The sequence below is a fragment of the Streptomyces sp. NPDC047869 genome, assembly GCF_040704065.1.
In the GTDB taxonomy this organism is placed as follows: Bacteria; Actinomycetota; Actinomycetes; order Streptomycetales; family Streptomycetaceae; genus Streptomyces.
Window position 1 is genome coordinate 87,822 of sequence record NZ_JBEYRK010000002.1, and the last position, 57,671, is coordinate 145,492.

Consider the following 57,671-nt stretch of genomic DNA (forward strand, 5'->3'; position numbering starts at 1 on the left):
GGTCCGTCGGGTCCGCCAGTGCCCGGACAGGGCGCGTCAGTGCCCGTCTGGGTCCGTCGGGTCCGCCAGTGCCCGGACAGGGCGCGTCAGTGCCCGTCTGGGTCCGTCGGGTCCGCCAGTGCCCGGACAGGGCGCGTCAGTGCCCGTCGGGGTCCGTCGGGTCCGCCAGTGCCCGGACAGGGCGCGTCAGTGCCCGTCGGGATCCTGCCGGGCCCGTCGGCGTCGGGGTCCGACAGGGTCCGTAGAACCCGGAAGGGGCCCGTCAGTGCCCGTCCGGGTCCGCGCGGCCGAGCGTGGGCTTCGGCGCCGGGCCGGCCGTCATCAGGTAGTCGGCGGCCGAGGTGTCCGTGACCAGGCTGGTGACCAGCCCGGAGCGCAGCACCGCGTCGATCGCGGACGCCTTGCGCTGCCCGCCGGCGATCGCCACGACCTCCGGGATGCGGCGGAGCTGGTCGGCCTTGACCGTGATGCACCGCTCCCCCAGGTCCCGCCCGATCCGGCGCCCCTGGGCGTCGAACAGGTGGGCGGCCATCTCGGCGGCGACACCGAGCGAGGCGTAGTGCGCGCGCTCCTCGTCGCTGAGCATGTCGTGCACCGTCGAGATACCGGGCTCCCAGGAGCCGATGGAGACACAGGCGACCGTGACCTTGTCGAAGTACTCGAAGGCCCGGGCGATCCCCGTCTGGTTGCGCAGCGCGGCCGCGGTGGCCGCGTCCGGCAGCAGCATCGGCGCGTAGATGGGGTGGGCGTCGCCGCCCGACACCTGGGCGGCACGGCGCACGGCCTCCACCGAGCCGCGCTCGGAGGTCCCGGCGTCGTACACACCCGTCAGCTGCACCACCGTGCACGGCGGCAGCCGGTCGAGCGCGGCCGCCATGTGAATGGTGGAGCGGCCCCAGGCCAGCCCGAGCACATCCCCCTCGTTGACGAGCTCGCCGAGCAGATCGGCGGCCACCTCGCCGAGGTTCTCGGGGTCGGGGGTCTCCTCGGCCTCGGCCGGGGACTCGACCACCACGGCGTGCCTCAGGCCGTAGCGGGCGCGGAGCGCGTCGGAGCGCTCTGCGTCCAGCTCGGCCGGCACACGGATCTCGATACGCACGAGATCCCGTTCAAGGGCCGTCTCCAGGACCCGAGCCACTTTGAAGCGGCTGACGCCGAACTCCTCCGCGATCTGGATCTTGGATTTGCCCTCGAGGTAGAAGCGGCGGGCCATGGCCGCCGCCTGCACCAGCTCAGCGGGTCCCATCCGCATGGCTGACCGGCCCGCCGACATACCCGACACGGCGATCTCCTCACTGCTGTTCACACTCTGGATTCGCCGTTCATCCTTGCAGATCCGGCGCGACTGCTCCGCCCACATGGGCGGCGTTCACTCAAGCGTTCACGTAGCCGTGGCTCAGTGGCCGCATGCCCAGGACGCCTCGGCGGTAACGGAATCCGCCTGGGCACGCAGCGCCCGCACCGCCTCCGCCGGGTCTTCGGCCCCGTACACGGCCGAGCCGGCCACGAAGACGTCCGCGCCCGCGTCCGCGCACCGCTCGATGGTCGAGGCCGAGACACCGCCGTCGACCTGCAGCCAGAGCTGGAGGCCGTGCTTGCCGATCAGCTCCCGGGTGCGGCGGATCTTCGGGAGCATGATGTCGAGGAAGGCCTGCCCGCCGAAGCCCGGCTCGACCGTCATGATCAGCAGCATGTCCAGTTCCGGCAGCAGGTCCTCGTACGGCTCGATCGGCGTCGCGGGCTTCAGCGCCATGGAGGCGCGGGCGCCCTTGGCGCGGATCTCCCGGGCGAGCCGCACCGGCGCGGCGGCCGCCTCGACGTGGAAGGTGACCGACGAGGCCCCCGCCTCGACGTACTGCGGCGCCCAGCGATCGGGGTCCTCGATCATCAGATGGCAGTCCAGCGGGGTACCCGTGGCGCGCGCGAGGGACTCCACGACCGGCACGCCGAGCGTGAGATTCGGGACGAAATGGTTGTCCATGACGTCGACGTGGAGCCAGTCGGCTCCCTCGACCGCCTTGGCCTCGTCCGCGAGGCGGGCGAAGTCGGCGGACAGAATGCTGGGGTTGATCTGCGCGGCCATGACCCAAGCCTGCCATGCCGCTGCGCTTGCCTGTAACGGCGGTCCATCGAGGTTGTATTTCGGCTGCGGGCCGGTACGGTCGGTCGCGCAGTTCCCCGGGTCCCCAGGGAATGCCGGCGCAGGTTCCCGATTCTCATGACCACAGCCGTCCGTTTCGTGATCACTTGTCGGGTGCCGGCTGCGCTAGGAGATGATCCCGTGCGTGGCTGAAGAGAGGTACAGATGCGGACGACGCTCGCGCTCGGCGCGGAAATGTGTGGGTGTCAGCCGCCAGACCGCAGGGGTGGAAACGATGATGAACTCCTGAATGCGGGCAGCACCCGTCACCGTGACAGTCACCAATGTCCTCACCTCCTGCTTCCTCAACGAACCAACGCTGTTTCCTCGGGAAACGGAACACGACCGCGCCCAGGAACGAGGAACCGTAGCCTCGCCCCCGGGCACGGCGCCGGCGTTTAACTGTCCGGGGCTCATCCGTACGACACCCGACACCCGCAGTCGGCGGACCGACCTCAACCGCGCAGACAGAGTCCCGGCCGCGACCCGCCGTGTCGAATCCGCGGGGGCCGCAGCCGGGGTCCGGTCAGGCGGTGGCCAACGCGCACTGGCCTCGGTCGGCCTTCATCGGTCCGGCGGCGCTCGGACGGACCTCGAAGTCGAACATGGCGGTGGGTACGTACAACGAGCAGCAGGCGTTGGGGATGTCGACGATGCCGCTGATACGTCCCTCTATGGGGGAGGAGCCGAGCAGCAGGTAGGCCTGCTCTCCGCTGTAGCCGAACTTCTTGAAGTACTCGACGGCGTTGAGGCAGGCCCGGCGGTAGGCCAGTGTCGCGTCGAGGTAGTAGTTCGTGTCCGTGTCGTGGTCGACGGAGATCCCGATGAAGGTGATGAACTCCGTGTACCTCGGCTCGACGTTGCCCGGAATGAACACCGGGTTGGTGGAGATGCCATACGTCTCCATGCCGCCCTTGATCAGGTCGACGTGGAAGTCGATGTACCCGCCCATCTCGATGGCGCCGCAGAAGGTGATCTCTCCGTCGCCCTGACTGAAGTGCAGGTCGCCTCCGGACAGCTTCGCCTCCTTGACGTGTACGGGGTAGAAGACTCTCGATCCCCGGGTGAAGTTCTTGATGTCGTGGTTGCCTCCGTTCTCGCGCGCCGGCACCGTGCGTGCGCCTTCCGCGGCGATGCGCGTGGCGAGGTCTCCAGTGGCCGTGCCCGCGAGTGCGTTGGTGCTGTCCGGCGGTACGGCGAGGGGCGGGACCCGGTTCGGGTCGGTCTCGATCAGCGCCTGCTCGCGGGCGTTCCAACGGGCGAGCATCTCTGTGGACGGGGCAGTTCCGAACAGCCCGGGGTGGGTGATCCCGGTGAAGCGGATCCCGGGAAGGTGGCGGGAGACGGCCTGCTGTCCGTGGAAGTCCCATACCGCTTTGTAGGCGTCCGGGAAGTAGTCGGTCAGGAAGCCTCCGCCGTTGGCCTTGGCGAAGATGCCGGTGTAGCCCCAGCCCTGTCCTGCCGCGTCCCCGGTCTGCTGCGGCACGGGACCGAGGTCGAGGATGTCGACGACGAGCAGGTCGCCGGGTTCGGCGCCCTCCACACCTATCGGGCCGCTGAGCATGTGCGGGATGGTCAGGTCGATGTCGCGTACGTCGTTGGAGGAGTCGTTGTTGCCGACCTGGCAGTCGGTCCAGTCACGGCACTCCATGCGGAACTCCGCTCCTGGCTTCACCATGGCGGCGATGGGGACGTCCGGGTGCCACCTGTTGTGTCCGGGAACGTCCTGCTCTCGCATCGACTTGCTCTGGTCCACTCTGAATACGACTTCAGGCATGACAGCCTCTCACTCTTGATCCGGTCAGGACGTTGTGCCCGTACTTCCGGCCGATCCGGCCGGGGCCGGCCGCCGCGATTTCCTGGTGAGCGGCCACAGTGCCGCGAACACGACGACACCGAAGGCACCGAGGGCGATGGCGATCTCCGTGGTGTGCTTCCAGTAACCGGAGAGCAGAAGCGCCGCGGGAATGACACCCGTGACCCAGCCCTCGATCGCCGTCACCCAGCCCACATAGTCAGACAACTCCGTCTTCTTGAGACCGAGCAGCAGGAAGAACAGGAACCACAGGAAGGACCAGTAGAGCCAAATAACTCCGAACGGGTAGTCCTTGAGGAGGTGGAAGTTCGCGAATGAATACCCAAGGGCCACGATCGCCACGAAGAGGGAGTAGTAGCCGACGCCGATATTGTCGATCCCGGCGAGCAGCACAATTCCCACGTACAGGTAGGTGAACCCGAACAGGTAAATTCCTGATGCCGCCAGAATCTTCGTGGAGTCGTTGCCTGCCGTGAAGATGAGATAGGTCGGCGTCAACACCTGTAGTCCACCCACGAAGAGGTTGAACACTGCTGCGGACCTGCCATCGACCTTCCCCAGCAGCAACAGCCCGTTCAAGTAGAGCACCGCACCGACGAAGAGCAGTCCCACGTTTCCCATGGGGACACACCTCCCAAATCCGCATGGGGGCGGAATCGCGTCGCGCCCGGGTGGTCACCGACGAGCTGCCGAGGAGGGGGCTCGGCTCCCGGCCCGCGTCGCGTGATTCCGCGTTCCGCGCACCGCTACGGGAACGACGTCGTGCCCGATGCCGAAACCCGCATGAGACGTTCTGCCTTTTCGACCACCGCCCTCAGGGACGGGGCAGCCGCGAAAGCGCGGGGTGCGGGTGGTGTGGCACCCTCCTGCGTGGCGGCACTTCAGAGACTACCGCCGGGGCCTCACGCGCCTGTTCCTCCCGTACATGGAGGGCGGCGACCTCGTTCGGGGTCAGCGAAAGGCCGGGCGCCGAATACACACGTTTCGCAGCGCCTGCGCACACAGGGCAGTCATAAACTTGGGGCGCCGTCCCGATTTCCAACTTCACATCGAAGGGCCCACAGCGGCTGCATAGATATTCATAGGTTGCCATCAGCAGCCTCCGGACGCCGGTGGACGCTGGCCAACCCCGAGCGCGTGCGACGCACCCGGACAAGCGCACGCCACACAATGTTTCCTTGCTTTAAGGAGACGTCTTGTAAAACGACGTGTCAAGTCCGGACGGACGAGCCTGCCCTTTCTCAGAACGACCCGATGGCGAGCCCTGCCGCTGCCGCCGAGAGACCCGCGGCGAGGCTCGAAGCGCCGTACAGCAGGGACTTTCCTACCTGCCTCTTCTCGCGCAGGTGGACCAACTCGTAACTGAATGTGGAGAACGTCGTATAGGCGCCGCAGAAACCGACACCGGCAATGACTACGACCTGGTCCGGCAGTGCGTGCCGTGCGCCGAGACCCACCAGCAACCCCAGCACGAACGAGCCGGTCACGTTGATCAGCCAGGTGCCGCGCGGGAACGCGCCCGGGCTCCGGTACTGCACGTACTGGTCGAGTAACGCGCGCTACTGCCCCGACGGCGGCCGCCGCACCGACGGCGAGCAGGGTGATCACCGTATCCACCAGCCGTACCGGCGGGCGCGCCCGCGCCGCGCGTCGAGCCGAACGCGCCGGGCCGATGTCAGCCTGCCGATGACCAGGCCCACAACGGTGGCGGCCAAGCCGGCGAAGAGGCTCCCGAAAATATTCAACGCCGCGGCCGCGTAGTGGCCGTGGCCCAGCAGGCGATCGGGTGTCGACCATCCAGGTCGAGAAGGTGGTGAAGGCGCCGAGGAAGCCGACGGCGGCGAACGGCCGCACGTACCGGGTCGGCGGTCAGATCTCCAACACATACACGAGCAGCAGTGCCGGCACGAACGCCCCGGACACGTTGACGGCGAACGTCGCCCACGGGAACCCCACCCCCGGGGCGGGGAAGGGCCGGCACCAGGGCATAACGGGCCGTCCCGCCCAGCAGACCGCCGAGCGCGACCGCCGCCAGGACGCCCCCGCGCAGACGTACGCGGAACGGCTCCCGAGCTACTGCCAAAGCCTCATCGAATAGTCGCATCCCTATCCGCCGGAACACCTCCCCATTATCCCAGGGGATTGCAGTGCCGACGCACACTCGACTAAAATTCAAGATCATCGGTGTTCGACCGGCTTGCCGGTGCCCTACCCGTTCACAGGAGCAGTGGCCCCACCGATGGAGGACGGCCATGGCAAAAATCCTTGCGGTGCTCTATCCGGACCCCGTGGGCGGTTATCCTCCCGACTACGCCCGCGACGAGATCCCCACCATCAGCGGCTACCCGGGCGGTCAGACCGCGCCGACCCCGCAGGCCATCGATTTCACCCCGGGGCACCTCCTCGGCTGCGTCTCAGGAGAACTGGGGCTGCGCCGGTTCCTGGAGGACCGGGGTCACACTCTCGTCGTCACAAGCGACAAGGAAGGGGCGGACTCCACCCTGGACCGCGAGCTTCCCGACACCGACGTGGTCATCTCGCAGCCATTCTGGCCCGCCTATCTGACCCCCGAACGCATCGCCGCGGCTTCCCGGCTCAAACTCGCGATCACCGCGGGGATCGGGTCGGACCACGTCGACCTGCCGACCGCCATCGCCCACGGCATGACTGTGGCCGAGGTGACTTTCAGCAACAGCATCAGCGTGTCGGAGCACGCCGTGATGCAGATTCTCACCCTGGTGCACAACTACATGCCGGCTCACGAGTGGGTGACCACCAAGAAGGGGTGGAACATCGCCGACAGCGTCTCGCGCGCCTACGACCTCGAAGGCATGGACGTCGGCGTCCTCGGCTCCGGCCGAATCGGCCAGGCGGTACTGCGCCGCCTCAAGCCGTTCGACGTCAAGCTGCACTACTGCGACGTGCACCGGCTGGACAAGGAGATCGAGGAGGAGCTGGAGCTGACCTGGCATCCCGACGCCCGTTCGCTGGCCTCTTCCGTCGATGTGCTCTCGATCCACACTCCGCTGCATCCACAGACACAGAACCTCTTCAACGACGAGCTGATCGGGGCCATGAAGCGCGGTTCGTACATCGTCAACACCGCGCGGGCGCTCATCGTCAACCGGGATTCCGTAGTGCTGGCCCTCAACAGCGGACAACTGGCCGGTTACGCCGGTGACGTCTGGTATCCGCAGCCGCCACCGCCCGACCACCCCTGGCGCACCATGCCCTACGAGGCGATGACGCCCCACGTTTCCGGGTCGACCCTCTCGGCGCAGGCACGCTACGCGGCCGGTACGCGGGAGATCCTGGAGTGCTGGCTGGACGGTCGTCCCATCCGCCCGGAGTACCTGATCGTCGAAGGCGGTGGGCTGGCCGGGACGGGAGCGAGCTCCTATACGGTCGTCGGTTGACCGACTCGGGCGGGGTACATCCGACGGACAAGAAACCAGCTGCAGATTGAATAGAAGATCCACCACCCCGGCTGTGAGCCGATTCACCCACGATTTACTGGACGGGCCCGGGCGAAACCTTTAGCGTCCATGAATAGATTGTTTTTCATTACGCAGAGATACCGGCGCCGCGGGTAATCTCTCGTAAGAAAACCAGGCGAACGCCGGGAAGGTGGATCAGTGAGCACGGATGCAGTGTGGGTCCGGGGCGTGACCGGAATTCAGATGCACCACGTGACCGACCTTCAGGATGCCGGCAGGTTTTTGGGCAACGCAGCGATGGCACTGCGGGCCGCGCACGTAAGGACCGGCGCCGACCTGTACTCCGGCATCGCCGCCGAGCTCAAGGCTCTGGTGGAACGAGTGCGTGAGCTGGAGGACGAGGCGCGGTCGAGCATGCACGAACTGCAATCCGCCGACCCCGAGCGGTTCATCCGCTGCCGGGACGGCCACGAGCCGTGGCCCGGCGAGATCCCGGCAGGATTCATCCCGCGTCACACCTGCAAGGACGAGTGCCTCTACCACGACCGCGAGGTCCTCGAGGCCATCATGCAGTGCACCTGTGGCCGGCCGCCGTGCCAGGCCTGTGAGATCGGCGGGAAGCTCTGACGATCTCCTGGGCTCCCGCGGCCGAGCCGCAACGAACCGCCATCTGATCACGTACGGTCATGGCACCCCACCCGCGGTCATCCGGACTGTCTGTCACGAGAACGACGTCACCCGGCTCCTGCCGCCGGTCGATGCTGTCCCCGCCGTAGACGACGGTCGACAGGGACAGCCACGCCCGCGAGCCGCGCTCGCGCGTCACCGAGCGCCGTTTCGGCTGGTACCGAACAGTGCGGCCGACATGGCCGTGACGACGAGATCGAGTCGGCTCACGCTGGTCCGGCGCTCCATCTGTGCGGGCTGGTGTCCCTGTAGCGTCTCAGAATAAGTGACCAATTCTCATTCTGATTGGCCATTGTCTGACCAATTAGCGCCGGCCGGTGTCAGCCGGTGCGGCGGATCAGGGCCAGGTACATCGCGTCGGTGCCGTGCAGGTGCGGCCAGAGCTGTACGTCGGGTCCCTCGCCGAGCGCCGGGACGCCGGGCAGCAGGGGGCGGGCGTCGATCAGCTCGGTGTCCGGGCGCTGCTTGAGCACGTCGGTGACGACCGCCCGGGTCTCGGCGAGATGCGGTGAGCAGGTGGCGTAGCCGACCACTCCACCGACCCGCACCGAGTCCAGTGCGGTGCGGAGCAGGGCGCGCTGGAGCGGCCCGAAGGTGTCCAGATCCTCCGGGCGGCGGCGCCACCGTGCCTCGGGGCGCCGGCGCAGGGCGCCGAGCCCGGTGCAGGGCACGTCCATCAGGACCCGGTCGAAGGAGCCGGCCCGCCACGGCGGCCGGGTCCCGTCGGCGGTGACGACCTGGTACGGGCCCGGGTTGCCCTGGAGGGCCCTGGCCACCAGTCCCGCCCGGTGCGGCTGCTTCTCGGCGGCCAGCAACGCGGCCCCGCGTTCGGCGGCGAGGGCGGCCAGCAGGGCGGCCTTGCCGCCGGGACCGGCGCAGCCGTCGAGCCACGTGGTGTCGGGGCCGTCGAGCGGGGCGTTCGCGAGCGCGAGGGCGACCAGCTGGCTGCCCTCGTCCTGCACTCCGGCCCGCCCCTCGTGCACGGCCCGCACCGCGCCCGGCTCGCCGCCCTCGGCCAGCCGCACGGCGTACGGCGACCAGCGGCCCGGCACGGCGGCGTCCTCGCGCAGCAGTTCCTCGGTGGTGGCCCGGCCCGGCCGCGCGACGAGCGTGACCTCGGGCCGCTCGTTGTCGGCCGCCAGCAGTTCCTCGATGCCGGCCCGGCCGCCGCCGAGGGAGTCCCACAGCGCGGAGACGACCCAGCGGGGGTGCGAGTGCACGACGGCGAGATGATCCTCGGGATCCTCGTCGTAAGGGGGCGCGACCTTCTCGACCCAGCCGTCGAGATCGTTCTGGGCCACCTTCCTCAGCACCGCGTTGACGAACTTGGCGCGCCCGTCCCCGAGCACCACCCGCGCCAGCTCCACGGAGGCGGACACGGCGGCGTGGGTCGGGATCCGGGTCCCGAGGAGCTGGTGCACGCCCAGGCTGAGCACGTCGAGCACCGGCGGGTCGACCTCGCGCAGCGGCCGGTCGACGCAGGCGGCGATGACGGCGTCGTAGGTGCCCTGCCGGCGCAGCGTCCCGTACACCAGCTCCGTGGCGAGCGCGGCGTCCCGCGCCTCGAAGCCGCCCTTCTCGCGGGCCTTGCGCAGCAGCGGCGGCAGGACCAGGTTGGCGTACGCGTCCCGTTCGTCCACCGCGCGCAGCGCGTCGAAGGCCAGGATGCGGACGGGGTCCTTCTGGGGACGGCGGTAGGGCTTGGCGGGCCGGCGCGGCCGCTGGGACTGCTCGCTCACGAAAAAGGTGCTCCGGATGTGAAGAAGGGAGTGCGGTTCCCAGCGTACGTCGCCGCGGCCGGGCCCCCGCCGCTCGGGGCTCAGCCCCCGAGCGTCTCCCCCTCCGTGATGCGCGCCCCGCGCGCCCAGTCGGCGGCCCGCATCGGCTTCTTGCCCTGCGCCTGCACCCACAGCAGCTCGACGGCGTACGAGCCGGTGCCCACGTGCACGCTGTTCTTGCCGGCCGCGAGGTGCCCCGGCGCGAGGCCGGTGCGCTCGGGCACGGGCGTGACCTGGACGAGCTTGAGCCGTTCGCCGCGGAACGTGGTCCAGGCGCCGGGCGCGGGCGTGCAGCCGCGCACCACCCGGTCGACGCGGAGCGCCGGCGCCGCCCAGTCCACCTGGGCGTCCTCGACGGTGATCTTTGGTGCGAGGGTGATGCCCTCGGCCGGCTGCGGTACCGCCTTCAGGGTGCCGTCCGCGATGCCGTCCATGGTCGCGGCCAGCAGACCGGCGCCGGCGAACGCGAGCCGGGTGAGCAGGTCGCCGCTGGTGTCGGTGGGCCGGACCTGCTCGGTGACGGTGCCGTACACCGGCCCCGAGTCGAGCCCCTCCTCGATGAGGAAAGTGGAGGCTCCGGTGATCTCGTCGCCCGCCATGAGGGCGTGCTGCACGGGTGCGGCCCCGCGCCAGGCGGGCAGCAGGGAGAAGTGCAGATTGACCCAGCCGTGCGCCGGGACGTCCAGGGCGACCCTGGGCAGCAGCGCGCCGTAGGCGACCACGGGGCAGCAGTCCGGGGCGATCTCCCGCAGCCGCTCCAGGAACTCGGGGTCACGCGGCTTGACCGGCTTCAGCACCTCGATCCCGGCCTCCGCCGCCCGTTCGGCCACGGGGGACGCGACCAGCCTGCGCCCCCGTCCGGCCGGCGCGTCGGGCCGTGTGACGACGGCGGCCACCTCGTGCCGCCCGGAGGCGAGGAGAGCGTCCAGGGCGGGAACGGCGACCTCGGGGGTACCGGCGAAGACGAGCTTCATGGGCGGGATCGGGCCTCTCGGGCGGGGGTTGGACGGGCGGCGCACCAGTCTATGGCCCGGCCCGGCCCCCCGCCCCACCTGCCATGGACGCGCTGGCGACGGCGGCGACCGGGCCGCGCCGGTGGTGCGCGGGTGACGGGCGGCGTACGCATATGCCCGTACGCCCCCACCCCGTGACCAGCGGAGCGTCCACGCGTTGGTCAAGAGAGAGTTGACCACATCGGGCCGCGCCAGCGGCCCAGTTCCTTTCAACGCCGGTTCGAGAGGCTTGTTCATGGCCGACCACGCAACCCACGACGCCCAGGCCCGGGCCAGCCTGCACTTGCTGGTGCGGGACATCGAGCGGGTCCGCCGGCAGGTGGACGCGCTGCGCACGCTCACCGCCCAGCTGGGCAACGTCTACCGTCCGCGCCGTTCCGGCCCGTCCACGGGGTTCGTCGTCTACGGACGAGCCCCCGCCCCCACGGTCCGCCTCGCCCAGGAGCTCCGGGACAGCGTCGAGACGCTGGTGACCGCAGCCGTGGACTTCGACCGCTCGCTCGGCTTCTCCTGGGACGCGGTAGGCTCGGCCCTCGGCGTCACCAAGCAGGCGGTGCACCGCCGTTACGGCGCCCGCCGGGCCGCGACGCAGGCGGCCGCCGAGAACGAGCGGGCCACGGAGCCGTCCGACACCCGCACGCTCGACGTGGACTCCCCCCTGCCCACGGTGCCGACGGTGCCCGCGGCCCGTTCGATGCCGACGCAGCCGACCGCTGGCAGCCCGACGCTCCGCGAAGACGCCCGGCCGACGGCCTTTCCGGGCCCGCGCAACGGCTGAGCGCACTGCCCGGCCCGACCTCATCCCTGCCCTCCCGGAGACACCGGGAGGGCAGACGCATGCCCCGGGGACGGCGCGAAGCGCGTCCGATGAGCTCTCAGCCGATGTCCGGGGGATCGACCCGCACCCGCACCGGCTCCTCGCTCCCCCGCGCCATCCGCGCCGCCTGAGCCGTCTTCAGGGCGGTGGCCAGCGCGGCCCCGCTGCCCGGGGGCACCCGCACCAGCGCCCGTTCCCAGTGCTCACCGGGTGGCGGCGCACCGGGCCTGCGGGGCCGGCCCGGCAGGGTGGGGGGCACCGGCACCGGGCCCAGCACCTCGGCGTCCGCGGGCAGTCCGGCGGTGCCGAGGAACTCGGCTACGGCCTCGGCCGTCCCGGACACGGCCGCCATCCGGGACACCGGAGGGAAGCCCAGCTCGGCCCGCTCGGCCAGCTCCCGCACCGCGTGGCCCACCGGGTCCCAGCGCACCAGCGCCTGCACGGGACGCAGGGTCGGCTCGGCCACCACGACCACGGTCCCCCGCTCGCCCTGCGGCCGGACGAGCGCCCCGGCGGCGATCCACCGCCGCAGGGCCTCCTCACCGGCCCGCAGGTCGGGCCGCCCGAGCATGGCCCAGCCGTCCAGCAGCAGGGCCGCCGCGTAGCCGCCGTCGGCGACGGGCTCGGCCCCCGGCGTGCTCACCACCAGCGCGGGCGTGTCCGGCACCGTGTCCAGCACATGCTCGCGCCCCGATGTGCGCACCGGTACGGCGGGGAAGGCCCGCCCCAGTTCCTCGGCGGTCCGCCGCGCCCCCACGACCTGGGCCCGCAGGCGGAAGCTCCCGCACTCCGGGCAGCGCCAGGCGTTCTCCTCGCGCCCGCACCAGCCGCACCGCAGCACACCGGCGTCCTGGGCCTCCAGCGGGCCCGCGCAGTGCCGGCACCGGGCGGGCGCCCTGCACTGCGCACAGGCCATGCGCGGCACGTAGCCGCGCCGGGGCACCTGCACCAGCACGGGGCCGTGCCGCAGCCCCTCACGGACCGCCTGCCAGGCGAGCGTGGGCAGCCGGGCAGCGCGGGCGGCCTCGTCGCGCGCGAGATCCTGGTCCCCGACCGTGCGCACGAGGGGGGCGGCCTGCCGTACCTGCTCCCGGCCGGCGACCAGGGGCCGCGCCCAGCCGCTCTCGACGAGCTGGGCCGCCTCGACCGTGCAGCTCCAGCCGCCGAGCAGAAAGGCGCACTTGTCGAGTGTGGCGCGCAGCAGCAGCACATCCCGGGCGTGCGGCTGCGGGGCGTGCTGCTCGCTGTGGCTGCCGTCGCCGTCGTCCCAGACGGCGACGAGCCCGAGATCCCGCACGGGCGCGAACATCGCCGCCCGGGTGCCGACGACGGCGCGCACCGACCCGCGCCGCACCGCGAGCCACTGCGCGTACCGCTTCTCGGGGCCGGCGTCGGCGGTGAGCAGCACATGCCGGCCCTCGCCGAGCAGCGCGGTCAGCGCGGCGTCCACCCGGGCGGCGGCCCGCCCGTCCGGTACGACGACGAGCGCGCCACGTCCCGAGGCGAGCGTGGCGGCGACGGCCCGGGCCAGCTCGTCGCTCCACAGCGGGCCCGGCAGCGCGTTCCACACGGCTCGCGGGGAGGCGCCGGCGGCCAGCGACCGGAGGAAGGCGTCCCCCTGCTCGTACCGCGCCCATGAGCCCGGGTCCGGCGCCGGCGGCGCGGGCAGCGGGGCGGGCGACGGGCGCCGCTCGGCCCGCGCGCTGCGCGGCGGCACGGCTAGCTGAAGCACATCGGCGAGGCTCCCCGCGTACCGGTCGGCGACGGCCCGCGCGAGCCCCAGCAACTCGTCGCTGAGCACGGGCTCGGGCGAGACCACCTGGGCGAGGGCGGCCAGCGGCCCGGAGTAGTCGGACTCGGCCCGGCGCTCGACGATGAAGCCGCCGATGAGCCCGCCGCCCTCGCGCCGCCCCTCGCGCACGCGCCCCCGCCCGGCCCCGAACCGCACCCGCACCCTGACCCCGGGCTGCGCCTCGGCGTCCAGTTCCTCGGGTACCGCGTAGTCGAAGTACCGGTCGAGGTGCAGTACGCCCTTGTCGACGAGCACCCGTGCCACGGGCAGCTCTCCGGCCAGCGCGGCGCCCCGCCAGGTCCGCGGTTTGGCCCGGGGCACCTTGGCCCCCCGCACGCTCTCCCGGATGAGCGCGAGCTGTTCCGGCGGCGCCCCCTCGGCCCCGCCGCCCCCCGAACCGTTCTCGCTGCTCACGCTTGCATTCTTACCAAACGCCACCGACAACCGGCGCCCCGAGCGGATCCCGCCGGGGGCGGAGGGCCTGGGCGGGACGGTGCGGGAGCGCCGGACACACGCCGAGGCCCGGCTCCCCCCGAAGGGAGACCGGGCCTCGGTGGGACGACCGGGACGGGACTACAGGCCCGCGGCCTGGCGCAGGGCGTCCACGCGGTCCGTGCGCTCCCAGGTGAAGTCGGGCAGCTCGCGGCCGAAGTGGCCGTACGCGGCGGTCTGGGCGTAGATCGGGCGGAGCAGGTCGAGGTCGCGGATGATGGCGGCCGGGCGGAGGTCGAAGACCTCGTCGATCGCCTTCTCGATCTTCTCGTGGTCGATCTTGGCGGTGCCGAAGGTCTCCACGAACAGACCCACCGGCTCGGCCTTGCCGATGGCGTAGGCGACCTGGACCTCGCAGCGGGAGGCCAGGCCCGCCGCCACGACGTTCTTGGCGACCCAGCGCATGGCGTAGGCGGCGGAGCGGTCGACCTTGGACGGGTCCTTGCCGGAGAAGGCGCCGCCGCCGTGGCGGGCCATGCCGCCGTAGGTGTCGATGATGATCTTGCGGCCGGTCAGGCCGGCGTCGCCCATGGGGCCGCCGATCTCGAAACGGCCGGTCGGGTTGACCAGCAGTCGGTAGCCCTCGGTGTCCAGCTTGATGCCGTCCTCGAGCAGCGCCTTCAGCTCAGGCTCGACGACGAACTCGCGGATGTCGGGAGCGAGCAGCGACTCGAGGTCGATGTCCGAGGCGTGCTGGGAGGAGACCACGACCGTGTCGAGGCGGACGGCCTTGTCGCCGTCGTACTCGATGGTGACCTGCGTCTTGCCGTCGGGGCGCAGGTAGGGGATGGTGCCGTTCTTGCGGACCTCGGAGAGCCGCTTCGACAGGCGGTGCGCCAGGAAGACCGGCAGCGGCATCAGCGTGGGGGTCTCGTCCGAGGCGTAGCCGAACATCAGGCCCTGGTCGCCGGCGCCCTGCTTGTCGAGCTCGTCCTCGTCGCCCTCGACCCGGGACTCGTAGGCCGTGTCGACGCCCTGCGCGATGTCCGGGGACTGCGCGCCGATCGACACCGAGACGCCGCAGGAGGCTCCGTCGAAGCCCTTCTTCGAGGAGTCGTAACCGATCTCGAGGATCTTGTTGCGGACCAGGGTCGCGATGTCCGCGTAGGCCTTGGTCGTCACCTCGCCGGCCACGTGGACCAGGCCGGTGGTGATCAGCGTCTCGACGGCGACGCGCGAGGAGGGGTCCTCGCGCAGCAGCGCGTCGAGGATGGTGTCGCTGATCTGGTCAGCGATCTTGTCGGGGTGACCCTCGGTCACGGACTCCGAGGTGAACAGGCGACGGGACACAACGCTCCCTGGGGTTGCAGCGGCTGCTGGCTGATCATTGGCAGATGACGCGGGGGGCTGCACCCGACGTCGTCCGAGAACAGTTTATCGGTCGCACTCGGCCGCCGGCCCACGTGTCTCGCCACTCGGGAGCGCTGTGACCTGCGGCACGGGCATTCTGCACAATGCCGAGCGGCCTTGGCCAGGGCCGCCACGCGACATTGTGCGGCGGAAAAGCGACGTCGCGCGCCCGGATCAAAACGGCCCGGACGGCCGAACCGGACCGCGCCCGGACGGCGCAACGGCGACGGCCGGGTCAGCCGAGACGGGTGGCCACCAGGTCCCAGACGATGTCCGCGAGGGCCTCCTTGGGACCGTGCGGCACGGGGGTCTCGCTGCCGTCGGCGCCCAGCACCACGGCCTCGTTCTCCTCGGAGCCGAACGTCTTGCGCTCCCCCACCTCGTTGACGACGAGGAGGTCGCAGCCCTTGCGGGCGAGCTTGGCGCGGCCGTTGGCGAGCACGTCGTCGGTCTCCGCGGCGAAGCCGACGACGACCTGCGCGGGCCGGGCGCGCTCGGCCGAAATCTCGGCGAGGATGTCCGGATTCCGCACCAGGGTGATGGGAGCGGGCTCCTGGCCGTCCTTCTTCTTGATCTTCCCGGCCGCGTAGACGGCGGGGCGGAAGTCGGCGACGGCGGCGGCCATGACCACGGCGTCGGCGTCGGCCGCGGCCTTCAGGACGGCCTCGCGCAGCTGGACGGCGGTGCCCACCGGCACGACGTCGACGCCGGCCGGGTCGGGCAGCCCGGCGTTGGCGGCGATCAGCGTGACCCGGGCGCCGCGGGCGGCGGCCGTACGGGCGAGGGCGTAGCCCTGCTTGCCGGAGGAGCGGTTGCCCAGGAAGCGGACCGGGTCGAGGGGCTCGCGGGTACCGCCGGCCGAGACCACGACGTGCCGTCCCTCGAGATCGGGCGCCTGGGCGCCCCGGGCCAGGACCCTGCGGCACACCTCGAAGATCTCCACCGGGTCGGGCAGCCGGCCCTTTCCGGTGTCGACCCCGGTGAGGCGGCCCACCGCGGGCTCGATGACGACGGCGCCGCGGCGCCGCAGCGTCGCCACGTTCTCCTGGGTGGCGGGGTGCTCCCACATCTCCGTGTGCATGGCGGGCGCGAAGACGACCGGGCAGCGGGCGGTGAGGAGGGTGTTGGTCAGCAGGTCGTCCGCGAGGCCGTGGGCGGCCTTGGCGAGCATGTCGGCGGTGGCCGGGGCCACCACGACCAGGTCGGCGTGCTGGCCGATGCGGACGTGCGGCACCTCGTCGACGTGGTCCCAGACCTCCGTGGAGACCGGCTTGCCGGAGAGGGCGGACCAGGTGGCCGCGCCGACGAAGTGCAGCGCGGAGGCCGTGGGCACCACGCGCACGTCGTGGCCCGACTCCGCGAACCTCCTCAGCAGCTCACAGGCCTTGTAGGCGGCGATGCCGCCACTGACCCCCAGAACGACCCTCGGCTTGTCCACCATCTCTCCCGGGTTCGGCAACGTACGGGTCCATCACACACCACAGGCCCGGCAGCATGACTGCCGGGCCTGTGGATAAGTCAACCGCGATCTGAAAGTACTACCGCGCGGTGCTACTGGGCGGGGCCCTCGATGGCCTCGGAGGTCAGCAGACCGGCGTTGATCTCACGCAGGGCGATCGACAGCGGCTTCTCGTGGACGTGGGTGTCGACGAGCGGACCGACGTACTCGAGCAGGCCCTCGCCGAGCTGCGAGTAGTACGCGTTGATCTGGCGGGCCCGCTTGGCCGCGTAGATCACGAGGCTGTACTTCGAGTCGGTTGCCTCGAGCAGCTCGTCGATCGGCGGGTTGATGATGCCCTCGGGCGCGGTGATGGAAGAGGACACGCTCTACCTTCCGATGGATGGGAAAGAATCAGTCGGTGGGACCGGCCCGGGTGCACCTGGATGCGGCGGCAGGATCACACAACGTCCATCAAGGCTAGCAGCTCGCGGGCCACGTCCTCGACGGAGGTGTTGACGAGGCTCTCGTCGAACTCGGGCTCGGCCGCCAGCTCGGTCTTCGCCGCGTCCAAGCGGCGCTCGATGACCTCGGGCGGCTCGGTCCCCCGGCCGGTAAGCCTGCGCACCAGCTCCTCCCAGGAGGGCGGGGCCAGGAACACCAGCTGGGCGTCGGTCATGGACTCGCGGACCTGCCGGGCGCCCTGGAGGTCGATCTCCAGCAGCACGGGCTCGCCCTTCTCCAGCCGCTCCTGCACGGCCGTGCGGGGCGTGCCGTAGCGGTTGCCGGCGAACTCGGCCCACTCCAGCAGCTCGCCGTTGGCGATCAGCTTGTCCATCTCGTCGTCGGTGACGAAGAAGTAGTGGACTCCGTGCTGCTCGCCGGGGCGCGGCTTGCGGGTGGTCGCGGACACCGAGAGCCAGACCTCGGGATGTTCCTTGCGCATATGAGCGACGACCGTGCTCTTGCCGACCCCGGAGGGGCCGGAGAGCACGGTCAGCCGCGGACGTGCGTCCGGGGGCACGGGGGTCGTCCCCCGGGGTGTTACAGCCATGCAGCGATTATTCCAGCAATCCCGGTGTGCCCGGGACTCCCGGTCCGGCGGGGGCCGGACTCAGGAGCCGGTGCTGCCGAACTCACGCTCCAGGGAGGCGATCTGGTTGGAGCCGAGACCGCGCACGCGACGGCTCTCGGAGATGCCCAGACGCTCCATGATCTGCTTGGCGCGGACCTTGCCCACGCCCGGCAGGGACTCGAGCAGGGCGGAGACCTTCATCTTGCCGATGACGTCGTTCTCCTGGCCCTGCTTGATGACCTCGTGCAGGGAGGCGCCGGAGTGCTTGAGTCGATTCTTGACCTCGGCCCGCTCCCGGCGAGCCGCGGCGGCCTTTTCGAGCGCGGCTGCGCGCTGTTCAGGGGTAAGGGGCGGAAGAGCCACGCCTACGTCACCTCGGATGTCGAACTGTCGGATACGGACCGGTGAGGAACCTAGTCGCCCCACACCTGGGGAGCCACGAGCAACACGCTGCCCGTTCTCCCCCACTACCTGCGGAGGCGCGGGAGGTGCCCCCACTGCTCGGAGACTAGCGGTCAAGTCCGCCGGAGTCAGCGAGAACAGCGGAAAAGTACAGGTCAGCCGCCGTCAGGCCGGATATTTCAGACATACTGCCCTTGATTTGAGGATGTATTCACACTCAAGCCGCCCGCTCGCCGCGCACCGAAACGCCTTCCCGGCAACTCAGCCGCCCGCGACGGCGGTCCGGATCTCCGCCGCGAAGCGCTCCGTGGCCGAGCGCAGGGCTCCGACCTCGGGACCCTGGCGCAGCACGCCCCGGCTGACGTTGGGAACCACGTTGCGCACCGCCTGCCCGAAGACCCGGGGGAGGTCGGCCGCCGTCGCCCCCTGCGCCCCGACGCCGGGCGCCAGGAGCGGGCCGTTGATACCGAGGTGGTAGGAGGACAGGTCGCCCACCGTGGCGCCCACGACCGCGCCGAACGAGCCCAGCGGCTCCTCTCCGGCGTTCTCGGCGGCCAGGTGGGCCAGCATGGTCGCGCCCACGTCACGCCCGTCGGCGCGGACCGCGTGCTGGACCTCCGGGCCCTCCGGGTTCGAGGTCAGCGCCAGCACGAAGAGCCCGGTGCCGCTCTCCCTCGCCAGCGCGACGGCCGGACTGAGCGAGCCGTAGCCGAGGTAGGGCGAGACGGTCAGCGCGTCGGAGAACAGCGGGGAGTCCTTGTGCAGGTAGGCCTCGGCGTATCCGGCCATGGTCGAGCCGATGTCGCCGCGCTTGGCGTCCATCACGACCAGGGTGCCGGCCGCGCGCGCCTCCTGGACCGTCCGCTCCAGCACGGCGACGCCGCGCGAGCCGAACCGCTCGAAGAACGCGCTCTGCGGTTTCATGACCGCGACCCGGTCCGCCACCGCCTCGACGACCGTGCGGCTGAACCGCTCCAGACCGGCCACGTCGTCGGCGAGGCCCCACTCGGCGAGCAGGGAGGCGTGCGGGTCGATGCCGACGCACAGCGGGCCGCGCTCGTCCATCGCCCGGCGCAGGCGCGCGCCGAAGGGTTCCAGAACCGTCATGCGTCGTTCCTCACGTCGGCGCCGACCGCGTCGGCGAGGGTGGCGTACGGGCTGTTCCGCAGGCGCGCGGCCAGGCCCTTGTGGATCGCGCGGGACCAGAACGGGCCCTCGTAGACGAAGGCGCTGTACCCCTGCACCAGCGTGGCGCCGGCCAGAATGCGCTGCCAGGCGTCCTCGGCGGTCTCCACGCCCCCGACGCCCACCAGTGTGATCCGGTCGCCCACGCGCGCGTACAGGCGGCGCAGCACCTCCAGGGAGCGCGCCTTCAGCGGCGCGCCGGAGAGGCCGCCGGTCTCCTTCACCAGCGAGGGCGCGGAGGTCAGACCGAGGCCTTCGCGCGCGATGGTGGTGTTGGTGGCGATGATGCCGTCCAGGCCGAGCTCCACCGCAAGGTCGGCGACGGCGTCGACGTCGTCGTCCGCGAGGTCGGGAGCGATCTTCACCAGCAGCGGGACGTGCCGGTCCGGGACCGCGTGGTCGGCGGCCTCGCGCACCGCGCCGAGCAGGGGGCGCAGCGCCTCGGTCGCCTGGAGGTTGCGCAGGCCGGGCGTGTTCGGGGAGGAGACGTTGACGACCAGGTAGTCGGCGTGGGGCGCGAGGCGCTCGGCCGACTTCACGTAGTCGCCGGCGGCCTCCTCCTCGGGGACCACCTTGGTCTTGCCGATGTTGACGCCGACCACGGTCCGGAACACCGGCTCACGGGCGGCGAGGCGGGCCGCGACGGCCAGCGAGCCGTCGTTGTTGAAGCCCATGCGGTTGATCAGCGCGCGGTCGGCCACGAGCCGGAACAGCCGCTTCCTGGGGTTGCCGGGCTGCGGTTCACCGGTGACCGTGCCGATCTCGACGTGGTCGAAGCCCAGCATGGACATGCCGTCGATGGCGACGGCGTTCTTGTCGAAGCCGGCGGCGAGTCCGAAGGGGCCGTGCATGCGCAGCCCGAAGGCCTCCGTGCGCAGCTCCTTGTGGCGGGGCGCGAGGGCGGCCGCCACGAACGTGCGCAGCACGGGGACGCGGACGGCCAGGCGGATCCAGCGGAAGGCCAGGTGGTGGGCCGTCTCGGGGTCCATCCGTTTGAAGACGAGGTTGAAGAAGATCTTGTACATGGTGTCCTCATGAAGAGGGGGACACCGTTTCCGGTGTCCCCCTCGGGGCTGCTAGTCGCGGGCCGCGGTCAGGTGTTCCGCGTGTTCCTGGAGCGAGCGGACGCCCACGTCGCCGTGGTTGAGGGCGTCGATGCCCTGGACGGCCGCCGCGAGCGCCTGGACGGTGGTCAGGCACGGCACGGAGCGGGCCACCGCCGCGGTGCGGATGTCGTAGCCGTCGAGGCGGCCGCCGGTGCCGTACGGGGTGTTGACGATGAGGTCGACCTCGCCGTCGTGGATGAGCTGGACGATGGTCCGCTCACCGTTCGGGCCGGTGCCCTCGGACTGCTTGCGCACGACCGTGGCGTTGATGCCGTTGCGCTTGAGCACCTCGGCGGTGCCGGAGGTGGCGAGCAGCTCGAAGCCGTGCGCGACCAGCTCGCGCGCCGGGAAGATCATCGAGCGCTTGTCCCGGTTGGCGACCGAGATGAACGCGCGGCCCTTGGTGGGCAGCGGCCCGTAGGCGCCGGCCTGGGACTTGGCGTACGCCGTGCCGAAGACCGAGTCGATGCCCATGACCTCGCCGGTGGAGCGCATCTCCGGGCCGAGGACGGTGTCGACGCCGCGGCCCTGGATGTCGCGGAAGCGCGACCACGGCATCACGGCCTCCTTGACGGAGATCGGCGCGTCCAGCGGCAGCTCGCCGCCGTCGCCGTTCGCCGGGAGCAGGCCCTCGGCGCGCAGCTCGGCGACGGTCGCGCCCAGCGAGATCCGGGCGGCGGCCTTGGCCAGCGGCACCGCGGTCGCCTTGGAGGTGAACGGCACCGTACGGGAGGCGCGCGGGTTGGCCTCCAGGACGTAGAGGATGTCGCCCGCCATCGCGAACTGGATGTTGATCAGGCCGCGCACGCCGACGCCCTTGGCGATCGCCTCGGTGGAGGCGCGCAGGCGCTTGATGTCGAAGCCGCCGAGGGTGATCGGGGGCAGGGCGCACGCCGAGTCGCCGGAATGGATGCCGGCCTCCTCGATGTGCTCCATCACGCCGCCGAGGTACAGCTCCTCGCCGTCGTAGAGCGCGTCGACGTCGATCTCGATGGCGTCGTCCAGGAAGCGGTCGACGAGGACCGGCCGGGAGGGGCTGATCTCGGTCGACTCGGCGATGTAGGAGGCCAGGCGGGTCTCGTCGTAGACGATCTCCATGCCGCGTCCGCCGAGGACGTACGAGGGCCGGACCAGGACCGGGTAGCCGATCTCGTCGGCGATGGCCTTGGCCTCCTCGAAGGTGGTGGCCGTGCCGTGCTTCGGGGCGGGCAGGCCGGCCTCCGCGAGGACCCGGCCGAAGGCGCCGCGGTCCTCGGCGGCGTGGATCGCCTCGGGCGAGGTGCCCACGATCGGCACGCCGTTGTCCTTCAGGGCCTGCGACAGGCCGAGCGGGGTCTGGCCGCCGAGCTGCACGATCACGCCGGCGACCGGGCCGGCCTGCTGCTCCGCGTGGACGATCTCCAGCACGTCCTCCAGCGTGAGCGGCTCGAAGTACAGCCGGTCGGAGGTGTCGTAGTCGGTGGAGACGGTCTCCGGGTTGCAGTTGACCATCACGGTCTCGTACCCGGCGTCGGACAGCGCGAAGGAGGCGTGGACGCAGGAGTAGTCGAACTCGATGCCCTGGCCGATGCGGTTCGGGCCGGAGCCCAGGATGATCACCGCCGGCTTCTCGCGGGTCGCGACCTCGGACTCCTCGTCGTAGGAGGAGTAGAAGTACGGGGTCCGCGCGGCGAACTCGGCGGCGCAGGTGTCGACCGTCTTGTAGACCGGGCGGACGCCGAGGGCGTGCCGGACCTCGCGGACGACGTCCTCGCGCAGCCCGCGGATCTCGGCGATCTGCTGGTCGGAGAAGCCGTGGCGCTTGGCCTCGGCGAGCAGGTCGCCGGTCAGCTCGGGCGCCTCGGCCAGTTCGTCCGCGATCTCCTTGATCAGGAAGAGCTGGTCGACGAACCAGGGGTCGATCTTCGTGTACTCGAAGATCTCCTCGGGCGTGGCGCCCGCGCGGATGGCCCGCATGACGGTGTTGATCCGGCCGTCGGTGGGGCGCACGGCCTCGCGGAGCAGCGTCTCCTTGTCGCCGGGCTCGCCGGTGAAGGCGAACTGGCTGCCCTTCTTCTCCAGCGAGCGCAGCGCCTTCTGGAAGGCCTCGGGGAAGTTGCGGCCGATGGCCATGGCCTCGCCGACCGACTTCATGGTGGTGGTCAGCGTGGAGTCGGCCTGCGGGAACTTCTCGAAGGCGAACCGCGGGGCCTTGACGACCACGTAGTCGAGCGTGGGCTCGAAGGAGGCCGGGGTCTCCCGCGTGATGTCGTTCGGGATCTCGTCGAGCGTGTAGCCGACGGCCAGCTTGGCGGCGATCTTGGCGATGGGGAAGCCGGTCGCCTTGGAGGCGAGCGCCGAGGAACGCGAGACGCGCGGGTTCATCTCGATGACGATGACCCGGCCGTCCTCGGGGTTCACCGCGAACTGGATGTTGCAGCCGCCGGTGTCGACGCCGACCTCGCGGATGATCGCGATGCCGACGTCGCGCAGCACCTGGTACTCGCGGTCGGTCAGCGTCATCGCCGGCGCGACGGTGATCGAGTCGCCGGTGTGCACGCCCATCGGGTCGAAGTTCTCGATGGAGCAGACGACCACGACGTTGTCGTGCTTGTCGCGCATCAGCTCCAGCTCGTACTCCTTCCAGCCGAGGATGGACTCCTCCAGGAGCACCTCGGTGGTCGGGGAGAGCGTAAGGCCCTGGCCGGCGATGCGGCGCAGCTCCTCCTCGTCGTGCGCGAAACCGGAGCCGGCGCCGCCCATGGTGAAGGAGGGGCGGACGACGACCGGGTAGCCGCCGAGGGTCTCGACGCCCTTGAGGACGTCGTCCATGGAGTGGCAGATGACCGAGCGGGCGGACTCGCCGTGGCCGGTCTTCCTGCGGACCTCCTCCACGACGCCCTTGAACAGGTCGCGGTCCTCGCCCTTGTGGATCGCCTCGGGCTTGGCGCCGATCAGCTCGACGCCGTACTTCTCCAGGACGCCGTTGTCGTGCAGCGCGATGGCGGTGTTGAGGGCCGTCTGGCCGCCCAGGGTGGGCAGGAGAGCGTCCGGGCGCTCCTTGGCGATGATCTTCTCGACGAACTCGGGAGTGATCGGCTCGACGTAGGTGGCGTCGGCGATCTCCGGGTCGGTCATGATCGTCGCCGGGTTGGAGTTGACGAGGACCACGCGCAGGCCCTCGGCCTTGAGCACCCGGCAGGCCTGGGTGCCGGAGTAGTCGAACTCGGCGGCCTGGCCGATGACGATCGGGCCGGAGCCGATGACCAGGACGGACTGGATATCGGTGCGCTTAGGCACGCTGGCCCTCCATCAGGGATACGAAGCGGTCGAAGAGGTAGGCGGCGTCGTGCGGGCCGGCTGCCGCTTCGGGGTGGTACTGGACGGAGAAGGCCGGCTGGTCGAGCAGCTGGAGCCCCTCCACCACGTCGTCGTTCAGGCAGACGTGCGAGACCTCGGCGCGGCCGAACTCGGTCTCGCTGACCTTGTCGAGCGGGGCGTCCACGGCGAAGCCGTGGTTGTGCGCGGTGACCTCGACCTTGCCGGTCGTCCGGTCCTGGACCGGCTGGTTGATGCCCCGGTGGCCGTACTTCAGCTTGTAGGTGCCGAAGCCGAGGGCGCGGCCGAGGATCTGGTTGCCGAAGCAGATGCCGAACAGCGGCGTGCGGCGCTCCAGGACGGCGGACATCAGCGCGACCGGGCCGTCCGCGGTGGCCGGGTCGCCGGGGCCGTTGGAGAAGAAGACACCGTCGGGCTCGACGGCGTAGACCTCGTCGGGCGTGGCGGTGGCGGGCAGCACGTGCACCTCGATGCCGCGCTCGGCCATGCGGTACGGGGTCATGCCCTTGATGCCGAGGTCGATGGCGGCGACGGTGAAGCGCTTCTCGCCGACCGCCGGGACGACGTACGCCTCCTTGGTGGCGACCTCCTCGTAGAGGCTCGCGCCCTTCATGTGCGGCTGGGCCTGCACGCGCGCCAGGAGCTCGGACTCGGGGGCGATCGCCTCGCCGGAGAAGATGCCGGCGCGCATCGAGCCGCGCTCGCGCAGGTGGCGGGTGAGCGCGCGGGTGTCGATCCCGGAGATGCCGACCACGCCCTGCGCGACCAGTTCGTCGTCCAGGGAGCGCTTGGCGCGCCAGTTGGACGGCACGCGCGCGGGGTCGCGCACGACGTACCCGGAGACCCAGATGCGCCGGGACTCGTCGTCCTCGTCGTTCCAGCCGGTGTTGCCGATCTGCGGGGCGGTCGCGACGACGATCTGGCGGTCGTACGACGGGTCGGTGAGGGTTTCCTGGTAGCCGGTCATACCGGTGGAGAACACGGCCTCGCCGAAGGTCTCCCCCACGGCCCCGTAGGCGCGGCCGCGGAAGGTGCGGCCGTCCTCCAGGACGAGTACGGCGGGAGTCTTCGCGGCTCCCCTGGTGGAGGTCGTCATCGTGCGCCTTCCGTGTCGTTGATCATCTTGTTCAGGGTGTCGGCCCACTCGGTGTGCTCGGCCGCGTGGTCGGAGCGGAAGCCGGAGTCGATCAGCTTGTCGCCGAGCGCCCACGTCACCACCAGCAGTCCGCCCTCGGTGAGGACCTTGCCGGCGATGCCCTTGTCGAGCCGGGCGCCGCGCAGCGCGGCCGTGGGGACGAAGAAGTCGTTCGCTCCGGGGCGCTCGACCTCCAGGCCCGCGTCGGTCAGGGTGAGCTCGGCCCGGCTGCGGGTGCCGAGGCCGTGGGCCACGATGCGGTCCAGCCACTGACCGGCCGTCGTGGAGCCGTGGTAGCGGCCGCTCATGCTCAGTCTCACCGGGCCGGTCTCGTCCGGCGCGCTGGGCGGGGCGGGCAGGTCCCCCTGGAGGGTGCCGCGCCATTTCCAGCCCTCGCGCATCAGCCAGTAGATGAGCGCGACGAAGAGGGCGAGTCCGACGAGCCAGCCGATGCGGGCGCCCCAGTCGGTGACCTCGGCCGACTTCTTCGCCTCGGCCAGCAGGATTACAGGTGTCACGTGAGCTTCCCGTCGACGAGCGTGGCCTTGCCCCGCAGCCACGTGTGCGTCACACGGCCCGGCAGCTCGCGTCCCTCGTACGGGGTGTTGCGGCTGCGCGAGGCGAAGCCCGCGGGGTCCACCTGGCCACGGTATGCCGTGTCGACGAGGGCGAGGTTGGCGGGCTCACCAGCCGAGACGGGGCGTCCGTGTCCGGTGGCCCGTCCGATCTGCGCGGGCCTGACGGACATCCGGTCGGCGACGCCGGCCCAGTCCAGCAGGCCCGTGTCGACCATCGTCTCCTGGACCACCGACAGCGCGGTCTCCAGGCCCACCATGCCCATGGCGGCGGCGGCCCACTCGCAGTCCTTGTCCTCGTGCGGGTGCGGGGCGTGGTCGGTGGCGACGATGTCGATCGTGCCGTCGGCGAGCGCCTCGCGCAGGGCGTGCACGTCCCGCTCGGTGCGCAGCGGCGGGTTGACCTTGTAGACGGGGTTGTACGAGCGCACCAGTTCGTCGGTGAGGAGGAGGTGGTGCGGGGTGACCTCGGCGGTGACGTCGATGCCGCGGGACTTGGCCCAGCGGACGATCTCCACGGACCCGGCGGTCGACAGGTGGCAGATGTGCACGCGGGAGCCCACGTGCTCGGCGAGCAGCACGTCCCGCGCGATGATCGACTCCTCGGCGACGGCCGGCCAGCCGCCCAGGCCCAGTTCGGCGGAGACGACGCCCTCGTTCATCTGGGCGCCCTCGGTGAGGCGCGGCTCCTGCGCGTGCTGGGCGACGACGCCGCCGAAGGCCTTCACGTACTCGAGCGCCCGGCGCATGATCACGGCGTCGTCCACGCACTTGCCGTCGTCGGAGAAGACGGTGACGCCCGCGGCGGACTCGTGCATCGCGCCCAGTTCGGCGAGTTTCCTGCCCTCCAGGCCGACGGTGACGGCGCCGATGGGCTGGACGTCGCAGTAGCCGTGCTCCCTGCCGAGCCGGTAGACCTGCTCGACGACGCCCGCGGTGTCGGCGACCGGGAAGGTGTTGGCCATCGCGAAGACGGCCGTGAAGCCGCCGCTCGCAGCCGCGCGGGTACCGGTCAGCACGGTCTCGGAGTCCTCGCGGCCCGGCTCGCGCAGATGGGTGTGCAGGTCGACCAGGCCGGGGAGCAGCACCTTGCCGGCGGCCTCGACGACCTCGGCGCCCTCGGCGGACAGCCCGGTGCCCACCTCGGCGATGGTCTCGCCGTCGATCAGGACGTCCTGCGGCTCGCCGCCGAGCACCTTCGCACCGCGGATCAGGATCTTGCTCATGCTGGTTACTTCTCCTCGGAACCGGTGGGGCGGGTGACGGCGGGCTCGTTGCCGCCGAGCAGCAGGTACAGCACGGCCATCCGGATGGAGACGCCGTTGGCGACCTGCTCGACGACGGTGCAGCGGTCGGAGTCGGCGACCTCGGCGGTGATCTCCATGCCGCGGACCATCGGGCCGGGGTGCATCACGATGGCGTGCTCGGGCATCTTCGCCATGCGCTCGCCGTCGAGGCCGTAGCGCCGCGAGTACTCGCGCTCGGTGGGGAAGAAGGCGGCGTTCATGCGCTCGCGCTGGACCCGCAGCATCATCACCGCGTCGGACTTCACCAGCGTGCTGTCGAGGTCGTACGAGACCTCGCAGGGCCAGTTCCCGACGCCGACCGGCACGAGGGTGGGCGGGGCGACCAGGGTGACCTCGGCGCCGAGGGTGTGCAGCAGGTCGACGTTGGAGCGGGCGACCCGGCTGTGCAGGACGTCGCCGACGATGGTGATCCGCTTGCCGCTCAGGTCCTGGCCCAGGCCGGCGTCCCGGCCGACCAGGCGGCGGCGCATGGTGAACGCGTCCAGCAGGGCCTGGGTGGGGTGCTGGTGGGTGCCGTCGCCGGCGTTGACCACGGCGGCGTCGATCCAGCCGGAGGTGGCCAGGCGGTAGGGGGCTCCGGAGGCGCCGTGCCGGATGACGACGGCGTCGACGCCCATCGCCTCCAGGGTCTGGGCGGTGTCCTTCAGGGACTCCCCCTTGGACACCGACGACCCCTTGGCGGAGAAGTTGATGACGTCCGCGGACAGCCGCTTCTCGGCGGCCTCGAAGGAGATCCGGGTGCGGGTGGAGTCCTCGAAGAAGAGGTTGACGATCGTGCGGCCGCGCAGGGTCGGCAGTTTCTTGATCGGCCGGTCGGCGACCCGGGCCATCTCCTCGGCGGTGTCGAGGATCAGGACGGCGTCGTCGCGGGTGAGGTCGGCGGCCGAGATGAGATGACGCTGCATCTGTCAGGCTCCGTAAGGCAGTTCATTCGGGGAGATTCGGGGCAGACCGGTGCGTGTACGGGCGCGCCGGGGCGGCCGTACGCCGGGCTCGCTACTGGTCGGCCGGCTTCACGCCGAGCAGCACGGTGTCGCGACCGTCCTCCTCGGCGAGCTGGACCTTGACCGTCTCCCGCAGCGACGTGGGGAGGTTCTTGCCGACGTAGTCGGCGCGGATGGGCAGTTCCCGGTGGCCCCGGTCGACCAGGACCGCGAGCTGCACCGCGCGGGGGCGCCCGATGTCGTTCAGGGCGTCGAGGGCGGCGCGGATGGTGCGGCCGGAGAAGAGCACGTCGTCGACGAGGACGACCAGCTTGCCGTCGATGCCGTCACCGGGGATCTCGGTGCGGGCCAGCGCGCGCGGTGGGTGCATGCGCAGGTCGTCGCGGTACATGGTGATGTCGAGCGAGCCGACGGGGACCTTGCGGTCGGTGATCTCCGCCAGCTTGGCGGCGAGCCGCTGGGCGAGGAAGACCCCACGGGTCGGAATACCCAGGAGCACCACGTCGTCGGCGCCCTTGGCGCGTTCGACGATCTCGTGGGCGATGCGGGTCAGAACGCGTGCGATGTCGGGGCCCTCGAGCACGGGCCGCGCATCGGACGCGGAGGGGCTGGCGTGCGTGTCCATACGAAACGGACCTCCTTCTCCGCCTCACGGGACGGACCTTAAAGGACGTCGGATTTGCGCCATCCACCGTAGCAGGTCCGCAGGAGTCCTCGATCACCCGTACGGCGTAATCGGCCGCCACCGGAACGGAAGAGTCGGGGTGGACCATTCGGCTTGACGCACCAGAGTCACGCTGCGTAACCTCACAGTGAGTTACCAGCCGCGCGGCGGAAATCACAGCCGACCGCGTCGACACAGTGCCGGGGAGCTATATGTCCAGCGAATACGCCAAACAGCTCGGGGCCAAGCTCCGGGCCATCCGCACCCAGCAGGGCCTTTCCCTCCACGGTGTCGAGGAGAAGTCCCAGGGTCGCTGGAAGGCCGTGGTGGTCGGTTCCTATGAGCGCGGTGACCGTGCCGTGACCGTGCAGCGCCTGGCCGAGCTGGCCGATTTCTACGGCGTCCCGGTGCAGGAGCTGCTGCCGGGCACCACACCGGGCGGCGCCGCCGAGCCGCCGCCGAAGCTGGTCCTGGACCTGGAGCGGCTCGCGACCGTGCCGCCCGAGAAGGCCGGCCCGCTGCAGCGCTACGCGGCGACGATTCAGTCCCAGCGCGGCGACTACAACGGCAAGGTGCTGTCGATCCGCCAGGACGACCTGCGCACACTCGCCGTCATCTACGACCAGTCCCCCTCGGTGCTCACCGAGCAGCTGATCAGCTGGGGCGTCCTGGACGCGGACGCGCGCCGCGCCGTGGCGACCCACGAAGAGGCCTGAGCCGCACAGCGCCTCAGCAGAAACGTGCCGCCGGGATGGCCGGGACCATATGGTTCCGGCCACCCCGGCGGCGCGTGTGGGCCCCCTCAGGGCCCTTCCGGGCGGCACGTGTACACCGACGCCACAGGGCCCGCGGCGATCGCTCACCGCGGGCCCTGTGGCGTTTGTCGTACCGTCTACGCCTCGTCCCGGCGCAGCGACGGCTTGAGCTCCTTCAGCCGGCCCAGGAGGCCGTTGACGAACGAGGGGGACTCGTCCGTGGAGAACTCCTTCGCCAGCTGCACCATCTCGTCCAGGACGACGGCGTCCGGGGTCTCGTCGACCCAGATCAGCTCGTAGGCGCCCAGACGCAGGATGTTCCGGTCCACCACCGGCATCCGGTCGAGCGTCCAGTCCACCGCGTAACTCGCGATCAGCTCGTCGATACGCTTCGCCTTCCCGGCGTAGCCCTCGACGAGCTGCATCGTGTACTCACTCACCGGCGGCTGCCGGGTGTCGGACCGGGAGAGCCGGATCCAGTCCGCGAGGACCGTCAGGACGTCGGCGCCGCGCTGGTCGCCCTCGAAGAGGATCTGGAAGGCGCGCTTGCGGGCCGTGTTGCGGGCGGCCACGGTTAGCTGTTCACCCGGCCGAGGTAGTCGCTGGTGCGGGTGTCGACCTTGATCTTCTCACCGGTGGTGATGAAGAGCGGGACCTGGATCTGGTGGCCGGTCTCCAGGGTGGCGGGCTTGGTGCCACCGGTGGAGCGGTCGCCCTGGACACCCGGCTCGGTCTCCTGCACGACCAGCTCGACGGCGGCCGGCAGCTCGACGAAGAGCACCTCGCCCTCGTGCTGGGCGACGGTGGCCGTGAAGCCCTCGATGAGGAAGTTGGCGGCGTCGCCGACGGCCTTGCGGTCGACCATCAGCTGGTCATAGGTCTGCATGTCCATGAAGACGAAGTACTCGCCGTCCATGTACGAGAACTGCATGTCGCGCTTGTCGACAGTGGCCGTCTCGACCTTGACACCGGCGTTGAAGGTCTTGTCGACGACCTTGCCGGAGAGCACGTTCTTGAGCTTGGTGCGCACGAATGCCGGGCCCTTGCCGGGCTTGACGTGCTGGAACTCGACGACGGACCAGAGCTGGCCGCCTTCGAGCTTGAGCACCAGGCCGTTCTTGAGGTCGTTCGTGGAAGCCACGGTTGCGGAATCTCCTGGACTGACGTACGACCCCGGGGCACGCACCCTACAGCGCGAGCAGCTCCTTGGTCGTGATGGTGAGTAGCTCGGGTCCGCCGTCCGCCTCTGGGCGGACGACGAGCGTGTCATCGATCCGGACACCGCCCCGGCCCGGGAGGTGGACCCCCGGTTCGACGGTGACCGGCACGCAAGCGTCCAGTTTACCCATGGCGGCGGGGGCCAGCTGCGGGTCCTCGTCGATTTCGAGCCCGACACCGTGTCCGGTCAGCGGTGGGAGTGCCTCCGCATAGCCCGCGGAGTCCAGCACCTGGCGGGCGGCGCGGTCCACCTCACGGTACGCGGCCCCCGGCATCAGGGACTCGCGTCCGGCCCGCTGGGCGGAGAAGACCAGGTCGTAGAGCTCGATCTGCCAGTCGGCGGGCGAGGTGCCGATGACGAAGGTGCGGCCGATCTCGCAGCGGTACCCCCGGTAGGTGGCACCCAGGCAGACGGAGAGGAAGTCGCCCTCCTCCACACGCCGGTCGGTGGGCCGGTGCCCGCGCCGGCCCGAGTTGGGCCCGGTGGCGACGGAGGTGGGGAAGGCCGGCCCGTCGGCGCCGTGGTCGACCAGCCGCCGTTCCAGCTCCAGGGCGAGGTGCCGCTCGGTGCGGCCGACCAGGATGGACTCCAGCAGTTCGCCGAGGGCCTGGTCGGCGATCTCGGCCCCGATGCGGAGGCAGGAGATCTCCTCCTCGTCCTTGACGACCCGGAGCTGCTCGACGGCTCCGCCGAGATCGGACAGACGCAGCCGCGGGGCGAGGGAGGACATGGCCCGGTACCGGGCCACGGTGAGGTCGTGCTCCTCCACGGCCAGGGCGTCGCAGCCCTGGGCGTCGGCGAGGCCGGCCGCGGCGACCGCCGCGTCGCCTCCGGGCGAGGAGAGGACGTGCAGTCGCACGCTCTCGTCCGGCCGCCCGTCGGCGGGGCGGTCCTCCGGGGGTGCGGCGCACACCAGGAGATCCTCCCGCCCGCCTAGCAGCAGGGCGGCGCCCTGGGGCGCGGCGCCCGCCAGGTAACGCACATTGGCGGGTCGGCTGACCAGGGCGGCGGGGGCGCCGGCCGCGTTGCAGCGCTCCCTCAGGTGGGATCGGCGAGTCGCGTGCACCTCTGACATGAGATGAGCGTAGGAGTTCTGGGCGAATTGTGCCGGTTGGGTGGGGCCGAGTGGGGCCCGGAGCGGACGATGCCGCCGGTCACCAGCTCGGCGGGCTGGCCATCGCCCTGCCGAGCACCTCGTCCAGCAGCCGGGCCGTACCGGGGACGTCGAGCTGGGAGTTGTCGATGATCGGCAGGCCCGAGCCGTACCAGCCCGCCATGCGGCCGTGGATCCTGGCCACCTCCTCGTCGGTGAGGCGGCGGTTGCCGGAGCGCTCGGCGTTGCGCTCCAGGACGATGTCGAGGCCCGGGAGCAGCACGACCGGGAGCAGGCCCGGTCCGACATGGCGTTTCCAGCCGCCGAGGCCCACGACCGGCCGGTCCGGGAAGACGGCGTCGTCGAGGATGCAGGAGATGCCGTTGGCCAGGAAGTTCCGGGCGGCGAAGCCGCAGGTCCGGCGGGCCAGGCGGTACTGGGCCTCGGAATGGTCGTTCCAGCCCGACTGGGGGTCGGCGAAGCCGGAGCGGACCCATTCGCGCACGTCGTCCAGGCTGATGTGGGCCGTGGGCACCCGCCGGTGGTCGGCCCAGTACTTGGCGACGCTGGTCTTGCCGGCGCCCGCCGGGCCGATCAGCAGGACGGCCAGGGTGGTGGCCGCCGGATCGGGCGCCGGGGCCGAGGCCGGCGGCGCGGCGGGCACACCGACGAGGCCGCCGGGCGGCAGCGGCAGATGACCGGTGGTCTCCGGGGGCGGCGGGGCGGGGGCGTGCCGCGGGGCGGGAGGCTGCGCGTGCGACGGCGGCATCGGGCCGGAGGAGGGCACGGGGGCGGGCGGCGGCATCGGGCCGGACGGGGGCACGGAACCGGTTCCGGTTCCCGGGTAGCCGGGTGGCGGCGGAGGCACGGGTGCGGGACCCTGCGGGGCTCCCGGGTGGTGGGCCGACGCCCAGCCGACGTGTGGTCCCCGCCCCTGCTCGTGGGGCGGTGGCAGCGGAGACCCCACTGCGTGCTGCATCCGTTGCCACTCCGTCTCGTACACACATCTGGCACTGGCAGGCGGGTGCGGAGCCCGCTCTCCCCCACACCCTAAAGGGCGCGGTCGGGAGACCCTCCCGAACGGTACCGCCCCCGGCCGTCGTTCGGTGCAACGACCGGGGGCGTTCCGAAGTGCCCGTTGCGCAAGGGGAATCGGACGGAGTGGTACAGCGGGGTGCTTACTGGCCCACTTCTCCGTAGGCGGCGAGCAGGACCGCCGGGTCCGGGCCCTCCATCACGGTCGGCTTGGCCAGTCCGTCGAGCACGATGAAGCGCAGCAGGTCGCCACGGGACTTCTTGTCGACCTTCATCGTCTCCAGCAGCTTGGGCCACTGGTCGTAGCGGTAGTGCAGCGGCAGGCCGACCGCTTCCAGGACGGTCCGGTGGCGGTCCGCCGTCGCGTCGTCCAACCGGCCCGCCAGACGGGCGAGTTCGGCGGCGAAGTGCATGCCGACCGCGACCGCGGCGCCGTGCCGCCACTTGTAGCGCTCGTTCTTCTCGATGGCGTGGCCCAGGGTGTGGCCGTAGTTGAGGATCTCCCTGAGACCCGACTCCTTGAGGTCGGAGGAGACCACCTCGGCCTTGACCCGGATCGAACGCTCGATCAGCTCGGCCGTGTGCGGTCCCGCCGGAGTCCGGGCGGCCTCGGGGTCGGACTCGATGAGGTCCAGGATCACCGGGTCGGCGATGAAGCCGGCCTTGATGACCTCGGCGAGCCCGGACACGTAATCGTTGACCGGGAGGGAGTCCAGCGCGGCGAGGTCGCAGAGCACACCGGCCGGCGGGTGGAAGGCGCCCACCAGGTTCTTGCCCTCGGCGGTGTTGATGCCGGTCTTGCCGCCGACCGCCGCGTCCACCATGGCGAGCACGGTGGTCGGGATCGCGATCCAGCGCACCCCGCGCAGCCAGGTCGCGGCCACGAACCCGGCGAGGTCCGTGGTCGCGCCGCCGCCGACGCCGACGATGACGTCGGTGCGGGTGAAGCCGGACTGGCCGAGCGCCTTCCAGCAGTAGGCGGCGACCTCGGCGGTCTTGGCCTCCTCGGCGTTGGGCACCTGGACGGCGACGGCCTCGAAGCCCTGCTCCGCCAGATCGGCGCGGAGCGCCTCGCCGGTCTCGGCCAGCGCCTCCGGGTGGATCACCGCCACCCGCTTGGCCTTCGTGCCGATCAGACCGGCCAGCTCGCCCAGGAGTTGCCGGCCGATCAGCACCTCGTAGGGGTCGGTACCGGCGCTGCCGGCGACCTGGATCTTCGTGACTCCGCTTGCCATCAAGTCCTCCGGCCGGGGGTCCGGGGGCTGCCCCCCGGGAAATGCGGTCTTCAACTGCAGTGCTTCCAGCGCTGCTTGGGTGACCTCTTCGGGGGTGCGGCCGTCCGTCGGCACGACGGCGGTGGCGATCTCCTCGTACAGGTGCCGGCGCGCCTCCATCAGCTCGCGCCACTGCTTGCGGGGGTTGACCGCGAGCAGCGGGCGGGCCACGTTGAGGCCGGTGCGCCTGACAGCCTCCTCCACGTCCATGGAGAGGTAGACCACGCGGTGGCCGGCGAGCAGCGCCCGGGTGTCCGCGTCGAGGACGGCTCCGCCGCCGAGCGCCAGGACGCCCTCGTGCCCGGTGACGGCCCGGTGCACCGCCTGCTTCTCGATGGCGCGGAAGGCGGGTTCGCCCTCCTCCACGAAGATGTCGGCGATGGTCCGGCCCTCGGCCGCCACGATGTCCTCGTCGGTGTCCCGGAACCCGGTTCCGAGCCGCTCGGCCAGCAGCCGGCCCACGGTGGACTTGCCCACGCCCATAGGACCGACGAGCACGACGGCAGGCACCGCGCTCACCGGATCCGCAGGTTGTCGAGGTAAGACCGGACGTTGCGGCTGGTCTCGGCGACCGAGTCGCCGCCGAACTTCTCCGCCACCGCGTCCGCAAGGACCAGGGCGACCATCGCCTCGGCGACGATGCCCGCGGCCGGCACGGCGGAGACGTCGGAGCGCTGGTGGTGCGCCTGGGCGGCCTCGCCGGTGGCCACGTCGACCGTCTGCAGGGCCCGCGGCACGGTCGCGATCGGCTTCATCGCGGCCCGCACCCGCAGCAGCTCACCGGTGGTCAGACCGCCCTCGGTACCGCCGGAGCGGCCGGACACGCGCCGGATGCCCTCGTCGGTCCGCACGATCTCGTCGTGCGCCTTCGAACCCGGCACCCGCGCGAGCTCGAAGCCGTCGCCGATCTCGACACCCTTGATCGCCTGGATGCCCATGAGCGCGCCGGCGAGGCGCGCGTCCAGCTTGCGGTCCCAGTGCACGTGCGAGCCCAGGCCCACCGGCACGCCGTAGGCCAGGATCTCGACCACGCCGCCGAGGGTGTCGCCGTCCTTGTGGGCCTGGTCGATCTCGGCGACCATCGCCTTCGACGCGTCGGCGTCCAGGCAGCGCACCGGGTCGGCGTCCAGCCGCTCGACGTCGGCCGGCGTCGGGTAGACGCCCTGGGGGGCCTTGGCGGAGGCCAGCTCGACCACGTGGGAGACGATCTCGATGCCGGCCGTCTCCTTCAGGTACGACCGGGCCACCGCGCCGAGCGCCACGCGGGCGGCGGTCTCGCGGGCGGAGGCGCGCTCCAGGATCGGGCGGGCCTCGTCGAAGCCGTACTTCTGCATGCCCGCGAGGTCGGCGTGGCCGGGCCGGGGCCGGGTCAGCGGCGCGTTGCGCGCGAGGCCGTCCAGGATCTCGGGGTCGACCGGGTCGGCCGCCATGACCTGTTCCCACTTGGGCCACTCGGTGTTGCCCACCATGATCGCGACCGGCGAGCCGAGGGTGAGGCCGTGCCGGACACCGCCGAGGAAGGTGACCTCGTCCCGCTCGAACTTCATGCGCGCACCGCGGCCATAGCCGAGCCGCCGCCGCGCCAGGTGGTCCGCCACCATCTCCGTGGTGATCGGCACGCCGGCGGGAAGCCCCTCCAGCGTCGCGACAAGTGCGGGACCGTGGGACTCCCCCGCGGTCAGCCAACGCAACCTGCTCAACGGTGCTCCTCAGTGTTCGCGCCCGGTACTGCCCTGGGTACGCGTGTCCTCGCGTACGGCGACGACGCGACCGGGTGCGCGACCCCGGCCCGCCACCACCGATCCTCCCACGTCCGGGGGCCTGATCCGGCGTCCGGTCCAGCAGACGGACGCGGAATCGGGCGGTCAGCGCCCGGCGAGCGCCTTCTCGCCGGCGTGCCGCATGGCCTCCAGGGGCGCCGGGGAGCGGCCGGTCATCCGCTCGACCTGCAGGACGGCCTGGTGGACGAGCAGGTCGAGGCCGCCGACCACCGCGCCGCCGAACATGGACCAGCGGGCCGCCAGCTCGGTCGGCCAGGGGTCGTAGAGCACGTCGAACAGGGTGGCGGGGCGCTCGGGCACGGCGGCGGCGAGGGCGTCGGTGGTGCCGGCCGGGGTGGTGGCGATCACCAGCGGGGCGCGCAGCGCCTGCTCGGCGTCCGCCCAGTCCGCAGTGCGGACGTCCACCTCGAGCCGTTCGCCCCATTGCCGCATCTCGGCGGCGCGGGCCTCGCTGCGCACGTAGGCCACCACCTCGCCGGTGCAGATCCGGGACAGCGCGGCGAGCGCGGACGACGCGGTCGCGCCGGCGCCGAGGATCGCCGCCGACCCGACCTCCTCGATGCCGTGCTCGCGCAGCGCAGCCACCATGCCCGGGATGTCGGTGTTGTCGCCGACGCGGCGGCCGTCCTCGGTGAGGACGACCGTGTTGACCGCGTCGACGGAGGCCGCCGTGTCGCTGATCTCGTCCACCAGCGGGATGACCGCCCGCTTGAGCGGCATGGTCAGCGACAGCCCCGCCCACTCCGGTCCGAGCCCGTCGAGGAAGCCGGGCAGCGCGGCCTCGTCGATCTCGAAGCGGTCGTACGACCAGCCGCCGAGCCCGAGGGCGTCGTAGGCCGCCCGGTGCAGCACCGGGGAGAGCGAGTGGGCGATGGGCGAACCGAGCACGGCGGCCCGGCGGGCGTCAGTTGCCCGAGGAGGCATTGAACTTTTCCTTGAGCTTTTCGAATTCCTCGTTGGTCCGGGCGAATTCAGTGTTGTTCACACCGTCGGTCGCCACGAAATACATCCAGCCATCGTGCGTCGGATTCAGCGTGGCACGCAGCGCGTCCTCACCGGGATTGCCGATCGGACCGGGCGGAAGACCCTTGTTCGTATAGGTGTTGTAGGGACTCCGGTTGCTGTTGATCTCCTTCTCGGAGATATGGATGTTGCTCGTGCCCTTGAGGTAGTTGTAGGTCGAGTCGAACTGCAGCAACTGGTTGGTCTCGGTGTTGGTGGGCTTGAGACGGTTGTAGATCACTTCCGCCATCTTGCGGAAGTCGTCGTGCGTCTTGCCCTCGGCCTGGACCAGGCTCGCGACCGTGAGCAGCTCGAACGCGTTCTTCAGGCCCATGGCCTTCGCCTTGGCGGGCAGGTTGTACGGGGCGTACTTCTGCTTGGACTGGGCGACCATCTGCTTCAGGACCGCCTCGGGCTTCATGCCCTTCGCGGCCGGATACGTGGCCGGCCACAGGAAGCCCTCCAGCGGGTCCTGGATGGAGCCGCTGTTCTGCGCCCAGCTCGGCAGCCCGAGGTTCTTGTACTGCGCCTTGGCGACCTTCTTCGTGGTACCGGCGGAGACACCGAGCTGTTTGTCGATGGCCTGGTACACCTGTGCGTTGCGCTCGCCCGGCTTGACGAGCACATTGCTCTGGCTCCTCGGGTCCAGCATCAGCTGCACGGCACTGGCGGCGGACATCTCTTTCTTCAGGAGATACGCGCCGGCCTGGATCGTGTCCCCCTTGGGGTTCTGCCCCTGGGCGCTCACGAAAGCGTCGGCGCTCTTGACCACGCCCGCTTCCTTCAGCCGCCGCCCGATCTCCCAGCCGCCGGCGCCCTTGGGGATCTCGACGGTCACGCTCTCGCTGGTCCCCTCGCCCGCGTAGTCGGGGGCCGGGGCGAAACGATTTTGGTAGAACTTCCAGCCGAAATAGCCGGCTCCGCCGAGGCCTCCGCCGAACACCAGGCAGACGACCAGGCAGGCGCAGCCGTTGCGCCGCTTCTTGCCCTTGACCGGTTTCTTGCCCTTGCCCCGCCGCTCACGCCTGCTCTGCAGCTCGTGTTCGGCGTCGTCCTCGTCGTCCTCGCCCGAGAAGAAGGCGTGCTCCTCCTCGCCGGCCGTGGGTTCCGGTTCCGGTTCGGGACGCCGGCGGCCGGGCGGCTCGGGCGGCGGGTAGGCGTCCTCGGTGCGGTAGAAGTCGTGCTGCTGCGCGCCGTAGGCGGCGGGCTGCTGGCCGTACGGGTCGCCGGGATCGGGCGGGTACGGCACCTGGCCCTGGGCGCCGCTCGTGTTCCAGACGTCCTGGTGCTGGTACTGCTGCTGGGTGTGCGCGGCGTACTGCTGGTCCTGGCCGGGATACTGCTGACCGTACTGCTGCGGGCCCTGCTCGGGGTGGTACGAGTACTGCTGCTGGTCATAACCGGGCTGCCCGCCCTGGGTCCAGTCGCCGTGCTGCGGCTGCTGCGGGTACTGCTGCTGCGCCTGGCCGTCGTAGAGGGACTGCTGACCCGCGTGGGTCTGCTGCCCTCTCCATCCGCCGTCCCCGTACAACGGGTCCTCCGGATGCCACGGTTCGGAGCCAGGGCCCCGGCCATACTCAGTCATCGATCCCCTAGAGCCGCGAGGCGGACGGTCACGCGGCCGGGGCCGGATCCCGTTCCGCCTCTTGCTGTGCGGCGGCTGTTCGAACACCGCCGCATCGCGCGGAACGTTACCGTATCGCGATCAGATGACCACTTCGACGCCCTCGCCGGGTGCTTTACCTGACACCCGTTCGGATTCCAGGGCCTGCTGCAGGATGATGACGGCGGCGGCCTGGTCGATCACGGAGCGGCCCTTCTTCGATTTCACCCCCGAGGCGCGCAGTCCCTGACTGGCCGTCACGGTCGTCATCCGCTCGTCCACCAGGCGGACCGGCACCGGTGCGATGCCCTTGGCCAGCTCCTGGACGAAGGCGCGGACCTTGGCCGCGGCCGGGCCCTCGCCCCCCTTGAGGGAGCGAGGGAGTCCGACGACGACCTCGATCGGCTCGTACTCCTCCACCAGCTGCCGCAGCCGGCGGTGGGCGGCGGGGACGTCCCGCCCCGGGACGGTCTCCACCGGGGTGGCGAGGATCCCGTCGGGGTCGCACGAGGCGACCCCGATCCGGGCGTCCCCGACGTCGATCGCGAGCCGTCGTCCTCTGCGCATGTCCGGCCGCTTCCCTACTTCGCGGTCTCGGCGACGAGCCGCTCGACGGCGTCGACGGCCTCGCCGACCGCGGCCGGGTTCTGGCCGCCGCCCTGGGCGACGTCCGGCTTGCCGCCACCGCCGCCGCCGAGCGTCTTGGCGGCGGTCCGGACCAGTTCACCGGCCTTGAGACCGCGCTCCCGGGCGGCCTCGTTGGTGGCGATGACGGTCAGCGGCTTGCCGTTGTTGACCGTGAACAGGGCGACCACGGCGGCCCGGCCGCCCTGGATGCGGCCACGTACGTCGAGGACCAGCTTGCGCAGGTCGTCGGGGGTCGTGCCGTCCGGGACCTGGCCGGTGACGAGCGCGACACCCCGGACGTCCTTGGCGGACTCCGCGAGACCGGCGGCGGCCTGCAGCACCTTCTCGGCGCGGAACTTCTCGATCTCCTTCTCGGCGTCCTTCAGCTTGCCGAGCATGGCGGAGATCTTCTCCGGAAGCTCCTCCGGACGGCCCTTGACCAGCTCCTGGAGCTGGGCGACGACCGTGTGCTCACGGGCGAGGAAGTTGTAGGCGTCGACGCCGACCAGGGCCTCGATACGCCGCACACCCGAGCCGATGGACGACTCGCCGAGCAGCTTGACCAGGCCCAGCTGGGCGGTGTTGTGCACGTGCGTGCCGCCGCACAGCTCCTTGGAGAAGTCGCCGATGGTCACCACGCGGACGCGCTCGCCGTACTTCTCGCCGAACTCGGCGATGGCGCCCTGCTTCTTGGCATCGTCGATGCCCATGACCTCGGCGTGCACGTCGAGGTCGCGGGCGAGCACCTCGTTGATCTTCTGCTCGACGTCGGTCATGACGGCCGTCGGGACGGCGGCCGGGGAGCCGAAGTCGAAGCGGAAGCGGCCGGGCTGGTTCTCGGAACCGGCCTGGGCGGCCGTCGGGCCGAGGGCGTCGCGCAGCGCCTGGTGGGTCAGGTGCGTGGCCGAGTGGGCGCGGGCGATGGCCTTGCGGCGCCGGGCGTCGATCGAGGCGTGGGCCTTGGCACCGACGGTCACCTCGCCGACCTGGACGACGCCCTTGTGGACGTAGACGCCCGGGACCGGCTTCTGGCAGTCGCGGATCTCGATCACAGCACCGGAGTCGACCTTGATCCGGCCGGTGTCGCCGATCTGGCCGCCGCCCTCGGCGTAGAACGGGGTGCGGTCGAGGACGACCTCGACCTCGTCGCCCTCGGAGGCGGCCGGGGAGGAGACGCCGTCGACGAGCAGACCGACGATCGTGCTCTCGCCCTCGGTGTCGCTGTAGCCGATGAAGTCGGTGGCACCGGCGGAGTCGGCGATCTCGCGGTAGGCGCCCATGTCGGCGTGGCCGGTCTTCTTGGCCTGGGCGTCGGCCTTGGCGCGCTCCCGCTGCTCCTTCATCAGGCGGCGGAAGCCGTCCTCGTCCACGGAGAGGCCCTGCTCGCCGGCCATCTCCAGGGTGAGGTCGATCGGGAAGCCCCAGGTGTCGTGGAGCAGGAACGCCTTGTCGCCGGAGAGGACGGTGCCGCCGGACTGCTTGGTCTCGGTCACGGCGGTGTCGAGGATGTTGGTGCCGGCCCTCAGCGTCTTCAGGAAGGCGTTCTCCTCGGCGAGGGCGACCTTCTCGATGCGCTCGCGGTCGGTGACCAGCTCCGGGTACTGCTGGCCCATCATCTCGATGACGACGTCGATCAGGTCCTTGACGACCGGGCCGGTGGCGCCGAGCAGGCGCATGTTGCGGATGGCGCGGCGCATGATGCGGCGCAGCACGTAGCCGCGGCCCTCGTTGCCCGGGGTCACGCCGTCACCGATGAGCATGGTGGCGGTGCGCATGTGGTCGGTGACCACGCGCAGGGAGACGTCCGAGCCGTGGGCGTCGCCGTAGGCCACACCGGTCAGCTCGGTGGCCTTGTCGATGACGGCCATGGAGGTGTCGATCTCGTACATGTTCTGCACGCCCTGCAGAATCATGGCGAGCCGCTCGAGGCCGAGGCCGGTGTCGATGTTCTTGCTCGGCAGTTCGCCGAGGATCTCGAAGTTGTCCTTGCCGGTGCCCTCGCCGCGCTCGTACTGCATGAAGACGAGGTTCCAGATCTCCACGTACCGCTCGTCGTTGACGGCGGGGCCGCCCTCGGCGCCGAACTCGGGGCCGCGGTCGTAGTTGATCTCGGAGCAGGGGCCGCAGGGGCCAGGGACGCCCATGGACCAGTAGTTGTCCTTCATGCCCAGGCGCTGGATGCGCTCCTTGGGCACACCGACGACCTCGTGCCAGATGCGCTCGGCCTCGTCGTCGTCCTTGTAGACGGTGATCCACAGGCGCTCGGGGTCGAGGCCGTAACCGCCCTTGTCCTGGGGCGAGGTGAGCAGCTCCCAGGCGTGCTTGATGGCGCCTTCCTTGAAGTAGTCGCCGAAGGAGAAGTTGCCGCACATCTGGAAGAAGGTGCCGTGCCGGGTGGTCTTGCCGACCTCTTCGATGTCGGGCGTGCGCACGCACTTCTGCACGCTGGTGGCGCGCGCGAAGGGGGGCTTGACCTCACCCAGGAAGTAGGGCTTGAAGGGCACCATGCCGGCGGGGACGAGGAGCAGAGTCGGGTCGTCCGCGATGAGCGACGCCGAAGGGACGACGGTGTGCCCGCGCTCCTCGAAGAAGCTCAGCCAGCGGCGGCGAATCTCGGCCGACTCCATCAGTGGTCCTCATTCCGGTTGTGCGAGTACGTCGTGTTCTCGATGTACTTCGGGTTGCTGCGGTTGTTCTCCAGGGCGGCGTACCGCCCGGGCGCGGGGAGTTCGGGGTCGGCGTCGATGCCCAGCGCCTCCCCCAGTTCGGCCTCCCGCTGGGCCATGTTGTGGCGGACGTCGAGCGCGAAGCCGACCGCGCCGTCCTTCAGTCTCCGGCCGGTCTCCAGGGCCTTGTTGGCCGCGGTGGCGGCGAGGCTCTCCGGAGTCAGCTGCCTCAGCTTGCGGTTGACCTTGGTGGTGGCCCACACACCGGCGGCGACGCCCGAGGTGAACCAGAACGTACGGCGGAACATCGCTGGGTCTCAGTCCTTCTTCCGCTTGCGTCGTGCGGCGGGAACCGTGCGGCCCACGATCACCGTGCGCCGGGGCGGCTTCGCGGGCGCGTCCTCCCTGCGGCCGCCGAGGGCCCGGCGGACGCCGTAGCCGAAGGCCGCGACCTTGACCAGCGGCCCGCCGAAGGTGGAGGCGACGGTGGTGGAGAGCGCCGAGGCGTTCGACGTGACCTCCTGGACGTCGGAGGCGATCGCGTCGACCCGGTCGATCTGGGTCTGCGCGGAGCGCACGGCCGCCGAGGCGTCCGCGAGCAGCGGGACGGCCTGGTCGGTCACATCCGCCACGAGCTTGGTCGTCGCCTTGAGCGTCTGGGCCACCCTCGCCAGTGCGACGGCGAGGAAGGAGACCAGGATCGCCCAGAAGACGGCCACCAGGATCCCGGCCACCTCTCCACCGGACACTGTGCGCACCCGCTCCCTGATACGTGCTCTGAACATCGGAACCATGAGAAAAGCAGTGCACCGAGCCTATCGCGCCGGTGATGGAGCTCCGTACCGGATTACCGTCGGCGGCGGGCGGAGTCACGGGAAGCGATTGTACGGAGTGAACACGGTTCAGTACGCTCCGTGTCCCATGCGAGGTCCTCAGCGCCCAGGCTCCTGCGCAGACGGCGAGCCGCCCCTCGAACTCACCGCCTTCATCGGGCGTACGGCCGAACTCGGCGGGCTGGCCGAGGCGATGACCTCGTCCCGGCTGGTGACGGTGACCGGTGCCGGCGGGGTGGGGAAGTCCCGGCTCGCGCTCCGGGCGGTGGTGCGGCCGGGGGCCGGGAACGGGGTGTCGCGGGTGGAGCTCGCGCCGGTCCAGGACCCGCTGTTCGTCGAGTACGCGGTGGCGGAGGCGCTGGGTCTGACCGACCACACCACGCGGCCGCTCCGCGAGTCGCTGCTCGGCCATCTCGCGGGCCGCCGCTTCCTGCTGGTGCTGGACGGGTTCGAGCATCTGGTGGAGGCCTGTGCCGAGCTGGTGGCGGAGCTGCTGCGCAGGCTGCCGGAGCTGCGGGTGCTGGCCGTGGGACGGCGTCCGCTGGGGTTGGCGGGCGAGCGGCTGTTCCCGCTGGCGCCGCTCGGCACGGACGAGGCGGTGGAGCTGTTCGCCGACCGGGCCCGGCAGCACGGCGCCGAGGTGGACGACTCCCCCGCGGTACGGGAGCTGTGCCTGCGTCTTGAGGGGATTCCGCTGGCGGTGGAGCTGGCCGCTGGGCGGCTGCGGGCGCTCTCCCCGGCCCAGTTGCTCGAGCGTCTCGACGACCGGTTCCGGCTGCTGACCGGTGGCGGCCGGGACGCCCTGCCGCGGCACCGGACGCTGCGCACGGCGATCGGCTGGAGCCATGAGCTGTGCACTCCGGCCGAGCGGCTGCTGTGGGCGCGGCTGTCGGTGTTCGCGGGGACCTTCGACCTGGACGCGGCCGAGTACGTGTGCAGCGGGGACGGGCTGCCCGCCGAGGACGTCCTGGACGTGCTGTCGGAACTGCTCGCCCAGTCGCTGGTGACCCGCGAGGAGACGGCGACGGGCCCCCGTTACCGGATGCTGGACACCGTCCGTGCCTACGGCGCCGACTGGCTGGAGGCCGCCGGGGACACGGCCCGGCTGCGACGGCGGCACCGCGACTGGTGCCTGGGCCTGGCCACGATGTGCGAGCTGGACTGGTTCTCGCCGCGGCAGCGGGAGGTGGCCGCGCGGGTCGAGGCGGAGCTGCCGAATCTGCGCGGCGCCCTGGAGTTCTGCCTCACCAAGCCGGAGGAGGCGCATCTGGGCCAGTACCTGGCGGGTTCGCTGTGGTTCTGCTGGGCGGGGTGCGGGCGGCTGTCGGAGGGGCGGCGCTGGCTGGAGCGCAGCGTGGAACTGGAGTCGGGGTACGAGCGGTCGCGGCTGAAGGCGCTGTGGGTGCTCGGCTACGTGGCGACCCTCCAAGGCGACACCGTGCCGGCGCTTGCGGCGCTGGGGGAGTGCCGGGAGCAGGCGGAGCGGGTCGCGGACGGCACGGCGGTGGCGTACGCGGAGCACCGCACGGGCTGTCTGGCGCTGGTGACGGACGACATGGCGCGGGCGGAGCGGCTGCTGCGCTCGGCGCTCGGGCGGTACCAGGAGATCGGCGAGCTGAACAGCAACGTCCTGATGAGCCAGGTGGAGCTGGCGATGGCACGGGCGTTCCAGGGCGACCTGGCGGACGCGGTACGGCTGTGCGAGGACGTGCGCCAGGTGTGCGAGGACCACGGGGAGCACTGGGCCCGCTCGTACGCGCTGTACGTGCTGGCGTACGCGTCCTGGCGGGACGGGGAGCAGCACCGTGCGCGGGAGCTGCTCGTGGAGTGCCTGGGCAACGCGCACGCCTTCCACGACCTGCTCGGCTCGGTGCTGTCGCTGGAGCTGCTGGCCCTGGTGACGGTGTCCGAGGGCGACCCGGCCGAGGCGGCGGCCCTGCAGGGTGCCGCGGGCCGGCTGTGGCCGTCGGTCGGGCTGCCGCTGTTCGGCTCGGTCCACTACAACGCCCCGCACGAGCTGTGCGAGACGGCGGCCCGGCGGGCCCTCGGCGACGAGCGGTACGGGGAGCTGCTGGCCGAGGGGGCCCGGCTGGACCGGGAGGCGGCCGTGGCCCGGGCGCTGGCACACGGCGGGGTCCGGCCGCCGCACGCGGTGCCCGGCCCGCGCGGACCGGTGCCGCACGCGCGCGGGGAGGCCGGGAAACGCGAACCCGCCGCCTCCCGCACCCATGAGGGCGGGGAGGCGGCGGGCGGAGTGCCTACGCCGTGACCGGGATCAGCGGGCGTAGTACTCGACGACGAGCTGCTCGTCGCAGATCACCGGGATCTCCTTGCGGTTCGGCTCGCGGTCCAGGCGGAACGCCAGGGCCTTGAGGTTCACCTGCAGGTAGCGCGGGGTCTCACCGTCGGGGGCGAAACCACCCTCACGGGCGACCTGGAAGAGCGTCTTGTCCTTGGAGCGGTCGCGGACCTGCACGACGTCGTCCGGACGGACGCGGAAGGACGGCTTGTCGACCTTCTGGCCGTTGACCTGGATGTGGCCGTGGACGACCATCTGGCGGGCCTGGTAGATCGTGCGGGCGATGCCCGAACGCAGGACCAGCGCGTCGAGACGGCGCTCGAGCTCGATGATCAGGGCCTCACCGGTCTTGCCCTGGACCTTGGAGGCACGCTCGTAGGCGCGGACGAGCTGGCGCTCGGACACGTCGTACTGCGCGCGCAGACGCTGCTTCTCGAGCAGACGGACCTTGTAGTCCGAGTTCTGCTTGCGGCCGCGGCCGTGCTCACCCGGCGGGTAGGGGCGGGCCTCGAAGTACTTGACGGCCTTCGGGGTCAGCGCGATGCCGAGGGCACGCGACTTCTTGACCTTGGGGCGGGACTGGTTCGCCACTGTCTGTTTCTCTTTCCTGGTTTTCGGCTTGTCAGGGTTGAGGGAGGTCGCATCCGCAGCCGGGGAAACCCGCCGGGTCCGCTCGGGACCTGCCGGGCAGCCGCTCCCCTGATCTGGGCACATACGTGCAGCACGCGAGTGGCCCACCGACCGCTCCCGGGACTCCGGGTGGTGGTGGGCTGCCCGCGACACCGTTCGACGGTGCGCGACGCTCCTGGAGCCGGTCCTCGAAGGACCGGTTCTCCGGCTGGCTGTCCCGCTCTGACTGCGCGGGACTCAGCACTTCGGGGCAGTCTACAGGCTGCTCAGGACCGCTTGCGACCGAGGTGCTTGCGCGTCCACTCCACCGCGTCCGCGTACCGGGCCTCGGCGCCGTGCCGGGTCGGCGTGTAGTACTCGCGGTCCTTGAGGGCGTCGGGGGCGTACTGCTGCTGGGCGATGCCCTCGGGCAGGTCGTGCGGGTACACGTAGCCCTGGGCGTGGCCGAGCTTGGCCGCGCCCTTGTAGTGCCCGTCCCGCAGATGCGGCGGGACGGGGCCGGCCTGTCCCTTGCGGACGTCCTCCAGCGCGGCGCCGATCGCGGTGGTGGCGGCGTTGGACTTGGGGGCGAGCGCGAGGGCGATGGTGGCGTGGCTGAGGGTGAGGGCGGCCTCCGGGAAGCCGATCATGGCGACGGCCTGGGCGGCGGCGACCGCTGTGGGCAGGGCGTTCGGGTCGGCGAGGCCGATGTCCTCGCTCGCGGAGATCATCAGGCGGCGGGCGATGAAGCGGGGGTCCTCGCCGGCCTCGATCATGCGGGCCAGGTAGTGCAGCGCGGCGTCGACGTCGGAGCCGCGGATGGACTTGATCAGGGCGCTGGCGACGTCGTAGTGCTGGTCGCCGTCGCGGTCGTACTTCACCGCAGCGCGGTCGACGGTCTGCTCCAGCGTCTGGAGGCTGATCTCGCTCTCGCCCTGGTCCAGGGCGGCCCCGGCGGCGGCCTCCAGCGCGGTCAGGGCGCGGCGGGCGTCGCCGCCGGCGATGCGCAGGAGGTGGTCGCCGGTGTCGTCGGGCAGGGCGACCGCGTCCCCCAGTCCGCGCTCGTCGGTGAGGGCCCGCTTCAGCAGCCCCCGGACGTCGTCGTCGGTGAGCGGTTCGAGGGTGAGCAGCAGGGAGCGGGACAGCAGCGGGGAGATCACCGAGAAGTAGGGGTTCTCGGTGGTCGCGGCGATCAGGGTCACCCAGCGGTTCTCGACCGCGGGCAGCAGGGAGTCCTGCTGGGCCTTGCTGAAGCGGTGGATCTCGTCGAGGAAGAGGACGGTCTCCTTGCCGAAGCCGCCGGTGGCGCGGCGGGCGCCGTCGATGACCGCCCGGACCTCCTTGACGCCCGCGGTGATGGCCGACAGCTCGACGAAGCGCTTGTTGGTGGCCTTGGACACGACGTACGCGAGGGTCGTCTTGCCCGTGCCGGGCGGGCCCCAGAGGATCACCGAGGACGGTCCGGCGGGTCCGCCCGCGCCCTCGCCCACCAGCCGGCGCAGGGGCGAGCCGGGCTTCAGCAGGTGCTGCTGGCCCACCACCTCGTCGAGGGTGCGCGGACGCATCCGCACCGCCAGCGGGCTGGCGGCGGGATCCTTCTCCTGGCGTTCTTCTGCTGCGGCGGTGAACAGGTCGGGCTCCACGCAGAAACCCTAAAACACCGCACCGACAGTCCCGTCAGGGCCGCCGTCCGGCGGTCAGCCGGTCCAGAAGTCCCACCACCGGGTGAGCACCAGCATGCCGATGACGCCGACGTGCATGACCGGTACGACCCAGGTGAACTCGCCGAAGAAGGACTTCAGCCACCGCGGGGACGGCAGGAAGTCGTTGCGGACGTTGAACGAGGTCACGTACCAGAACATGACGATCGTGGCGACCCAGGCCAGCGAGCACCACAGGCAGAGCGCGTTGATCCGGTACAGGGACTGGAACTGCAGCCAGGTGCAGAAGGCGACGCCGAAGAGTGTGCCGAAGTTGAAGGTCAGCCAGTACCAGCGCGGGAAGCGGGCGCGTGCCAGCAGGCTCACGCCGACGCAGATGACGATGCCGTAGCAGACCAGGCCGAGCATCGGGTTGGGGAAGCCGAAGACGGCGGCCTGCTTGCTCTCCATGACGCTGCCGCAGGACACGACCGGGTTGAGGCTGCAGCCAGGCGTGAACGTCTTGCCCGCGACCTTGGCCTCGAGGATCTTGAACTTGTCGAGGGTGATGACCCAGGCGGCCAGCAGCCCGGCGGCGCCGGTGATCACCAGCAGGATGGCGAAGGCGCGGCTGCCGCCCGCCGTGCGCGGTGCGCCGGCGGTCTGCCCGGACCCGGGCTCGCTGGAGACGTCCTTGACTGTCGTCTTGCTCATCACGCCGATTCCGTCACTCGAGAGGTGGGCCTTCTTCGGGCAAGCCTCATTCTGCCGCACGCGCGCGGGGCTTCACCGTTCGCTCCGCATAAGCATGTACGTATGACCGGGCCGGTGCGTTCGGCTGCCCGGACCGGTGCGTACGGCTCCGGACAGCGGCCGCGCCGCCCATGGCAAAGGCGCCGGACACCCCCCGTCGGGAGTATCCGGCGCCCACGCGCGCGTGCGCTCAGCCGATCCGCGACTCCAGTTCCGCCACGATCTCGTTCACGCCGACCGCCGTCTGCTCGCCGGACTCCAGGTCCTTGAGCTGCACGACGCCCTCGGCGAGATCCCGCTCGCCGGCGACGATCGCGTACCGGGCGCCGCTGCGGTTGGCGTTCTTCATGGCACCCTTCAGGCCCTTGCCGCCGTAGGCGAAGTCCGTCGCGATGCCGGCCCTGCGCAGTTCGGTGACCTTCGCGAACAGGATCCGGCGGGCCTCCTCGCCGAGCGGGACGGCGTAGACGCTGGTCGTGGGCGGCAGGTCGAGCGCGATGCCCTCGGCCTCCAGGGCGAGGACCGTGCGGTCGACGCCCAGGGCCCAGCCCACGGACGGCAGCGCGGGGCCGCCGATCATCTCGGACAGGCCGTCGTAGCGGCCGCCGCCGCCGACCGCTGACTGGGAGCCGAGGCCGTCGTGCACGAACTCGAAGGTCGTCCGGGTGTAGTAGTCCAGGCCGCGGACCAGCTTCGGGTCGTTCTCGAAGACCACGCCCGCCGCGGTGAGCAGATCGCGGACCTCCTCGTGGTACGCCTTGCAGGCGTCGCACAGGTAGTCGCGCAGCAGCGGCGCACCGGTCAGCTGCTTCTGCACCGACTCGCGCTTGTCGTCCAGGACCCGGAGCGGGTTGATCTCGACGCGGCGGCGGGTGTCCTCGTCCAGGTCCAGGGCGCGCAGGAACTCCTGCAGCGCGGCCCGGTACACCGGCCGGCACTCCTTGTCGCCCAGGCTGTTGAGCAGGATGCGGAAGTCGCGCAGGCCGAGCGAGCGGTAGGCCTGGTCGGCCAGGATGATCAGCTCGGCGTCCAGCGCCGGGTCCTCGGCCCCGATCGCCTCGGCGCCGACCTGGGAGAAGTGCCGGTAGCGGCCCTTCTGCGGGCGCTCGTAGCGGTAGTACGAGCCCGAGTACCAGAGCTTGACCGGGAGGTTGCCCGCCTTGTGCAGGTTGGCCTCCAGGGCGGCGCGCAGTACGGACGCCGTGCCCTCGGGGCGCAGGGCGAGCCGGTCGCCGCCCTTGGTCTCGAAGGCGTACATCTCCTTGGTGACGATGTCGGTGGACTCACCGACACCGCGCGCGAACAGCTCGACGTTCTCGAAGCCGGGGGTCTCGACGTAGCCGTAGCCGGAGTCGCGCAGCGGGGCCGCGATCGCCTCGCGGACCGCCAGGTAGGTGGCGGAGGCCGGCGGGATCAGGTCGTAGGTGCCCTTGGGGGCCTGGAAGGTGCTCACGGAAGTCTCTCGTCACATTCCTCGTCGGGGAGCCCGGAGGGCTCCCTGGCCGGCCGCCACCTGCCGCAGATAGGGGTTGGTGGCGCGCTCCTGGCCGATGGTCGTCTGGGGGCCGTGACCGGACAGCACCACGGTGGAGTCCTCGAGCGGCAGGCACACGCGGGCCAGCGAGTCGAGCATGTCCTCCATGGAGCCACCCGGCAGATCGGTGCGTCCGACGGAGCCGGCGAACAGCAGATCCCCGGAGAAGAAGACCGGCGGGATGTCCGCGGCCCCGGGCATCCGGAAGGTCACCGACCCCTTGGTATGGCCCGGTGCGTGCGCGACGGAGAACGAGAGACCGGCCAGCTCCAGCCGCGCGCCGTCGGTCAGCTCCCGGACGTCGTCCGGCTCGCCCACGGTCAGCTCGCCCATGAGCGGCATGCCGAAGGAGCGGCCGAGCGCCTTCTCGGGGTCGTTCATCATGTACCGGTCGCTCGGGTGGATCCAGGCCGGTACGTCGTGCGCGCCGCACACGGGGACGACCGAGGCCACGTGATCGATGTGGCCGTGGGTGAGGACGACGGCGACGGGCTTGAGCCGATGCTTCTTCAGCGCTTCCTCGACTCCGTCGGCGGCCTGGTGGCCCGGGTCGATGATCACGCACTCCTCACCGGCGGCGGGGGCGACGAGATAACAGTTCGTCCCCCAGGCCCCGGCGGGGAACCCGGCAATGAGCACGATCGTCCTTCGTTGTGTCGATACGGGAGGGCCTGCGAGCAGGCCGCCTGTGGTCCAGAAGCCTACCGGCGCTGCCGTTTCCTCAGCGAACCCATATACCGTACGGGGCTACACGCGGCCGTCGGCTCACAGGACGCACGCGTACCGTCGGCAACACGACACGCATGAGGAGAGAACCCGGTGGTCAGCCAGGAGCAGCGGCGGCGTCAGCTCGCCCGGGAGAAGTTCTTGCGGCAGCAGCAGCGGCGCACCAGCGCGCGGCGCAAGGCACGCATGCGCAACTCCGTGATCGCGTCGGTGCTCGGCGTGGTCGTGATCGGCAGCGTCGCGCTGTACACGACCGGCGTGCTGAAGAACGACGACGACAAGAAGACCAGCGCCGGCGCGGACGTGTCACCGAGCGCCTCGCCGAGCAGCAAGGCGCCGGACCCGTGCGGGAAGCCGGCGGCGGGCTCGGTGAAGAAGCTGAGCTGGAAGAAGGAGCCGGCGGTGACGATCGACACGTCGGCGAAGTACACGATGAAGCTCGCGACGACGTGCGGAGACATCGACATGTCGCTGAAGGCGTCGGCGGCCCCGCACACGGTGAACTCGTTCGCCTTCCTCGCGGGCAAGGGCTACTTCGACCACACCAAGTGCCACCGGCTCACCCCCGAGGGCATCTTCGTGCTCCAGTGCGGCGACCCGACGGCCACCGGCAGCGGCGGACCGGGCTACACCATCCCGGACGAGAACCTCAAGGACAAGAGCCTGAAGGGCAACACCTACCCGGCCGGCACGGTCGCGATGGCGAACACCGGACAGAAGCACACCGGTGGCAGCCAGTTCTTCCTGGTCTACAAGGACAGCCCGCTGCCGCCCAGCTACACGCCGTTCGGGACGATCACCGAGTCGGGCATGAAGGTGCTCAAGAAGATCGCCCAGGCCGGTGCCCAGGCGGCCGACCCGACCACCGGGAACACCGCTCCGAACGCGACGGTCGTGATCGACAAGGCGACGGTCACCAAGTCCTGACCCGGCGGGAAACCGGGAGCGGCCGCCAGCGCAATTTCGCCCGCGCTGGATGCGGACAGGTCACCCGCCGGTCGCCTATGTTGGCCGTGACGAAACTGTGGACGATGCCTGGGGGCGCTGAGGCCCCTCGCAGGCATCATGTGGAGGAGGCGCTGTGAGCAGCGACCCGTGGGGCCGCGTCGACGAGACGGGGACCGTGTACGTGCGTACGGCCGATGGCGAGCAGGTCGTCGGTTCCTGGGCGGCCGGCTCCCCTGAGGAGGCGCTTGCCTACTTCGAGCGCAAGTACGAGGGCCTGGTTGTCGAGATCGGCCTCCTCGAGAAGCGAGTCAAGACCACCGACCTGTCGGCGAAGGACGCCCGTACCGCGATCGACCACCTGCGCGAGCAGGTGGACGCGCACCACGCGGTGGGCGACCTAGACGCGCTGCGGACCCGCCTCGACAAGCTCGTGGAGACCGTCGAGGCCCGGCGTGAGGAGCGCAAGGCGCAGCGGGCCAAGCAGTCCGACGAGGCCCGCGGCGCCAAGGAGGACCTGGTCGCCGAGGCGGAGCGGCTCGCGCAGTCCGATCAGTGGCGGGCGGCCGGTGAGCGGCTGCGCGCCCTGGTGGACATCTGGAAGGGTCTGCCGCGGCTCGACCGCAAGTCGGACGACGAGCTGTGGCACCGCTTCTCGCACGCCCGGTCGGCGTTCTCCAAGCGGCGCAAGGCGCACTTCGCGCAGCTCGACGCGCAGCGTGAGGAGGCCCGCCGGACCAAGGAGCGGCTGGTCTCCGAGGCCGAGGCGCTGTCCGGTTCGACGGACTGGGGCGCGACGGCGGCCCGTTACCGCGATCTGATGACGGAGTGGAAGGCCGCGGGCCGCGCCCAGCGCGAGCACGAGGACGATCTGTGGAACCGCTTCCGCGGCGCCCAGGACGTGTTCTTCGCGGCCCGCAGCTCGGTCTTCGCCGAGCGGGACGCGGAGCAGGCCGAGAACCTGAAGCTGAAGGAGGAGCTGGCCGAGGAGGCCGAGAAGCTCCTGCCGATCTCGGACCTGAAGGGTTCGCGGGCGGCCTTCCGCTCGATCAACGAGCGCTGGGAGGCCATCGGGCATGTCCCGCGGGACGCGCGTCCGAAGGTCGAGGGCCGGATGCACACGGTCGAGCGGGCGCTGCAGGAGGCCGAGGAGGCCGAGTGGCGCCGGACGAACCCGGAGGCACGCGCGCGTGCGGCGGGTCTGACCGGTCAGCTCCAGGCCGCCGTGGACAAGCTGCGGGCGCAGATCGAGCAGGCCCGCGCCCAGGGCAACAACGCCAAGGCCGACAAGCTGGAGCGGGAGCTCGAAGGCCGCCAGGCGCTTCTGGACCAGGCTCTGAAGGGCCTGCAGGAGTTCGGCGGCTGAGTACCCCACCGCACGGACGAGAGGGCCCCATACAGGCGTATGGGGCCCTCTCGTGTGTCCTGCTACGCCCGGCTGCGCGCCGAGGTCACGCGGTAGACGTCATAGACGCCCTCCACGCCCCGCACGGCCTTGAGGACGTGACCGAGGTGCTTGGGGTCGCCCATCTCGAAGGTGAAGCGGGAGGTGGCCACCCGGTCGCGGGACGTCTGCACGGCCGCGGACAGGATGTTGACGTGCTGGTCGGACAGCACCCTGGTGACGTCCGACAGCAGCCGGGAGCGGTCCAGCGCCTCGACCTGGATGGCGACCAGGAAGACCGAGGACTGGGTGGGCGCCCACTCGACGTCGAGGATGCGCTCCGGCTCGCGGGACAGTGACTCGACGTTCACGCAGTCGCTGCGGTGAACCGATACACCGCTGCCGCGCGTGACGAAGCCGATGATCGGGTCGCCGGGTACGGGCGTGCAGCAGCGGGCCAGCTTGACCCACACGTCGTCGACGCCCTTGACGACGACCCCCGGGTCGGCGCTGGAGCGCCGCTTGCGGCCGCGGCCGCGGGCCGGCGGGACCGTCTCGTCGATCTCCTCGGTGGCGGCCTCCTCGCCGCCGAGGGCCTGCACCAGCTTCTGGACGATGTTCTGCGCGGAGACGTGGCCCTCGCCGATCGCCGCGTAGAGCGCGGAGATGTCCGAGTAGCGCATCTCGTGCGCGAGGGTGACGAGCGAGTCGCCGGTGAGGATGCGCTGGATGGGCAGGTTCTGCTTGCGCATGGCCCGCACGATGGCGTCCTTGCCCTGCTCGATCGCCTCGTCGCGGCGCTCCTTGGAGAACCAGGCCCGGATCTTGTTGCGGGCGCGCGGCGACTTGACGAAACCGAGCCAGTCGCGGGAGGGGCCGGCACCGGGCGCCTTGGAGGTGAAGACCTCCACCAGGTCGCCGTTGTCCAGGGTCGACTCGAGCGGTACGAGCCTGCCGTTGACCCGTGCTCCTATGGTGCGGTGGCCGACCTCGGTGTGGACGGCGTACGCGAAGTCCACCGGCGTCGCCCCGGCCGGGAGCGCGATGACGTCGCCCTTCGGCGTGAAGACGAAGACCTCGTTGCGGGAGAGGTCGAAGCGCAGGGACTCCAGGAACTCGCCGGGGTCCTCGGTCTCCTTCTGCCAGTCCAGCAGCTGCCGCAGCCACGCCATGTCGTTGATGGCGTCCTTGTCCTTGCCGGAGGCCTTGGGCACGTCCGTGCGGACCTTGGAGGCGCCGGCGACGGCCTCCTGCTTGTACTTCCAGTGCGCGGCGATGCCGTACTCGGCACGCCGGTGCATGTCGAAGGTGCGGATCTGCAGCTCGACGGGCTTGCCGTTGGGCCCGATGACCGTCGTGTGCAACGACTGGTACATGTTGAACTTCGGCATCGCGATGTAGTCCTTGAACCGGCCGGGCACCGGGTTCCATCGCGCGTGCACGGTGCCCAGGGCCGCGTAGCAGTCCCGGACCGTGTCGACAAGTACACGAATCCCCACCAGGTCGTAGATCTCCGCGAAGTCACGGCCGCGGACGATCATCTTCTGGTAGACGCTGTAGTAGTGCTTCGGGCGGCCGGTGACGGTCGCCTTGATGCGCGCGGCGCGCAGATCGGACTGGACCTCGTCGGTCACTATGGCGAGGTACTCGTCGCGCTTCGGCGCCCGCTCGGCGACCAGCCGCACGATCTCGTCGTACATCTTGGGGTAGAGGATCGCGAAGGCGAGGTCCTCCAGCTCCCACTTGATGGTGTTCATGCCCAGCCGGTGTGCCAGCGGGGCGTAGATCTCCAGCGTCTCGCGCGCCTTCTTCTCCTGCTTCTCGCGCTTGAGGTAGCGCATGGTGCGCATGTTGTGCAGGCGGTCGGCGAGCTTGATGACCAGGACGCGCGGGTCCTTCGCCATGGCCACGACCATTTTGCGCACGGTCTCGGCCTGCGCGGCCTCGCCGAACTTGACCTTGTCCAGCTTGGTCACGCCGTCGACGAGCAGGGCGACCACGTCGCCGAAGTCGCGGCGCAGGTCCTCCAGGCCGTACTCGGTGTCCTCGACGGTGTCGTGCAGCAGCCCCGCCATGAGGGTGGCCGGGTCCATGCCCAGCTCGGCGAGGATGGTGGTGACGGCGAGCGGATGCGTGATGTACGGATCGCCGCTCTTGCGCTTCTGCCCCCGGTGCCAGCGCTCGGCGACCTGGTAGGCGCGCTCGATCTGGCGCAGCGTGGCGTTCTCGATCTTCGGGTCGTTGCTGCGCACTATCCGCAGCAGCGGCTCCAGGACCGGGTTGTACGGGTTCGCGCGCTGGACGCCGAGGCGGGCGAGGCGGGCGCGGACGCGGTTGGAGGAGCCGGAGCGGGCGGGCTGGCCGGCGGCGGGGCGCACGGGCGGGGCCGGCTTGGGACGGGTGACCTCGGGCGTCTTCTCGACGGGCGCGGACTGGGCGTGCTCGACCGCCCCGCGGGTGTCGTTCTTCGCGGACGACACGTTCCGCGCTGGCTTGGCCGTGGGCGCCGAGGCGGGCTCGGGCTTGGCGGCGGTCAGTGGCTGGGCCTCGTCTGGCAAGAGGACTCCTCGTGCGCGATCCGGGTCCCCCGGTCAGGCTCCGGAAACCCCATGGTAGCGATCCTGTGCCTTGTCATCGCCCGCAGGCCGCTGTGAGGACCGTCTACCCGTGAAACGCGAGGGACTCCCCCGGGATTCCGCGGTGATGACGTGGAGGGGAATCCGGGGCGTGCGGAGGGTGGCGGCACGACGAACGGCCGCCCCCGAAGACACCGGGGACGGCCGTTGCCGGCGCGGAGACGTCAGATCCGCAGGAGCGCCCTCAGCGGCGCCTCACCGAGCGCCGACTCCAGGCGGCCCCGGCCGCTCAGGAAGCCCAGCTCCATGAGGACCGCGAGCCCCGAGACCTCGGCGCCCGCCCGCTGGATGAGCTGGATCGCGGCCTCGGCGGTGCCGCCCGTGGCCAGCACGTCGTCGACGATCAGCACCCGGTCGCCGGACGCCAGGTCCTCCGCGTGCACCTCGATCTCCGCCGAGCCGTACTCCAGGTCGTACGCCTGGCGCAGTGTCGCGCCCGGCAGCTTGCCCGCCTTGCGGACCGGGATGAAGCCGAGGCCCGCGCGGACCGCGACCGGTGCGCCCAGGATGAAGCCCCGGGCCTCCAGTCCGACGACCTTGGTCGCGCCGGTCTCGGTGGCGATCCCGGCCAGCGCGTCGGTCAGCGCGGAGAACGCCGCCGGGTCCGCGAGCAGCGGGGTGATGTCCTTGAACATCACTCCCGGCTCGGGGTAGTCGGCCACGTCCCGGATGCGGCTGAGCAGCAGCGACGTGATGTCGGCGAGCTCGGTCATCGGCGCTTCCCCGAGGGTCGGCCGCGGCCCCTGGTGCGGGAGGCGGGCTGGTTGCGGGGACCCACCACGGCGGGTGCCGCGTCATCGTGCTCGTCACCCTCGCCCAGCCGGGCCGGCTCGGCCTCCTCGCCGGCGGCGGCCTGCGCGCGCTTGGCCATGACGCGCTTGCGCAGCGCCCTCATCGCCGGCTCGCGCTCCTTGAGATCGGCGACGAGCGGGGTGGCGATGAAGATCGAGGAGTACGCGCCGGCCGCCAGACCGACGAACAGCGACAGCGAGATGTCGTTCAGCGTGCCGGCCCCGAGGAAGCCACCGCCGATGAACAGCAGGCCCGCCACCGGGAGCAGGGCGACCACCGTGGTGTTGATGGAACGGACCAGCGTGCCGTTGATCGACTGGTTGGCGATGTCGCTGTAGGTGAAGCGGGTCTGCTTCGTGATGCCCTTCGTCTGCTCCTTGAGGCTGTCGAAGACGACGACCGTGTCGTAGAGCGAGTAACCGAGGATCGTCAGCAGACCGATGACCGTGCCGGGCGTGACCTCGAAGCCGACCAGGGCGTAGATGCCGGTCGTGATGGTGATGTCGTGGATCAGCGCGACGAGGGCCGCGATCGCCATGCGCCACTCGAAGGCGATCGCCAGGTAGATCACGACGAGCACCATGAAGATCGCCAGGCCCTGCCAGGCCTTGCTGGCGATCTGCTCGCCCCAGCTCGGACCGACCAGGTCGGCGTTGAGCTTCTCGGGGTCGAGGTTCAGGTCCTTGGCCAGCGTCTGCCTGATCTGACCGGACTTGTCGGTGTCGATGCCGGCGATCTGGATGCGCAGGCTGCCGTTGCCGAGCTTCTGCACGACGGCCTCGTGACCGGAGGCGTTCGTCGCGAACTCCTCCGCCTGGGCCACCGACGTGCTCATCTTCGTCGGCGTCGTGAAGACCGCGCCGCCCTGGAACTCGATGCCCATGTTCAGGCCGCGCACCGCCAGGCCGACGATGGCCGTGATGGTGATCAGGATGGAGACGCCGTACCAGATCTTGCGCTTGCCGACGAAGTCGTAGCTGATCTCGCCGCGGTGCAGCCGAGCGCCGAGGTTGCCGAGTTTCGACATCGCTCACGCCTCCTTCGGGTCGACAGGGCCGGCGGCGGGACCGGCGGGACGGCGGGTGCGGCGCAGCGGCGGCTTGGCACCCAGGCTCTTCGGGTCGAGGCCGGACCACTTGTGGCCGTTCGCGAAGAACTTGCGGCGGGCGAGCAGCGTCATCAGCGGCTTGGTGAACAGGAAGACGACGACCACGTCGAGCACGGTGGTCAGACCGAGCGTGAACGCGAAGCCCTGCACCTTGCCCACGGTCACGATGAACAGCACCGCGGCGGCGAGGAACGACACGAAGTCGGAGACCAGGATGGTGCGCCGGGCGCGCGGCCAGGCCCGCTCGACGGCGGGGCGCAGCGAGCGGCCCTCGCGGATCTCGTCCCGGATGCGTTCGAAGTACACGATGAACGAGTCCGCCGTGATACCGATGGCGACGATGGCACCGCACACGGCCGGCAGGTTCAGCGCGAAGTTGATGGCCGGGCCGAGCAACGCCATGATCACGTAGGTGAGGATCGCGGAGACCAGCAGGGACGCCATGGCCACGAGCGACAGGCCGCGGTAGTAGGCGATCAGGTAGATCACGACCAGGGCGAGGCCGATCGCGCCGGCGATCAGACCCGCGCGCAGCTGCTCACCGCCGAGCGCGGCCGTCACCGTGGTGACGGTGTCCTCGCTGAAGGAGAGCGGGAGCGCGCCGTAGGACAGCATGTTGGCGAGGTTCTGCGCCTCGTCCTGCGTGAAGCTGCCGGAGATCTCCGCCTGGCCGCCGGTGATGGCGTTCTGGACGTACGGGCTGGAGACGACCTCGCCGTCGAGGACGATGCCGAACTCGTTCTGCGGGGACTGGTTCTTGGCCAGCTCGCCGGTGATGTCCGCGAACTTCTTCGAACCGGTGCCGGTGAAGGTCATCTGGACCTGCCAGCCGGAGGCGCCCTGGGTGTCGAAGATCGCCTGGGCCTTCTTCACCTCGGTGCCGTCC

Annotated in this window: 52 protein-coding genes (1 of these 52 only partly in view); 8 read left to right on the forward strand and 44 right to left on the reverse strand. The window is 70.9% G+C overall.

Going from position 1 to position 57,671, the window contains the following annotated elements:
• Positions 1-262: 262 nt before the first annotated feature.
• The 7 genes from AB0924_RS02905 to AB0924_RS02935 form a co-directional block, all read right to left on the reverse strand.
• The gene (locus AB0924_RS02905) at positions 263-1,306 is read right to left on the reverse strand and encodes a sugar-binding domain-containing protein (protein ID WP_358938284.1); all 1,044 of its coding nucleotides are present in this window, start codon (positions 1,304-1,306) and stop codon (positions 263-265) included.
• 90 nt (positions 1,307-1,396) lie between these two features.
• The gene (rpe, locus tag AB0924_RS02910; protein ID WP_358938282.1) at positions 1,397-2,083 is read right to left on the reverse strand and encodes a ribulose-phosphate 3-epimerase; all 687 of its coding nucleotides are present in this window, start codon (positions 2,081-2,083) and stop codon (positions 1,397-1,399) included.
• A gap of 183 nt (positions 2,084-2,266) precedes the next feature.
• Positions 2,267-2,422, reverse strand: coding sequence for a hypothetical protein (locus tag AB0924_RS02915; protein ID WP_366910512.1), 156 nt, complete (start codon positions 2,420-2,422; stop codon positions 2,267-2,269).
• A 244-nt stretch (positions 2,423-2,666) separates the two neighbouring features.
• Positions 2,667-3,917, reverse strand: coding sequence for a formamidase (gene fmdA, locus AB0924_RS02920; RefSeq protein WP_358938279.1), 1,251 nt, complete (start codon positions 3,915-3,917; stop codon positions 2,667-2,669).
• Between the two features lie 24 nt (positions 3,918-3,941).
• Positions 3,942-4,577 carry an AmiS/UreI family transporter gene (locus AB0924_RS02925; RefSeq protein WP_358938277.1) on the reverse strand — a complete coding sequence of 212 codons (636 nt, stop codon included), beginning with the start codon at positions 4,575-4,577 and terminating at the stop codon, positions 3,942-3,944.
• A 193-nt stretch (positions 4,578-4,770) separates the two neighbouring features.
• The gene (locus tag AB0924_RS02930) at positions 4,771-5,049 is read right to left on the reverse strand and encodes an FmdB family zinc ribbon protein (RefSeq protein WP_358938275.1); all 279 of its coding nucleotides are present in this window, start codon (positions 5,047-5,049) and stop codon (positions 4,771-4,773) included.
• 148 nt (positions 5,050-5,197) lie between these two features.
• Positions 5,198-5,494, reverse strand: a complete 297-nt coding sequence (locus tag AB0924_RS02935; protein WP_366910513.1) for a CrcB family protein — start codon at positions 5,492-5,494, stop codon at positions 5,198-5,200.
• Between the two features lie 248 nt (positions 5,495-5,742).
• Between AB0924_RS02935 and AB0924_RS02940 the strand changes: the two genes are divergently transcribed.
• The 3 genes from AB0924_RS02940 to AB0924_RS02950 all read left to right on the forward strand — a co-directional run bounded on the left by AB0924_RS02940 (position 5,743) and on the right by AB0924_RS02950 (position 8,020).
• Positions 5,743-6,054, forward strand: coding sequence for a hypothetical protein (locus tag AB0924_RS02940; protein WP_358938271.1), 312 nt, complete (start codon positions 5,743-5,745; stop codon positions 6,052-6,054).
• Between the two features lie 154 nt (positions 6,055-6,208).
• Positions 6,209-7,372 carry an NAD-dependent formate dehydrogenase gene (locus tag AB0924_RS02945; protein ID WP_358938269.1) on the forward strand — a complete coding sequence of 388 codons (1,164 nt, stop codon included), beginning with the start codon at positions 6,209-6,211 and terminating at the stop codon, positions 7,370-7,372.
• Between the two features lie 264 nt (positions 7,373-7,636).
• The gene (locus tag AB0924_RS02950) at positions 7,637-8,020 is read left to right on the forward strand and encodes a hypothetical protein (protein ID WP_358938304.1); all 384 of its coding nucleotides are present in this window, start codon (positions 7,637-7,639) and stop codon (positions 8,018-8,020) included.
• Between the two features lie 380 nt (positions 8,021-8,400).
• Here the strand turns inward: AB0924_RS02950 and AB0924_RS02955 are convergent, their stop codons facing one another.
• A complete protein-coding gene (locus AB0924_RS02955; RefSeq protein ID WP_358938266.1) occupies positions 8,401-9,819 on the reverse strand; it encodes a transcription antitermination factor NusB in 1,419 nt (472 codons plus the stop codon).
• An 80-nt stretch (positions 9,820-9,899) separates the two neighbouring features.
• Positions 9,900-10,832, reverse strand: a complete 933-nt coding sequence (fmt, locus tag AB0924_RS02960) for a methionyl-tRNA formyltransferase (RefSeq protein WP_366910514.1) — start codon at positions 10,830-10,832, stop codon at positions 9,900-9,902.
• A 274-nt stretch (positions 10,833-11,106) separates the two neighbouring features.
• Here fmt and AB0924_RS02965 point away from each other — a divergent pair, with 274 nt between their 5' ends.
• On the forward strand, positions 11,107-11,649 hold the full coding sequence (locus tag AB0924_RS02965) for a hypothetical protein (protein ID WP_358938262.1): 543 nt from the start codon (positions 11,107-11,109) through the stop codon (positions 11,647-11,649).
• 97 nt (positions 11,650-11,746) lie between these two features.
• Here AB0924_RS02965 and AB0924_RS02970 read toward each other — a convergent pair whose 3' ends face one another.
• The 14 genes from AB0924_RS02970 to pyrR all read right to left on the reverse strand — a co-directional run bounded on the left by AB0924_RS02970 (position 11,747) and on the right by pyrR (position 28,432).
• On the reverse strand, positions 11,747-13,894 hold the full coding sequence (locus AB0924_RS02970; RefSeq protein ID WP_358938260.1) for a primosomal protein N': 2,148 nt from the start codon (positions 13,892-13,894) through the stop codon (positions 11,747-11,749).
• Positions 13,895-14,053: 159 nt separating this feature from the next.
• Positions 14,054-15,262, reverse strand: coding sequence for a methionine adenosyltransferase (metK, locus tag AB0924_RS02975; RefSeq protein ID WP_351663867.1), 1,209 nt, complete (start codon positions 15,260-15,262; stop codon positions 14,054-14,056).
• A gap of 295 nt (positions 15,263-15,557) precedes the next feature.
• Positions 15,558-16,760: a bifunctional phosphopantothenoylcysteine decarboxylase/phosphopantothenate--cysteine ligase CoaBC gene (gene coaBC, locus AB0924_RS02980; RefSeq protein WP_358938302.1), complete on the reverse strand. Its 1,203-nt coding sequence runs from the start codon at positions 16,758-16,760 to the stop codon at positions 15,558-15,560.
• A 113-nt stretch (positions 16,761-16,873) separates the two neighbouring features.
• Positions 16,874-17,146 carry a DNA-directed RNA polymerase subunit omega gene (gene rpoZ / locus AB0924_RS02985; RefSeq protein WP_005319902.1) on the reverse strand — a complete coding sequence of 91 codons (273 nt, stop codon included), beginning with the start codon at positions 17,144-17,146 and terminating at the stop codon, positions 16,874-16,876.
• A gap of 74 nt (positions 17,147-17,220) precedes the next feature.
• Positions 17,221-17,814: a guanylate kinase gene (gmk, locus tag AB0924_RS02990; protein ID WP_358938258.1), complete on the reverse strand. Its 594-nt coding sequence runs from the start codon at positions 17,812-17,814 to the stop codon at positions 17,221-17,223.
• 60 nt (positions 17,815-17,874) lie between these two features.
• Positions 17,875-18,198, reverse strand: a complete 324-nt coding sequence (locus AB0924_RS02995; protein ID WP_003977346.1) for an integration host factor — start codon at positions 18,196-18,198, stop codon at positions 17,875-17,877.
• A 300-nt stretch (positions 18,199-18,498) separates the two neighbouring features.
• Complete coding sequence (gene pyrF / locus AB0924_RS03000) at positions 18,499-19,344, reverse strand: orotidine-5'-phosphate decarboxylase (RefSeq protein WP_366910516.1); 846 nt, start codon at positions 19,342-19,344, stop codon at positions 18,499-18,501.
• Positions 19,341-20,447 carry a quinone-dependent dihydroorotate dehydrogenase gene (locus AB0924_RS03005; RefSeq protein WP_366910517.1) on the reverse strand — a complete coding sequence of 369 codons (1,107 nt, stop codon included), beginning with the start codon at positions 20,445-20,447 and terminating at the stop codon, positions 19,341-19,343. Before AB0924_RS03005 ends, pyrF begins: the two co-directional genes overlap by 4 nt.
• Before the next feature lie 51 nt (positions 20,448-20,498).
• A complete protein-coding gene (gene carB, locus AB0924_RS03010) occupies positions 20,499-23,807 on the reverse strand; it encodes a carbamoyl-phosphate synthase large subunit (RefSeq protein WP_366910518.1) in 3,309 nt (1,102 codons plus the stop codon).
• The gene (gene carA / locus AB0924_RS03015) at positions 23,800-24,942 is read right to left on the reverse strand and encodes a glutamine-hydrolyzing carbamoyl-phosphate synthase small subunit (protein WP_366910519.1); all 1,143 of its coding nucleotides are present in this window, start codon (positions 24,940-24,942) and stop codon (positions 23,800-23,802) included. The genes carB and carA overlap by 8 nt, the downstream gene beginning before the upstream one ends.
• Positions 24,939-25,499, reverse strand: a complete 561-nt coding sequence (locus AB0924_RS03020; protein WP_358938245.1) for a hypothetical protein — start codon at positions 25,497-25,499, stop codon at positions 24,939-24,941. Before AB0924_RS03020 ends, carA begins: the two co-directional genes overlap by 4 nt.
• Positions 25,496-26,782 carry a dihydroorotase gene (locus tag AB0924_RS03025; RefSeq protein WP_358938243.1) on the reverse strand — a complete coding sequence of 429 codons (1,287 nt, stop codon included), beginning with the start codon at positions 26,780-26,782 and terminating at the stop codon, positions 25,496-25,498. The genes AB0924_RS03020 and AB0924_RS03025 overlap by 4 nt, the downstream gene beginning before the upstream one ends.
• A 5-nt stretch (positions 26,783-26,787) precedes the next feature.
• Positions 26,788-27,768: an aspartate carbamoyltransferase catalytic subunit gene (locus tag AB0924_RS03030; protein ID WP_358938241.1), complete on the reverse strand. Its 981-nt coding sequence runs from the start codon at positions 27,766-27,768 to the stop codon at positions 26,788-26,790.
• A 91-nt stretch (positions 27,769-27,859) separates the two neighbouring features.
• On the reverse strand, positions 27,860-28,432 hold the full coding sequence (gene pyrR, locus AB0924_RS03035) for a bifunctional pyr operon transcriptional regulator/uracil phosphoribosyltransferase PyrR (RefSeq protein ID WP_358938239.1): 573 nt from the start codon (positions 28,430-28,432) through the stop codon (positions 27,860-27,862).
• A 251-nt stretch (positions 28,433-28,683) separates the two neighbouring features.
• On the opposite strand from pyrR, the gene bldD reads away from it, so the two are divergent.
• Positions 28,684-29,187, forward strand: a complete 504-nt coding sequence (bldD, locus tag AB0924_RS03040) for a transcriptional regulator BldD (protein ID WP_358938237.1) — start codon at positions 28,684-28,686, stop codon at positions 29,185-29,187.
• A gap of 176 nt (positions 29,188-29,363) precedes the next feature.
• Here bldD and nusB read toward each other — a convergent pair whose 3' ends face one another.
• From nusB to AB0924_RS03100, 12 genes are all read right to left on the reverse strand, one after another.
• Positions 29,364-29,798 carry a transcription antitermination factor NusB gene (gene nusB / locus AB0924_RS03045; RefSeq protein WP_358938235.1) on the reverse strand — a complete coding sequence of 145 codons (435 nt, stop codon included), beginning with the start codon at positions 29,796-29,798 and terminating at the stop codon, positions 29,364-29,366.
• A gap of 2 nt (positions 29,799-29,800) precedes the next feature.
• A complete protein-coding gene (efp, locus tag AB0924_RS03050; RefSeq protein ID WP_280888353.1) occupies positions 29,801-30,367 on the reverse strand; it encodes an elongation factor P in 567 nt (188 codons plus the stop codon).
• 46 nt (positions 30,368-30,413) lie between these two features.
• Positions 30,414-31,520, reverse strand: a complete 1,107-nt coding sequence (locus AB0924_RS03055) for an aminopeptidase P family protein (protein WP_358938232.1) — start codon at positions 31,518-31,520, stop codon at positions 30,414-30,416.
• Positions 31,521-31,599: 79 nt separating this feature from the next.
• Positions 31,600-32,517 carry a Pro-rich N-terminal domain-containing protein gene (locus AB0924_RS03060; RefSeq protein WP_358938230.1) on the reverse strand — a complete coding sequence of 306 codons (918 nt, stop codon included), beginning with the start codon at positions 32,515-32,517 and terminating at the stop codon, positions 31,600-31,602.
• 199 nt (positions 32,518-32,716) lie between these two features.
• Positions 32,717-34,330 carry a 3-dehydroquinate synthase gene (gene aroB, locus AB0924_RS03065; protein ID WP_366910639.1) on the reverse strand — a complete coding sequence of 538 codons (1,614 nt, stop codon included), beginning with the start codon at positions 34,328-34,330 and terminating at the stop codon, positions 32,717-32,719.
• A 32-nt stretch (positions 34,331-34,362) separates the two neighbouring features.
• Complete coding sequence (aroC, locus tag AB0924_RS03070) at positions 34,363-35,547, reverse strand: chorismate synthase (protein WP_366910520.1); 1,185 nt, start codon at positions 35,545-35,547, stop codon at positions 34,363-34,365.
• A gap of 165 nt (positions 35,548-35,712) precedes the next feature.
• Positions 35,713-36,552: a shikimate dehydrogenase gene (locus tag AB0924_RS03075; protein ID WP_358938226.1), complete on the reverse strand. Its 840-nt coding sequence runs from the start codon at positions 36,550-36,552 to the stop codon at positions 35,713-35,715.
• A complete protein-coding gene (gene mltG / locus AB0924_RS03080) occupies positions 36,533-38,215 on the reverse strand; it encodes an endolytic transglycosylase MltG (RefSeq protein ID WP_366910521.1) in 1,683 nt (560 codons plus the stop codon). Before mltG ends, AB0924_RS03075 begins: the two co-directional genes overlap by 20 nt.
• Before the next feature lie 120 nt (positions 38,216-38,335).
• On the reverse strand, positions 38,336-38,800 hold the full coding sequence (ruvX, locus tag AB0924_RS03085) for a Holliday junction resolvase RuvX (protein WP_358938222.1): 465 nt from the start codon (positions 38,798-38,800) through the stop codon (positions 38,336-38,338).
• A gap of 14 nt (positions 38,801-38,814) precedes the next feature.
• A complete protein-coding gene (gene alaS / locus AB0924_RS03090) occupies positions 38,815-41,487 on the reverse strand; it encodes an alanine--tRNA ligase (RefSeq protein ID WP_358938220.1) in 2,673 nt (890 codons plus the stop codon).
• Positions 41,487-41,834 (reverse strand): hypothetical protein, encoded by a 348-nt coding sequence (locus tag AB0924_RS03095; RefSeq protein ID WP_358938218.1) that lies wholly within the window; start codon positions 41,832-41,834, stop codon positions 41,487-41,489. Before AB0924_RS03095 ends, alaS begins: the two co-directional genes overlap by 1 nt.
• Positions 41,835-41,843: 9 nt before the next feature.
• Positions 41,844-42,284 carry a DUF948 domain-containing protein gene (locus AB0924_RS03100; protein ID WP_358938297.1) on the reverse strand — a complete coding sequence of 147 codons (441 nt, stop codon included), beginning with the start codon at positions 42,282-42,284 and terminating at the stop codon, positions 41,844-41,846.
• 163 nt (positions 42,285-42,447) lie between these two features.
• Between AB0924_RS03100 and AB0924_RS03105 the strand changes: the two genes are divergently transcribed.
• On the forward strand, positions 42,448-44,628 hold the full coding sequence (locus AB0924_RS03105) for a regulator (RefSeq protein WP_358938215.1): 2,181 nt from the start codon (positions 42,448-42,450) through the stop codon (positions 44,626-44,628).
• A 6-nt stretch (positions 44,629-44,634) separates the two neighbouring features.
• Here AB0924_RS03105 and rpsD read toward each other — a convergent pair whose 3' ends face one another.
• From rpsD to AB0924_RS03130, 5 genes are all read right to left on the reverse strand, one after another.
• Positions 44,635-45,249, reverse strand: a complete 615-nt coding sequence (rpsD, locus tag AB0924_RS03110; RefSeq protein ID WP_108957064.1) for a 30S ribosomal protein S4 — start codon at positions 45,247-45,249, stop codon at positions 44,635-44,637.
• A gap of 305 nt (positions 45,250-45,554) precedes the next feature.
• On the reverse strand, positions 45,555-46,910 hold the full coding sequence (locus tag AB0924_RS03115; RefSeq protein WP_358938212.1) for a replication-associated recombination protein A: 1,356 nt from the start codon (positions 46,908-46,910) through the stop codon (positions 45,555-45,557).
• A gap of 54 nt (positions 46,911-46,964) precedes the next feature.
• Positions 46,965-47,621, reverse strand: a complete 657-nt coding sequence (locus tag AB0924_RS03120) for a vitamin K epoxide reductase family protein (protein WP_358938210.1) — start codon at positions 47,619-47,621, stop codon at positions 46,965-46,967.
• A gap of 229 nt (positions 47,622-47,850) precedes the next feature.
• Positions 47,851-49,113: a histidine--tRNA ligase gene (hisS, locus tag AB0924_RS03125; RefSeq protein ID WP_358938208.1), complete on the reverse strand. Its 1,263-nt coding sequence runs from the start codon at positions 49,111-49,113 to the stop codon at positions 47,851-47,853.
• Between the two features lie 12 nt (positions 49,114-49,125).
• Positions 49,126-49,833 carry an MBL fold metallo-hydrolase gene (locus tag AB0924_RS03130; RefSeq protein WP_358938206.1) on the reverse strand — a complete coding sequence of 236 codons (708 nt, stop codon included), beginning with the start codon at positions 49,831-49,833 and terminating at the stop codon, positions 49,126-49,128.
• A gap of 180 nt (positions 49,834-50,013) precedes the next feature.
• Here AB0924_RS03130 and AB0924_RS03135 point away from each other — a divergent pair, with 180 nt between their 5' ends.
• Positions 50,014-50,847 (forward strand): peptidylprolyl isomerase, encoded by an 834-nt coding sequence (locus tag AB0924_RS03135; RefSeq protein ID WP_366910522.1) that lies wholly within the window; start codon positions 50,014-50,016, stop codon positions 50,845-50,847.
• A 154-nt stretch (positions 50,848-51,001) separates the two neighbouring features.
• Positions 51,002-52,231 carry a DUF349 domain-containing protein gene (locus AB0924_RS03140; protein WP_358938202.1) on the forward strand — a complete coding sequence of 410 codons (1,230 nt, stop codon included), beginning with the start codon at positions 51,002-51,004 and terminating at the stop codon, positions 52,229-52,231.
• A gap of 62 nt (positions 52,232-52,293) precedes the next feature.
• On the opposite strand, the gene AB0924_RS03145 is transcribed toward AB0924_RS03140, so the two are convergent.
• From AB0924_RS03145 to secD, 4 genes are all read right to left on the reverse strand, one after another.
• Complete coding sequence (locus AB0924_RS03145; protein ID WP_366910523.1) at positions 52,294-54,807, reverse strand: RelA/SpoT family protein; 2,514 nt, start codon at positions 54,805-54,807, stop codon at positions 52,294-52,296.
• Between the two features lie 242 nt (positions 54,808-55,049).
• Complete coding sequence (locus tag AB0924_RS03150; protein WP_358938198.1) at positions 55,050-55,598, reverse strand: adenine phosphoribosyltransferase; 549 nt, start codon at positions 55,596-55,598, stop codon at positions 55,050-55,052.
• Positions 55,595-56,704 (reverse strand): protein translocase subunit SecF, encoded by a 1,110-nt coding sequence (gene secF, locus AB0924_RS03155; protein WP_358938196.1) that lies wholly within the window; start codon positions 56,702-56,704, stop codon positions 55,595-55,597. The genes AB0924_RS03150 and secF overlap by 4 nt, the downstream gene beginning before the upstream one ends.
• A 3-nt stretch (positions 56,705-56,707) precedes the next feature.
• Positions 56,708-57,671: the 3' portion of a protein translocase subunit SecD gene (gene secD, locus AB0924_RS03160; protein WP_358938194.1), read on the reverse strand. The gene runs 812 nt beyond the window's last position; 964 of the gene's 1,776 nt are visible here — the last part of the coding sequence; its start codon lies beyond the right edge, outside the window; the stop codon is at positions 56,708-56,710.

Coding starts and splice junctions, on each gene's coding strand:
- pyrR (WP_358938239.1), bottom strand. CDS start 28,432: ATGGACACGCACGCCAGCCCCTCCGCGTCCGATGCGCGGCCCGTGCTC.
- secF (WP_358938196.1), bottom strand. CDS start 56,704: ATGTCGAAACTCGGCAACCTCGGCGCTCGGCTGCACCGCGGCGAGATC.
- AB0924_RS03095 (WP_358938218.1), bottom strand. CDS start 41,834: ATGTTCCGCCGTACGTTCTGGTTCACCTCGGGCGTCGCCGCCGGTGTG.
- AB0924_RS03030 (WP_358938241.1), bottom strand. CDS start 27,768: ATGCAGCGTCATCTCATCTCGGCCGCCGACCTCACCCGCGACGACGCC.
- AB0924_RS03060 (WP_358938230.1), bottom strand. CDS start 32,517: ATGCAGCACGCAGTGGGGTCTCCGCTGCCACCGCCCCACGAGCAGGGG.
- AB0924_RS02945 (WP_358938269.1), top strand. CDS start 6,209: ATGGCAAAAATCCTTGCGGTGCTCTATCCGGACCCCGTGGGCGGTTAT.
- AB0924_RS03055 (WP_358938232.1), bottom strand. CDS start 31,520: ATGTCAGAGGTGCACGCGACTCGCCGATCCCACCTGAGGGAGCGCTGC.
- AB0924_RS03105 (WP_358938215.1), top strand. CDS start 42,448: ATGCGAGGTCCTCAGCGCCCAGGCTCCTGCGCAGACGGCGAGCCGCCC.
- pyrF (WP_366910516.1), bottom strand. CDS start 19,344: ATGACGGTTCTGGAACCCTTCGGCGCGCGCCTGCGCCGGGCGATGGAC.
- bldD (WP_358938237.1), top strand. CDS start 28,684: ATGTCCAGCGAATACGCCAAACAGCTCGGGGCCAAGCTCCGGGCCATC.
- aroB (WP_366910639.1), bottom strand. CDS start 34,330: ATGGGCGTGGGCAAGTCCACCGTGGGCCGGCTGCTGGCCGAGCGGCTC.
- AB0924_RS03005 (WP_366910517.1), bottom strand. CDS start 20,447: ATGTACAAGATCTTCTTCAACCTCGTCTTCAAACGGATGGACCCCGAG.
- carA (WP_366910519.1), bottom strand. CDS start 24,942: ATGACGACCTCCACCAGGGGAGCCGCGAAGACTCCCGCCGTACTCGTC.
- fmt (WP_366910514.1), bottom strand. CDS start 10,832: ATGAAGCTCGTCTTCGCCGGTACCCCCGAGGTCGCCGTTCCCGCCCTG.
- AB0924_RS02925 (WP_358938277.1), bottom strand. CDS start 4,577: ATGGGAAACGTGGGACTGCTCTTCGTCGGTGCGGTGCTCTACTTGAAC.
- AB0924_RS03025 (WP_358938243.1), bottom strand. CDS start 26,782: ATGAGCAAGATCCTGATCCGCGGTGCGAAGGTGCTCGGCGGCGAGCCG.
- ruvX (WP_358938222.1), bottom strand. CDS start 38,800: ATGCGCAGAGGACGACGGCTCGCGATCGACGTCGGGGACGCCCGGATC.
- alaS (WP_358938220.1), bottom strand. CDS start 41,487: ATGGAGTCGGCCGAGATTCGCCGCCGCTGGCTGAGCTTCTTCGAGGAG.
- AB0924_RS02965 (WP_358938262.1), top strand. CDS start 11,107: ATGGCCGACCACGCAACCCACGACGCCCAGGCCCGGGCCAGCCTGCAC.
- AB0924_RS03150 (WP_358938198.1), bottom strand. CDS start 55,598: ATGACCGAGCTCGCCGACATCACGTCGCTGCTGCTCAGCCGCATCCGG.
- AB0924_RS03075 (WP_358938226.1), bottom strand. CDS start 36,552: ATGCCTCCTCGGGCAACTGACGCCCGCCGGGCCGCCGTGCTCGGTTCG.
- fmdA (WP_358938279.1), bottom strand. CDS start 3,917: ATGCCTGAAGTCGTATTCAGAGTGGACCAGAGCAAGTCGATGCGAGAG.
- AB0924_RS02950 (WP_358938304.1), top strand. CDS start 7,637: ATGCACCACGTGACCGACCTTCAGGATGCCGGCAGGTTTTTGGGCAAC.
- gmk (WP_358938258.1), bottom strand. CDS start 17,814: ATGGCTGTAACACCCCGGGGGACGACCCCCGTGCCCCCGGACGCACGT.
- AB0924_RS02930 (WP_358938275.1), bottom strand. CDS start 5,049: ATGGCAACCTATGAATATCTATGCAGCCGCTGTGGGCCCTTCGATGTG.
- AB0924_RS03120 (WP_358938210.1), bottom strand. CDS start 47,621: ATGAGCAAGACGACAGTCAAGGACGTCTCCAGCGAGCCCGGGTCCGGG.
- mltG (WP_366910521.1), bottom strand. CDS start 38,215: ATGACTGAGTATGGCCGGGGCCCTGGCTCCGAACCGTGGCATCCGGAG.
- rpe (WP_358938282.1), bottom strand. CDS start 2,083: ATGGCCGCGCAGATCAACCCCAGCATTCTGTCCGCCGACTTCGCCCGC.